Below are 54,213 nucleotides of genomic sequence, written 5' to 3' on the forward strand. Positions count from 1 at the left end.
CTGGGCCATTGCCCAGACTCGCATGCATCACCCGCCTCGTGAATCCTCTGACAGCGTCGCTGCACTAGGGGCGCTATCGCTTCGGCATGCGCCTGATCTCGCCGACATTCTCCGGCGACAGGTCGGTGTAGAGCCGTCGACCGTACCGGTCTGACGGCTCCTTACGGGGAGTAGCTTGCCGCTGGATGCCACCCGTCGTGCTTGGGGCGGTGCTGCCTGCCGTCCTTCGGTTGGCGGCAAAATCGTCTCGGAGCGTCCTGTGATGCGGAGGGGTGTCACCACAACCTTCACAGATCGAAACGAGCCACGACTGCCACAATCCATTGGTCTTTTCTTGTACCGACTCTGCACGCTCGCGATGTGCTGAAGCGAGTTGAACTGTATCGAGATCCTGGGCCTGTTTCGGCACAGGCGCAGTCTTCAATTCATTAAGACGCGTGGTTTCTCGGGGTGTGTCGACCAGCAGATTTCCCTGTGATTGAGCGAGCGCAGGACTGCCAACACAATTCATGGCCGCTAGAAACAATATCAAGCGCATGATTGGCTCCCATTTTTGGAGAAAACCAATTGCTGTCGATCTAGTTCAATGTGCGGAAGGGGACGATCAAGCTGTTCGGTACGCTCTCGCTGACTGCTTTGGCCTCATCTGTTCATCCATCTTTTGAGATTGTCGGCCCCTCGGGCAGCGCAGAGCATGGCCCGTGCGCCTCGGCGGGGATACCGGGGTGGCAGGCGCCGGCCGCACAATCATTTCTTCGATCGCAGTGCGGCCGGTTGCTCCTTCGTCACGAATGAAGGGAGCACTACCTTGGACGCAATCTGGAACCTTCTGCCCCTGGCTGTGCTGTTGATCGCCTTGGTCTTGTTCGGCCTTCTGGCGACCTCGGGCTGATGTACACAATCTACGCCTGCCACGATAAAGCGTCGCAGCTGATCAAAGATACAGAAGTACACCGTCGTTGATTCCGATCCCGCCTATCGGCGATTGAAAGACTGATCGCGCTCCCGTCTGACTACCCGGCAACTTCTATGCCTCGCGCCCATTGCGATGAGCCCAATGCTGGCGAGGGCAACGAGCGACCCCGGGCATAATTCTGTGCGAATGATACGGGAAAGCCCGCCGCGGCGAACCGGGCGGGCTGAAGGTTGCGTTACCGTTTGCGTCCGGAGTCGTGCCCAACAGCCTGTCTTCGGTCATGATTGAGCGCAACAAAAAGCCCGCGCCGGAGGAGGGCCCGGGCGGGCTAAGTCGCGGCATCTAGGGAAGAGTGTGAGTTGCACGCTCCATGCCAATCACCTCCGCCGATCCGCACCACAGCGGCGATCGCAAGACCGATGATGATGCCGGCGAGGAGCGCCATGGCGATGTGGCCGTTCACCGCGCTTCCCGCTCATGCGACCGATTCTCGACGGCCTGCTCCCGCTCGATCGCGCTGAGCAGTTCCGTCTGCCGCTTCGATTCCTCCCAGAGGATCCGGACGCACTCGGCGATCCGGCCGATATCCTCGGCCTTGCGCCGGGCGAGATCCCGCAGCTCGCGCATCAGGTCGACGACCTCGCGTGGCCCCTGCAGGAACGGCATCGGGACGTCGGCGATGGTGTTGGGGGCCGGCGGCGGCAGCTGCTCGCGGTCGCCGCGCGCCCGGGTCACCATCCAGCCGATCAGCATCGTGGTGCAGCCCCCGACGAACACCTGAAGAAATGGCTGGGTCGCGATCACGTCCTTCAGAAACGTCAGCCAGTCCATCAGCCCGCCGCCCTCTCGAGCCGGTCGCGCGCCTTGCCGATCCGGCTCTTCCTGGAGACGCCGTCCAGCACGGCGATGTAGACCGAGAGGGCTTCGAACCTGGCGAGGGTGCCGAAGACCGCGATGTTGAGGCTCGGGGCGCTCGGGGCCGCGAAGGCGTCGAAGACGAGCGCCATCGTGAACGGCGCCATGATCAGGCCGCCCAAGCCGAGATCGGCGGTCGGCGCCGCCCACGCATACCGGACGGGGTCGTGCCTGGGCTCGTTCGCCTCGATGATGCAGGGCGCCGGGAGGCCGGAAAGCGTTGCCCCGGCGAAGGCGGCCGGGCATGGGGCCTTCTCGCGGATGACGGGTTCGCCCAATGCAGACCTTGTCACCGAAGGCGTGGGCGGTGGCGGTACATGGACAGCAACACGATCGGTTAAGTTCACCTTAAGTGTAACGGCACAGTGCAAACCGCACTAATGGCCGATTTCAGTTGCCGGGAACCCTTAAATCATGGCTTTTGCTCAAATCATGAGCAAATTAATGCCGCGCGTGCGCCAGATCGACTACAAAGAGTTGGTTAGAATTATGTGGATCGATCAGATCGGTGACGACCCTGTCCTTAGGAGAAATCCGACGACGTGTTGCTTGGACGAAGCTATTCGTCGAGCCCTCGCCAAATGGACAGATCGGCCATTCGAACAGGTCTGCCTGATCATCCGGGACCGGGGGCTGAAGCCCATCACGACCTACAAGGCAGTTCGAAAGATATACGATCGCCCCGACTTTCCGAAGTCCTGACACGTAGAAAGGTCCCGCAGCAGCCCGAGCGTTCAGAGGACAACCTATGCCGTGGCCGATGCGTGCATGAGACGCTTTTCAGTTGAGCGATACTCGACGTGACTGCCGGACCGTGCTCAACTTCGAGCAACAAACAAGGGATCGAAACGCCATACCGCGCGGCTGAAAGCGCGACCATCCTTCGTAAGGAGGGTTCAATGGGCGACATCGACTACAACGAGCCGGTCCAGATCCTATGGCACGACGGGACTGACATCGACCCGGGTGCTGAGCTGGCGCCACCGGGCCGACCGATTGATTGCACCTTGGCCAAGGCCATTCACATGATCGTCGAGGACTGGCCGAGGACGCACGGGAAGTTCTTCAGCGTCATGCTTCGCGACGACAAGCCGGCGATCACGACCTACGCTCAGGCTCGAGAGATCTACGAGCGCGACGACTTTCCCGTGCACTGAGAGAAAAGCCTCGCAGCGATACGATCGCTCGGAGTTCTCGCTGTACGCTAGGCAGAATCGGATCAAATCTTTCGCGCCGCCCTCAGACTCCTTCCTGACGAAGCATTCGATATCTGGCGAGCAACTGTCGATCTGGATCACCCCGAGCTTATAGGTGCTCTTGCGCCGGGACCTGCGCGAATCGGCTGGAAGAACGGCATGTTTAGCCACGATCGATGTCCGTTATGTAGCGGCGGCGTCAAACCGGACGCCGAGTTCATCCAACGACCGCCAGATCACATGGCACGATTGCCGCTCATCGCTTGGATCAATCGTGAGCTCGAACCGATCCGGTATGCCGATGACACTACGGACCCGTATCGGTGCGCCGTCAGACGTGACGTTCCTGACGGTGCAATCGAAGGCCGAGGATTGGCTCAGAATTATTTGGGCGGTCCTCAGCAACTGCTTACGTGGTAACGAGCGGCGATCGTTCATCTTGAGAACCAGTCCAGCTTCTGACGAAAGCAATCATCGCCGCCGCCGCTTAATGAGCAATTATCGCGCAGGCATAAATCTTCTGTTGTTCAGGCAGCTCCTTGCGGATCTGCCTCTCAACGCACCCATAGCTCTGCGCGACGCACGTTGGCTGCTCAAGATCAAATGGGCCGCCTGACCTACCTCGACCTCACCGGTACCGACCCGCATCAGGGCTTCGCGATCGAATTCGACCTGCCCAGGTTTCGGCTTGCTGCCGTCTCAGGCCGCGGCCTGCGCTGCACGGAGAACCGCACAGACCGGCTCGACTGCCTTGGCAAACGTGCCGCTACCCGGACCCTCCTCCGCGTCGCCGCTCACCAGCCGCAGCGCGGTGCGCTGCTCGACGCCACGCAGGAGTTCTCGCGCCGGCTCCTCCTCAATCCGGAGCAGGGTTCGGGCGAGATCCATATAGGCGTCTCGCAGGAGACTAAAGGCGACCCGTGCCTCGATGTGATCTGCAATCGGAGTGAGATCAGACATTGCATTGAACTCCATATTCGCGAGCAACCAGGCTTGAAAAACAATCGGGCGAAACAGCGACTGCGAAGAGATAACAAAAGTTATTGTAGAAATGGCACGTTGACGAGTGACGCTGGCCATTCTTGCGACACAAGGGCCGCGCTGACCCCTGCTGAGGCGTGCGAGATGGCGGACGATCTGCGCAGCGCGGCGGATCGGGCCGAGGGGAGCAAAGGACGATGAGCGCTCACAGCTCCACGAAGGCGTTCGCCGCGCCAATCCTGGCGCGATCAGAAATCGGTCTCGCGCTTGCCCGGAATCTCCTCTGCATCCGCACTGTTGCCGGCCAGTCCCACGTCGGCGTCCTCGGCAGTGACGGCAACCGGCTCGTTCGTTGCGGGCTCTTCGGAGTTCGGCTCGCCCGCCCGCCGCTCGCTTTCCACAATATGATCACCGGCCTTCTTCGCGAGCTCGGCGTCGTCGGTGCTCTCAGCTTGATCGGCGGTGTTCGTGGTCTTGTCGGGCATGGCGGTCTTCTGTCGCAGACCAACCTGCAAGTGCTCCTCAAGTTCGGCCGCACCCGCTCTCAGACGGCGTCTCGGTCGCCGAGCAATAGCCGACCCGTAGCGATCGCATGGATCGTCTGGCCGCTCAGGCCATCAGCACGAGCCTGTTCTTCGAGGCGCCGTAGTCGGCCGATGAGAGCGGGAACAGGCTCACTAGCACCGTCCAGAGCCGCCCGGGCCAAGCCAGTGATGAGGCGGCCAAATGCGTCGCCGTCCAGCACAGAAGCGAGTTCTCGCATGCTAATGGCCTCCGAGTCGGCGAGGACCCCATCTGTACAGGCCAGCAAGGGGCTCACAATAACCCTTGCGAATTATCAGAATTTTGCGGCGCTGTTCCGGGAGATTCCGGTCAGCATGGCCACACGGCACGTGTTCTGGCACTCGGACGGCCGACCCTTCGCTAACGTGACGAGGCGGTTCAGCCTGTACGGGCGGCAGCTCGTAGACCAAGTCGAGAAGGCCGGCGGCACGTTTCGGCGCTTCCGCTTCCACGATCTCCGGCACAGATTCGCCGTGGACTACCTGCGCGCCGGTCGCGGCGGAATTATATTCGGTGCAGGTCACCGAGCTTTATTTGACCTTCCTGGCGGCACAGGAAGCTCAGGCGGCGCGTGACGCGGTCGCACAAATACGGCACAGATGTATCGGTCAACTCCTGCCGCAATCGTGTAAAACACGGTCAGGATTACGGAATGGGCCGAAGGCGAGAAGGCGGTTTCTCTGTTTACAACCGCTGCACTACCGCTGCGCTACACCGGCCCTCACATGGCTTGCGGGCAGCCATGGATCGGGCATTCAACCCGGCTCCGCAGGACCGGCGCCGCGGATTGCCGGGGAGTCGTCGGTTGCGTAGCCGGAAAGACATCCTAAGCTGCAGTGACCGGAGCAAGCGATCCACGCGACGGAAGGCAGCCTGCTCATGAAGCAACGCACGCAACTACTGCTGGGCCTGGCGGCCATCGTCATCGCGGCGACCGCCATGGTGTGGGTGGTCCTCGTGCCGGATGAGCCGGAGATTGCCCTGAGTGACACCGCCGCGGCGGCCCTGTTCGCGTCGATCGTTCTGCTCGGGAAGATTCGGCGCGATCATTGGCAGAAGTGACATGTCGATGCCGCGCCGGACGCGCGCCAGTTCGAGGGAAGACGACATGCCGACCGAAGCCGAGGTTGAGCAGCATCCGGACGCGATCGCCGCCCGAGCCCTGCTGGAAGAACGTCTGAAGCGCCTGACCTCGGCTCAGCGCAGCGCGTTCCACGAAGCTGTTCGTCGCTGCTACGCTTCGAAGCCCGCCGATCCTGAAACGTGACGCGGATCACGGACCGAAATCGCCGCGATCACTAGGGGTGCTCTGGCCCGAGCCACCGTGGCCGACAAGCCGTCGGCGAGCACGGAGGCGGTTCGGCATCCACCTTCGTGGCGAGGCGCGCAATGAGGCAGGTGATGCTTGCCGGGCTAGTCCTGCTCGCGCTCATGGCGCCAGGAGCCGCTTGGTCCGGCGAAACCGTGACGGGGCGCGCCGTCATCCTCGACGGCAACACCCTGAACCTCCGCGGAAAGGTCATCGGTCTCCACGGGATCGCGGCGCCGGACCCGAAGCAGGTCTGCCTGGACGCGGCCGGCCAGGCTTACGCCTGCGGGGCGATCGCGGCGCGAGCCCTCGCGGCTCTCATCGGCGACGCCATCGTGGCGTGCGAGCCGCAGCAGACCGATCGCGACGGGCGTACGACCGCGACCTGCCGCAGCGGCAACGAGGATCTCGGCGCGTGGATGGCCGCGCAAGGGTACGCGACCGCGCACCGGGACGTCTCGGGCGCGTATGTGGCGGACGAGAGGCTGGCTTGGGCGAAGCGGCGCGGTCTCTGGAGCGGCGCCTTCGACGATCCTGCCCGCCGCAGACGTGCGCCCTCTCCCGCCACGAACCAGATCGCCGCCGCCGAACCGGTCCAGCGGCCGCACGCTTCGGCCACGGTCGCGTCGCGAAAGCCCTGACCCCGGGGAGGCATCCGGGTGTCAGGCAGCACCCCGCCCAAGAAATACCCGGGCGCCTGACCCTTTTTCCACTTCCGGGGTTGCCCAAAGGGTGGGTCTGCTCAGGAGGCCGGAATGGGGCGTCCCGCGCGCGGCTTTGCGGTCCGGATCGACTTCGGTGGCCAGGAGAGCATCGTGGAAGCCTGCACGGAGCGGGGTCTCTGCCTCCTGGCGGAAGCCTTCTTCCGGGAACTCTACGCGCGCCCGTGCACGGTGACCTACACCATCGAATGTCAGGATGAGGGGGCCGGGCGCCGCATCGCGGCCTATCTCGAGGATGTCTGGCTCGAACTTATCGGCGTGCCGTGACGCCGCGCGGGCCGGCGAGCGGCAGATCCGCGTGCAGCGGGCGTGCCGGCTCCTAGAGCGCACCATACACCATCGGCGGCGGCCAGGGTCGCTGCCCCCCAGATTGTGGCGCTGAGGGCGATCCCAATCGCACGCAGGTCGCCCGGATCTTCTGCCGATATCGCGCCTCCCGCGAAGACGCAGGTGGGCTCTCGCAGAGGCCGCGCCGATCAGGCCCGGGCAAATGCCCCGGATTGCGACGGCCCCTCGACCCCGCCCCCATCGGCCAGGCCGATCAGCAGCAGGCCGACATGGGCTGCATTCACGATCCCGCCCGACAGCGCCATCCGGATCGCTTCATCGCGCGGAACGAGAACCACATCGATGTCCTCCGTCGGTTCCGGGCTTGCCGAGCCCGCGGCCAAGCCCGTCGCGCGCACAAGGTGCAGGCGGTTGGCATAGCGGGCCGGATCGACGCTCAGGGTCGCGAGATGTGTGAGGCTCGTGCCGACATATCCGGTCTCCTCGCGCAACTCGCGTGCGGCAACCGCCAAGAGATCGGTCTCGCCCGGATCCATCACGCCGCCGGGCAATTCGAGGCTGTGTCCCCGGTGACCGTGCCGATACTGCCGCACCAGCACGACGCGCCCGGCCTCATCGAGCGCAACGACATGCACGAAGTCCGGAAACTCCAGCACGTAATAGGGCGCCACGGTGGCGCCCGACGCCGTCGTACAATCGTCGGCCCGTACGCTGATCCAGCGATCGCGCAGCGCGTACAGCGATCGCTGCACCGTCCAGGACCTGTCGCGCATCGTCTCGCTTTCCGTGAACTCCGGGCGGGTCGGGTCGCCGTGCATACTCCTCGGTAGCGCCTGGGCATGCCCGAGGCCATCGGCGGTGCGGATGCCGGGACGGGGATCGTCGTTCGCCGAGACCTCAACGGAACCAGGCCTTACGCGGCCGAGAGCTTCGCAAGCGTCAGCGGGTCCGCCTCGCCATCGAAGTAGAGCGCCAGGGCCCTGTCGAAGATCGGCTCCTCCGGCGCGGCCCGCGCGAACAGCGTCATGGAGGATCGGAACTTCATGTCGTCCGGCGATCCGAACAGGACGCGGGCCGAGCGTCCCCGCACGTCGTTCACGGCACGCGTGCAGGTCAGCAGGCGCTCGCCGAGCAGCGAGTGACGCAGGTAGGCGCGCGCTTCCTCGAGGGAGCCGATCGCGTAGCGCTGCGCCACCGCGCTGTGGCCGAGACCGGCGACCTGCGGGAAGATGAACCACATCCAGTGGCTCGTCTTGCGCCCGTTTCGCAATTCGCCGAGGGCTTGGTCGTAGATTCCACGCTGAGCCTCGACGAACCGCTCGAGGCCACCGGGATCGTCGATCGTCATGATGCGCCTGCCGCGTTCCTGGCCACCGGGCCCCCTTGGTCAGAGTAAGCGCCGCGTCGAGGCGCGCAACCGGATCGTCCTCGGACCGCTCCGATCGGAACCATTCCGACGGGAGCCTGCGTTCTCGCTCGGCAGGTGCCGCGGTGAGCGCCGGAGGTCGTGATGGAGGCAAAGCTCGCAGAGATCGTCAGGCGAGCGGCGTCCCTCGCGCGCCGCCGCGCGATGACCTATCCGGGTTCGATCCGAAGGGACGATCTGCCGTGGGCGGTGCTCGAGGCCTTCGATGCCGACGTGCGCGGGCATGTCGAGCGCGACCGGCGGATCGAGGATGAGCGGGACCGGGTACTGATCGCGGCCGTGACCTTGGCCGAGACGCCACTCGAGGAGGGTCCGGACGAACTCGGAGCGGCGCGCGATCACCTGATCGAGGCCATCGATTATCTGGAACAGGCAGTGCTGCGGTTCGGGCTGGTGAACCGGAAGGCGGCGGCGCTGGGTTATGGCCTTGCCGGCCAATCCCTCACGACGAGGTCCTGAGCGGGGCCGCCGCATCCGGATTGGTGCGGTCGGCCGTCCCCGGAGACGCCGGTCTCAGCGTCCGGGCTGCCACTCGGCATTCCGGGGCAGGTCCCCATCGTCCACGAGCCACGGCACCTCGTGTGAGGTCCAGATGTGCTGTTGCGGCCGCTGGGCGGGATCGTCGTCGAGGGTCGCGACGCGCAGGAGCACATGGGCCTGCGCCGGCCGTTCCGCCATCAGGTGCGTGCCGCACTCGGAGCAGAAGCATCGACCCTTGTCGGGTGAGGAGGGGAAGGTGCGAAGCTTGTCCGCCCCGGCCGTCCAGCGGAAGTGCTCGCGCAGCACCCCGGCCGTCGTCGCGAAGGCACTCGCGTGAGCCTTGCGGCAAGTCACGCAGTGACAATGCACGATGGGCATGTCCAGCTGATCGACCTCGTAGCGGACCGATCCGCAGAGGCAGCTTCCCGTCAATGCCATCGGCACCCTGCTCCATCCCGGATCGTGCGCAATCTCGGATCGCCCGAACCTTGCCAGCCTCTCAAAGCCTTTCGCGCCCTCGATCCTTGGCTTGAAGCAACGCTGCGGCCGAGACAGGCGGCGGCGAAGGACTTCGGGCCTGATACGTTGGCGTCGAACATTTGATCCCAGACTGGCGGAAAATATCTACGGCTGTGAACGCAAGAACGGGACCCTTGCGTCTGCATATTGAATAACTCACAGTTCAGAAATGCACCAGGCAACTCCCGATGGTTCGATTGCCGAGCGCGGGGCGCCGGTTCATCTGACGAGGGGTTGCTTGCGCGGTAATGGGCCGGGCTTGCCTGCGTGCAGGGCTGGCTTGTGGAATTTGACGGTGTTCGAATAGCTTCGAGCCATGCAGTGCCGACAAGAGCACTTCGAGAGGAAACGCCATGAGAGTTGCCGTGAAAGCCGCGATCGCGGCCGCGTTGCTACCTGCTGCCCCGGCTCACGCCTGGGAACCGACGAAGCCGATCGAGATCATCGTTCCCTTTCCGCCGGGCGGATCGTCCGATCAGATGGCCCGGACCATCCAGGGCGCGATCCAGAAGAACAACCTCGTCAAGCAGCCGGTCATCATCGTGAACAAGCCAGCGGCGGCCGGCGGCGAGGCGATGCTCGATATCCAGAAGTCCGCCGGTGACCCGCACAAGCTCATCACCACGTCGAGCGGCATCTACATGACTCCGCTCGCGACCAAGCTTCCGGTGAGCTGGAAGGATTTCACGCCGGTCGCGATGCTGGCCCAGGATGAATTCGTGCTCTGGGTCAACGCCGCGAAGCCCTACACGACCGCCAAGGATTTCCTCGAAGCGGCGAAGACCGCGGCCCCACCCCTCAAGACCGGCGGCAACGGCTCGAAGCGCGAGGATCACCTCATCTCCGTCACCATGGAGCAGACCGCGGGCGTCAAGATCACCTACGTTCCCTACCAGGGCGGCGGCCCCTCCTCGGTTCAGCTCGCGGGTGGGCATATCGATGCCAACATGAACAATCCCGCGGAGGAGATCGCCAATTGGCGCTCCGGCGCCGTGAAGCCGCTCTGCGTCTTCTCGCCGAAGCCGATGGTGTACACCCAGAAGGTGACGGCGGACATGGCATGGTCCGACATCCCACCCTGCCCGTCCCAGGGTCTCAACGTCACCTACCAGATGCTGCGCGGCATGTTCATGCCCGGCAAGGTCACGCCCGAGCAGCAGGCCTATTACGTCGATCTCTTCCGGAAGGTCGCCGAAACCCCGGATTGGAAGGCCTATGTCGAGCGCAACGCCCTGGTGCCCGACTTCCGGTCCGGCCAAGGCTTCGTCGACTTCCTCGTCGAGGATGAGCGCAAGCACAAGGACCTGATGGGCAAGGCCGGCTTCATCGCGACGAACTAGGAACCCGTCCGACGGGCCCGGAGCAGCACCGGGCCCGTCGTCCCCTCGCGCGGAAGACCTGTCATGGCGGATGCTTCTCCCCCGATCTCCGAGCGCGGCGTCTCGCGCCGGCTCGTCGAAACGCTCGTGTCGCTGGCGCTGATGGGCGTCGCGGGGCTTGCCCTGTGGGATTCCTACGGACGCGGCGCGGGCTGGGACAACGGGCCGGAGAACGGCTTCTTCCCGGCTCGGGTCGCCTGGATCCTCGTCATCGCGGCCATCGCCACCCTCGTGAGCGCCTTCCGCCGCGAGGAGAGCGTCTTCGTGACCTTCGGCCAGTTGCGCCTCGTGGCCCAGGTCTTCCTGCCACTCTTCCTCTACGTGCTCGCCATCGCCTTCGTCGGCATCTACGTCGCCTCGGCCCTGTTCATGGCCCTGTTCATGGTGATGCTGGGCTCGTTTCGCTGGTGGCAAACCCTTCTCGCCGTCGTGCTGACGCCGCTGATCATCTTCTGGGTGTTCGAGCTGCAGTTCCGGGTTCCCCTGCCGAAGGGGCCGATCGAGACCCTGCTCGGCTACTGACCACACGACCGGCGGCATTGAGAGACATCGACGATGGACGATCTCAACCAGCTTCTCCTCGGCTTCCAGGTCGCCCTGACGTGGCACAACGTCCTGTTCATGGTGGTGGGCGTGCTGCTCGGCATCGTGGTCGGCGTCCTTCCCGGCCTCGGGGGGCCGAACGGCGTCGCCATCCTGCTGCCGCTCACCTTCGGGATGGACCCGACCTCGGCCATCATCCTCCTGTCCTCGATCTATTGGGGCGCGCTGTTCGGCGGCGCCATCACGTCGATCCTGTTCAACATTCCGGGGGAGGCGTGGTCCGTCGCCACGACCTTCGACGGCTACCCGATGGCGCAGCAGGGACGGGCCGGGGAAGCGCTGACCGCGGCCTTCACGGCCTCCTTCATCGGCGCGCTCTCGGGCGTGATCCTGATCACCTTCGTGGCGCCCCTCGTGGCCAAGTTCGCGCTCCGCTTCGGGCCCGCGGAGTTCTTCGGGGTCTTCTTCCTGACCTTCTGCTCCTTCATCGGCATGGGCCGCGAGAACAAGGCCAAGATCGTGGCCTCCCTCGCCCTCGGCTTCCTGCTCGCGGCGGTCGGCCTCGACACCATCTCGGGCGACCTGCGCCTGACCTTCGGCTCCAGCGAGCTGATGAAGGGCTTCGACTTCCTGGTCGTGGTGATCGGCCTGTTCGGCGTGTCGGAGATTCTGCTGACCATCGAGGAGGGCCTGCACTTCAAGGGCAAGCAGGCCGCGATGGACCTCGCCGTGGTTCTGCGCACCTGGGCCTCCCTCCCGCGCTACTGGGCCACCCTGATCCGCTCCTCGGTGGTCGGCATGTGGATGGGCGTGACGCCGGGCGGGGCGATCGCGGCCTCGTTCATGGGCTACGGACTGGCCAAGCGGTTCTCACGCAGGCCCGAGGCCTTCGGGCGCGGCGAGATCGAGGGCGTGCTCGCCCCCGAGACCGCCGCCCACGCCGCCGGAACCTCGGCCCTGCTGCCGATGCTGGCGCTCGGCATCCCGGGCTCGGCGACGGCAGCCGTCCTGCTCGGGGGCCTGATGATCTGGGGTCTCCAGCCCGGCCCGCTCCTGTTCATCGAGAAGAAGGAATTCGTCTGGGGCCTGATCGCCTCGATGTATCTCGGGAACGTCGCCGGACTGCTGATCGTGCTCGCCACCGTGCCGGTCTTCGCGGCGATCATGCGGATCCCCTTCGCGCTGGTCGCGCCGATCATCCTCGTGGTCTGCGCCATCGGCGCCTACACGGTGGAATCCTCGCGCTTCGACATCTGGCTGATGCTGGCCTTCGGCATCGTCGGCTACGTGTTCAAGAAGCTCGACTATCCCCTCGCGCCCCTCGTGCTCGCCCTCGTGCTCGGCGACCGCGCCGAGGATGCCTTCCGGCAGGCGCTCCTCGGATCGGGCGGGAACCTCTCGGTCTTCTTCTCGAACGGCCTGGTCTCGACGCTGATGATCCTGGCGCTGCTGCTGCTGTTCTGGGGGCCGTTGGGCGAGATTCGCAAGCTGATCTTCCGGAAGTTCGGGCTGACCCCGGCCGTGTCCACCTCGTCCTGAGGCGCACCGCCGTGACCCCGGGGTGATCCGGGGCGAAGTCTCGCGCCCGGGATGCCGGCTTCAGGACCTCCCCATCAGCCGCCGAGGACGTCGGCCTCGGCCTTGCCGACCGCCTCGGCCTGCTGGTGGGCGACCTCCTGGGCGCTCCTGCGCCGGAGCAGGCTGCCGATCGCGATGACGGCGGCGGCGCCCAGAGCCGCCATCGCATACGGGATCCCCTCCTGCACGGCCCGAGGCAGCGCCGCCACGCCGTGCTGGCGCACCAGCGGGTCCGAGGCGATCATCTCGCCCGCCACCCAGCCCAGCAGGCCGCCGCCGAACCAGATCAGCAGCGGGACGCGGTCGATCAGGCGCGTGATCAGGCTCGCGCCCACGACCAGCAGTGGCACCGACAGGGCCAGCCCGACGATGAACAGCGCGTCGTGGCCCTTGGCCGCCCCCGCCACCGCCACGACGTTGTCGAAGCTCATCACCGCATCGGCCACCACGATGGTCCAGACCGCCTTCCACAGGCTGGTGTGCTGGCGGATCTCGCCCTCGGCCTCGTCCTCGCCGCAGACCAGCTTGACCGCGATGTGCAGGAGGATGAGCCCGCCCACGACCTTGAGCAGGGGGACGGCGAGGAGGTGGGAGATCAGGATCGCGAAGAGGATGCGCAGCAGCGCCGCCGCCAGCGCACCGACGAAGATGCCGATGCGGCGCTGGCGCTCGGGCAGCCCCCGGCAGGCCAGCGCGATCACCACCGCGTTGTCGCCCGACAGGATGATGTCGATCCAGACGATCTGAAGCAGAGACAGCAGAAACGACGAGGTCAGGTACTGATCCAAGATTGGCTTCCTTGCGGGACGCGGATCGGAATGGCGTGAGGGGAGGTCCGATCCGCGCAAGCCGTCTCGCGCGTCGGATCGTCCGGAGGGCCGGCGCCTTCTAGCCCGGGACGCGCTCCGAACCGAGTGGGTACGCGTCTCGGCCGATCCGTCGGCCCGTGTCGCGGTCCGCGATCTTCGAAATGACCGTCGCTTGGCGGAGGGCGTTCTCGTCCGCGATGCGTCAGTGATCAACGACACGCACTGAAACAGCAACCGCGCAGAAGAACATTGAGGACGAAGACAGTTCTTCAGACAATCACATCAAAACAAAGCGCTCTCCTTGTATCGAGTGACAGCAAACCTCTCGGAACCATTGGCACGACTCGTGAACGCAATCGCGCTTAACGGCCCGTTCATGGCTAGCGCGGCACGATCGGGCAGGGGAACCGGGTCGGCAGGCTGAGCGCGCGGGGATTCCTGGCGCTGGTCCGGTTCTGGTAGGAACGTCACCGTGGTCATTCGCATACCCGTGCTCTCGTCATTCCGCGCGGAGACCGCCCCGCTCGATCACGATTTGAACGATGTCGGCAGCGGAACGCCCGCGACGCGTGCCGCTCGCCGTTCGGTGAGCGCTCCACGCGTGCCGTCCACGCCCATGACCGGGCGGGGAGGCGGCAGGTGACGCGGCCCGTGCGCGCCGAACTGATGCGGAACCCCGTCGGCGGGACCGGAGCGTCACATCCGTGGGATACCGGCCCCTGGCGCGATATCCTGTTCCTCGGGACCTTCCTGCTGCTCTGGATCGGCGTCGAGCCCTTCACGAATCTCGGGAGCGGCGACGTCCTCGATCCGATCGGAGGCGGCCTGCTCAATCAGATCTCCACGCTGCTGCTGACGGCCGTGCTCGCCATCTTCGTGGCGCAGACCGGCACCTGGCCGGTTCTGCGTGCGGCCGCCAGTCCGCTCCTGTGCGCTACGCTCGCGTGGTTTGCGCTCTCGGCCGCCTTCTCGGTCAATGCGGAGCTCGCCGGGCGCCGGCTGATCCTCGCGGCCCTGACGATTTTCCAGGCCTGCGCCTTCCTGACGATCCCGCGGGACCTGCGCGACTTCGCGCGTCTCATCACGATCGGTGCCCTGATCGTCGTGGTGATCTGCTTTCTCGGCGTCGCGTTCCTGCCGCATCTCTCGATCCATCAGGCCAGCGACCTGCGCGAGCCTGAGCTCGCCGGCGACTGGCGCGGGGCCTTCGCCCATAAGAACGGCGCCGGCGCGGAGATGGTGATGTTCATCGCCTTCGGTCTGTTCGCCGCACGCCTGTGGAACCCGGTTGCCGGATGGAGTCTCGTCGGCTTGGCCGGGATCTTCCTGTATTTCAGCCATTCGAAGTCACCGCTCGGCCTGCTGCCGCCGGTGCTGGTGCTGCCGCTTCTCGCGGTGCGCATGCCCTTCCTCTGGGCGCGCTTCCTCCTCTTGCTGTCCCTGCCGCTGCTCTTGTGCCTCGTCACCATCGGGTCCGTCGCGATCCCGGGCGTTCGCGAAGCCCTCGATACGGTCATGTCCGATGGGTCCTTCACCGGCCGCGACGTGATCTGGCGCTTCGCGATCGACAACGCCACCGCGCGCCCCTTCGTGGGACACGGCTTCCAGGCGTTCTGGGGAACCAGCGATCTCGTGCAGAACTGGACGCCGTTCGAGTCCTGGGGCATGCGGGCCTCGGACGCCCACAACGGCTTCCTGAACCTCAGCGTCATGACGGGCTATGTCGGCATGGCGCTGGCCACGGCCTGGATCGTCGGTCAGCCGATCGTCGACCAGATCCGCACGCGGGTCGCCGACCCGAACCTCACGCTCCTGTTCCTGCGGATCTGGTTCTTCGGCTTGTGCCTGTCCTCCTTCGAGTCGGTCCTGTTCGCGGGTGGCAGCACGCTCTGGTTCATGATGATCGCCACGATCATCGGGTTCCGCCTGCAGGCGAGCAAGCGGCTGATCCGCTGACCGGGGCGGTCAGGCCCGGGGCAGCATCCGGTCGCTGATGATGCGGCGCTGAATCTCGCTCGTCCCCTCGAAGATCGTCGTCAGTCGGGCGTCCCGCCAATAGCGCTCGACGCGGCGCTCCGTCGTGTAGCCGTTGCCGCCGTGGAGCTGCATCGCCTGGTTCGTCACGCGCACGGCCATCTCGGTCGCCAGGAGCTTGACCATGGCGGACTCGCTCTCGGCCGGCTCGCCCTGATCGAGCAGGTGCGCGACCTGCTGCCAGAAGGCGCGGGCCTGGGCCACCTCGGCCGCCATGTCGGCCAAGGCGAAGCGGAGCGCCTGGAACGCCCCGATGGGATGGCCGAATTGCTCGCGCTCCTGCAGGTAGGCCTGGCAATCCTCGACGGCCGCCCGCGCGACGCCGACGGCGCGCGCGGCGGTGTGCACCCGCGCGATGTTGAGGCCGCGCTGCACGGCGGCGAAGCCGCCCGAATCCGCATCCGCCCCGACGTCGCCGTAGAGCCCGGTGAGGCGGTCGCTCTCCGGCACCCGGACCCCGTCGAGCTCGAGCTGCCAGGTCAGGAAGCCGTGATAGCCGATCTTGTCGATGACCTGCCCGGTCATGCCCGGCGGAAACGTGCCGGGCTCCTTGACGACCAGGAAGGGTTCGAGCCCGGCCGAGCGGGGCTCGCCGGGCTCAGGCTCGCGGGTGCGCGCCAGGACCTCGATGAAATCCGCCGCGAGGGCGAAGCCGGCCCATCGCTTGGTGCCGGTCAGCACCCACGCGTCGCCGTCCCGCACCGCCCGGGTCTGGACGCCGGCCAGATCCGAGCCGGCGGTCGGCTCCGACAGGGCGATGCCTCCGATCCAGCGGCCTTGCGCGGAATTCCGCAGCAGAGCGGCCCGGCGCCCGTCGTCGAGCGTCTGCGTGCCGAGGCCCTGTCCCCGCGCCAGGATGCTCCCGACCGAGAGCCAGGCGCGGGCCAACTCCTCCGAGACGAGGCAGTACTCGAACACGCCGAGACCCAGGCCACCATGCTCGGTGGGAATCGTGATGCCGAACCATCCCTTCGCGGCCATCGCGTCGATCAGGCTGCGGGGCATCTCGGCCTTCTGCGGGTCGCACTCGTCCGCGACCGGCATGACGACGTCGCGCGCGAAGGCGCGAGCCTCCGCCTGCAGCGCGGCACGGGCCTCGCTGTGCCAGGGCGACAGCAATTCAGGCGGCCGGGGAGCCACGGGGTTCGGCATGCATCCTCCCGAGCGGTTCTTGTTCTCTGCACCGGCCCGCCCGCCGGTGTGGCCTTGGCCGTCCTAGCACGCTTCAATGCTGCGCGAAGCCGGCCGCCATGTTGATCGCGAGGGCGAGGACGCTCGTGTTGAAGAAGTAGGCGTAGATCGTCTGCACCGTGGCGATGCGGCGCATCGTCTTCGAGGTGATGTCGGTGTCCGAGGTCTGCGAGGTCGCCCCGATCGTGACGGAGAAGTAGAGGAAGTCCCAGAAATCGGGATCGTCGTCGCCGTTGAAGTCGAGGCCGCCGCGGCCCTGCCCCGCGCCCGCCTCGCCGTAGTAGAGATGCGCGTAGTGGATCGCGAAGACGGTCTGCACGAAGGCCCAGGCGCAGATCATCGTCGCGGAGGCGAGCGCCAGATGGGCGAATTGGTAGCCGTCCTTCTCGCGCTCGCCGAAGACCAGCATGGCGACGGCACCGAAGCTCGCCGCCGTCGACAGGATCGCGAAGAGCGAGACCGCGAGCGCGCTGTCGTCGAGCCGGGAGGCCTCGTCGCGCAGGGCGTCGCGGGGCTGGCGCGCGGCCCGCGTCACCACGAGGGCGATGTAGGCCACGACGCCGACGCACCAGCCGAGGAGCAGGCGGCTCCAGAGCGAGGCGACCGGCAGGGCGAGCGTGAGGAGGATCGCCAGGACGATGCAGCCGAGGAGACGCGGGCGCAGCCAGAAGGCGCGAAGCGGGTTGGTCATGGGGGAGGCTCGTCTCTCGGGCTGGCTCAGAACTCGACGCCGAGCTTCACCCGGACGGCGTGGCGCTCGAAATGGTTGAGGTCGAAGGCGCGGCCCGCATCCTCCGGGTCGCGGTTGCGTCCGGCGACCTGCGTCGAATAAGCGAGCGTCAGGAAGGCCTTATCGGAGAAGCGCTGGTACAACGCCGGCCCGACGAAGACCGCCTGGCCCTCGAAGCGGTTCAGAAAGGCGCCGTCATAGGCGCGCAGGTAGCGCACCTCCGGGCCGATGAACGTGTCCTGTCCGACGCGCGTCATGACGGCGTTCGACCAGAGCAGCGTCGAGGACCGGTCCCCCTCCCGCGAGCCGCGCAGGCGGGCGACGGTCGGCTCGAAGCTGAGGTTGCTGCCGAGCCAGACCCGGTCCGGCACGAGGCGCAGGTCGAGCTGGATCAGGCTTTCCATGTCGAAGATGTCCGCGCCCTGCCCCTCGACCGGGAGCACGCGGGCGAAACGCGGCCTGAATTCGACTGCAAGTCCAAGGGGTTGGTTATTCGAGGCCTTGACGAACTGGTACTTCACCTCGAGGGAGACGCCGTCGAAGGCGACGTTCGACTTGTCGTTGAGGTCGGTGATGTTGCGCACGCGGCGGAGGTCGCCGAACAATCCGAGCTCGATGCTGAGGGTGTCGAGGGGATCGAACTGGTAGCTCAGCTTCGTGTTGGCGACGGCGTAGCCGGAGGGCCCGGATTCGGCCCGGCGCTTGCTGAAGCGGATCACGGTGTCGGACAGGATTTCCTGCTCGCCCTTCTTGCCCGTGTCCGAGCCCTCGGTGAAGCCGAACAGGTTCTCGGTGTCGACCTCGTCGGCCTTGTCCTTGGAAGACTTGGGTTTTTCACGCTCGGACGCGTCCTGGCCCGCGGCCGGCGGGCCGGCGAGCGCCGGCGGCGAGGCCAGCAGCCCGAGGGCCAGCAGGGCCGATCCGGCGCGTCGACACGATCTCATCCCGGCCCCCGCCCTGGCCCCGCCGCTGCGCAGGGCCCCCCGTCCACGCCGCCCACGATCTGGCATGCCATGCGCCGCCCTGGCTGCGGCGGGGCCGCCACAGATGGAAGAAATCATGAACGATCGGCAGCATTCGGAACGGATTCGCGGATGAACGCACCCACGCCGCGCGTACGGGCCTGAAAGGCCGCGCGTGCGGGCCTGGGATGCCGCGCGTGCGGGCCCGGATTCAGGCCCCCGGAGGCGCGGCGGGAGGTCCCGCGTCCGGGGCCGCCAGCACGGCGGCGTGGAAGCGCGCGCCGATGCGCCGGTAGGCCGCGAGGTTCGGATGCAGCCCGTCCGGCAGGCTGCGCGCCTCCGATGGCCCGAGCAGGTCGAGGCCGGACAGCGCCGCGATCCGCCGGTCGCCGATCGCGACCCGGTCGGCCACCACGCCGGCGAGGATCGCGCGCATGCGCTGGAGCGACAGGCCGCCGGCCTCGCCGCACGCCTCGCGGGAGGGCGAGAAGATCGGCGAGACCACGGTGACCGGCGTGTCGGGGTGCCCCTCGCGGATGATCGCCAGCATGGCGTGGGCCGCGTCCGCGAAGGTCCGCTCCTTCAGGAGCCCCTCCCCCCAGACGTTGATGCCGAGTTCGAGGACGATGCGGTCGGCGGGGCGGTCGCGCACGATCCGGGCGGCGAGCCCGCTCATCAGGCAGGAGCCTGCCCAGCCGAGATTGACCGCCTGCGCGCCCGCGAGGCCCGCCGCCACCGAGGGCCAGGAGCCGGAGCCGCTCTCGACCTCGACCCCGTGGGTGATGGAGCTGCCGTGGAAGACGATGACCGGGCGCGGGTCGGGCCAGGGTTCGAGCCGGGCCCCGTCCGCGATCGCGATCCGCCTGAGCGCGACCGTCGCCCCTTGCGGGAACCACAGCTCGATCCGCCGCGTCCCCGGGGACCAGCCGCCGAGGTCGAGCTCGGCCTCCGGATCGCCGATCAGCGGACCCTCCGGCGCCCGCTGCGCCCCGCCGCGGGCGACGAAGCGGCCGGCGGGCTGCCCGTCGACGAACAGCTCGTAGCGGGCGGGCCACTGGCCGGGCCGGATCAGGTAGGCCTGGTGCTGGGTCGTGGAGAGGCGCAGCCACGGGCTGTCGGTGACCAGCCGCAGGCGGATGCCCGCCGTCATGGCGGCCATCCAGCGGGTGAAGGGATCGTGGAGGCGCCGCTCCCCGGCGGGCAGGCGCACCGGCTGGACGCCGTCCGCCCGGCGGATCAGCCCGACATGGCCGTGGAGCAGGGAGCCGAGATGCTGCGCGAGGTCGATCTGCATGGGACGGGCTTCGGGGACGGGCTTCGGGGACGGGCTTCGGGGACAGGAGGTTCCGGGAGGCGGGCGCTTCCGGGCCGCGCAAGGTCCGGGACGCGGAGCTTGGGCGAGCCGGATGCATTTGCACAGCCCCGCGGCCTCGTGCATGGCGTGGGCGAGACCCGCTCCGGAGAGGCCCCCGTGACGACGCCCACGCCCCGCCAGCCAGACCACGAGATCGACCCGCTCTTCCTCGAGCGGCGCTCGCCCCGCGCCTTCACGGGCGAGGCGGTGCCGGAGGCGGAGCTGATGCGCATGTTCGAGGCGGCCCGCTGGGCCCCCTCCTCCTACAACTCGCAGCCCTGGCGCTTCGTCTACGCCCTGCGCGGCGACGCGCATTGGGAGACCCTGTTGGGGCTCCTCGTCCCCGGCAACCAGAAATGGGCCAAGGACACCGGCGCCCTCGTCATCCTGGTCTCCAGCAGCCAGATGCGGGTCGGCGAGGCGCTGCAGCCGTCCTGGAGCCATTCCCTCGATGCGGGGGCGGCCTCCCTCGCCTTCCAGCTCCAGGCGATCCGCCAGGGCTGGCACGTCCACGGCATGAGCGGCTTCGACAGGGAGCGGGCCCTCGCTGCCCTGAACGTGCCGGAGGGCTACCGCGCCGAGGCGGCCTACGCGGTCGGCCGCGCCACCCCGCACGCGGCGCTGAGCGAGGAGCAGCGGCTGAAGGAGGCCCCGAACGGGCGGCGCCCCATCACGGATTTCGTCTTCGCCGGGGGCTTCCCGGCCGCGAAGCCCTGATCGGCCCGTGCTCGATCCCGCCCCCGACCACGCGGCGCTCCGGGCCGGCTTCGCCTGGGACCTGCCCGCGCGCTACAACATGGGCGTCGAGATCTGCGACCGGTTCGCGGAACGCGCGCCGGACCGCCCCGCCATCCTGGAGGTGGCGCGGGACGGCGCGTTCGAGCGCGTGACCTTCGGGCAGCTGCGGGACGGCTCGAACCGGCTCGCCGGGGCCCTGCGCGGGCGCGGCATCGGGCCGGGGGACCGGATCGCGGTCCTGCTGCCGCAATCGGCCGCGGTGGTGGTGGCGCACGCGGCCGCCTACAAGCTCGGCGCCGTCGCGGTGCCGCTGGCGGGCCTGTTCGGGCCGGAGGCCCTGGCCTACCGCCTCGCCGATTCCGGCGCCCGGGCCCTCGTCACCGACGCGGCGGGCCTCGCCAAGCTCGCGGGTCTTCGCGAGGGCCTGCCCGCGCTCCGGCTGATCGTCGCCATCGCGGGCGCCGAGGCCTCCGGGCAGGCCGACGTGGTGGCCTTTGCGGACCTCGTGGACGGGATGCCCGCCGCGTTCGAGGCCGCCGACACCACGCCGGACGACCCCGCCCTGATGATCTACACCTCGGGCACGACGGGGCCGGCCAAGGGGGCGCTGCACGGGCACCGGGTGCTGCCCGGCCACCTGCCGGGCTGGCGCATGATGCACGATTTCCCGCCGAAGGGCGGCGACCTGATGTGGACGCCCTCGGACTGGGCCTGGGCCGGCGGCCTCCTCAACGCCCTGATGCCGAGCCTGCATTACGGCATCCCGGTGGTGGCGCGGGCGCATCTGCGCTTCGAGCCCGAGGCGGTGCTGGGGATGATCGCGGACCTGCGCATCACCAACCTGTTCATGCCGCCGACCGCCCTGCGGATGCTGCGGGCGGTCGAGGCCCCGCGCGCGCGCTTCGACCTCTCGGCCCTGCGCAACATCGCCTCGGCCGGCGAGGCGCTCGGGCCCGAGACCTTCGCCTGGGCCGAGCGGGAGCTCGGGCTCACCATCGGGGAGGCCTACGGCCAGACCGAGTGCAACCTCGTCCTGGCCGCCTGCCGGGCGGCGGGCGTCGCCCGGCCGGGCTCCACCGGCAAGCCGGTGCCGGGCCACCGCGTGGCAATCCTGCGGCCGGACGGGAGCGAGACGGACACGGACGAGACCGGCGAGATCTGCGTCGCCCGGCCCGACCCCGTGATGTTCCTGCGCTACTGGAACCAGCCGGAGGCGACGGAGCGGAAGTTCCGCGGCGACTGGATGCTCACGGGCGACCAGGCCCGGCGCGACGCCGAGGGCTACATCCACTTCGTCGGGCGCGAGGACGACCTCATCACCTCGGCGGCCTACCGGATCGGGCCGACCGAGATCGAGGATTGCCTCCTGCGCCATCCGGCGGTGGCGCTCGCGGCGGCGGTCGGCAAGCCCGACCCGCTGCGCACCGAGATCGTCAAGGCCTTCGTGGTGCTGCGGCCGGGGCAGACCCCGTCCGAGGCCCTCGCGGCCGAGATCCAGGCCTTCGTGCGCGAGCGGCTCTCGGCGCACGAATACCCGCGCGAGATCGCCTTCCGGGAGAGCCTGCCCATGACCACGACGGGCAAGATCATCCGGCGGCAATTGCGGGACGAGGGCTGAGCCGGACGCGTGACCCGGCAGGGTAACGGGGAGGGTGACGGGGAGGACGACCGGACGGAGACGCGGCGGCGGCCCCGGCCGACCCGGCCGATGACGCCGTCCACCGGGGTGGCGAGCACGGGCGTCGCGGGCCATGTCCGGGTCCTGCGGCGGGATCCGGGTGTTCCGCGTCGGGACGCTCGGACGATCCCGCCCCCGCTGAACGTCGACGCGACGGTTGTGCGGGGCGTTACGACCAGGCCGTCCCCATCGGCCGGCGCGCCCTCCCCACGGGCGGTCCCGGCCGTCCCGAATTCGGCTCGCCGCCTGCCGGGGCGCCGATCGCGGGCCGGCCGGAGGCGCGGCGTTCCGCCCGGCGGACGCGGCGCCTCCGTAGTCGCATAAAGACATCTTTATGTCTTGATTGCCTCGCGGAGCGCGCCCTGCTATAGCCCTCGCAGACCCGCAACGCGACACGGAGCATCGACCACATGGCTCAGGATTACATCGTCAAGGACATCGGACTCGCCGATTACGGCCGCAAGGAGATCTCGATCGCCGAGAGCGAGATGCCGGGCCTGATGGCCGTGCGCGAGGAATACGCCGCGAGCCAGCCCCTGAAGGGCGCCAAGATCGCCGGCTCGCTGCACATGACGATCCAGACCGCCGTGCTGATCGAGACCCTGAAGAGCCTCGGGGCCGACATCCGCTGGGTGTCCTGCAACATCTACTCGACCCAGGACCACGCCGCCGCCGCGATCGCCGCCGCCGGCATCCCGGTCTTCGCCATCAAGGGCGAGACCCTGGCGGAGTACTGGGACTACACCGCCAAGCTGTTCGACTGGCATGACGGCGGCATGCCGAACATGATCCTCGACGACGGCGGCGACGCCACCATGTTCGTGCATCTGGGCCTGCGCGCCGAGAACGGCGACACCGCCTTCCTGGACAAGCCGGGCTCCGAGGAGGAGGAGATCTTCTTCGCGCTCCTCAAGAAGACGCTGAGCCAGAAGCCGAAGGGCTGGTTCGCCGGCCTCGCCGACGCGATCAAGGGCGTCTCCGAGGAGACCACCACGGGGGTGCACCGCCTCTACATCCTGGCGAAGGAAGGCAAGCTGCTCTTCCCGGCGATCAACGTGAACGACTCGGTCACGAAGTCGAAGTTCGACAACCTCTACGGCTGCCGCGAATCCCTCGTGGACGGCATCCGCCGCGGCACCGACGTGATGATGGCCGGCAAGGTCGCGATGGTCGCGGGCTTCGGCGACGTCGGCAAGGGCTCGGCCTCCTCGCTGCGCCACGCCGGCTGCCGGGTGCTGGTCTCGGAGATCGACCCGATCTGCGCGCTCCAGGCCGCCATGGAGGGCTACGAGGTCGTCACCATGGAGGATGCCGCGCCGCGCGCCGACATCTTCGTGACCGCCACCGGCAACAAGGACATCATCACCCTCGACCACATGCGGGCGATGAAGGACCGGGCCATCGTCTGCAACATCGGCCACTTCGACAACGAGATCCAGGTCGCGGGCCTCAAGAACCTGAAGTGGACGAACATCAAGCCGCAGGTCGACGAGATCACCTTCGCGGACGGCCACCGCATCATCCTCCTGTCGGAGGGGCGCCTGGTGAACCTCGGCAACGCCACCGGCCACCCGTCCTTCGTGATGTCGGCCTCGTTCACCAACCAGACGCTGGCCCAGATCGAGCTCTGGACCAACCCGGGCAAGTACGAGCGCCAGGTCTACACCCTGCCCAAGACCCTCGACGAGAAGGTCGCGGCCCTGCACCTCGACAAGATCGGCGCCAAGCTCTCGAAGCTGCGCCCCGACCAGGCCTCCTATATCGGCGTCTCCGAGGCGGGCCCGTTCAAGCCCGACCACTACCGCTACTGAGTCCGGGGCGGGCCCTGCGCCCGCTGGCGTACGGATTTCGCGCGTTTCGTGGAAGCCCGGCCCGGTGCCGGGCTTTCTCGCGTTCCGGGGCCCCGCCGGGCCGGGCCCGCCCCCGTCCGGGCCGGGCCCGTGATTCGCTCAAAAACGCCGAACCCGGCCTGTGCGATAGGCCCGGCGGCGCGCGCCCCCCCGCGACGCAGGGCGAGGCCCGCCCGGCCCACGGAAGGCCCGAACCGTCAAGGTCCGAAACCCTACGGAAAGTGTGTCTTTCGTGTGTCGGGCGCGGTCGAGATGCAGCTTAGGGTTCTATGTTCGGCCGCCCCCCCTTCCGGCACGATTCTCCGGCGCGTTAGAGTGCGGCGATTCCTCAGATGAGGTGCCTCGCGAGCGGTTCGCGTCGCCGTCACGCGAGAACGGCGCGCTGCGCGCTGCGGGGCCGTGTTCGCGTGCCTCATCGAAGATTCGTGGAGGCGGTACGGATCATGAGGGTCGATGGAACGGCGCGCCTCACGGCTCGCGCCGGCGCTCTCGTCGTCGCCGCGGCCGGGCTCCCCGGCCCGGCCCTGGCTGGCCCGCAGGCGGACCCGACCGTCTGGTCCGGGAGCCTGCACACGCACAATCTCGCGGGCCTCGCGATCCTCATCGGCCTCACGGTCTTCGCCACCATCCTGTCCCTGATGCACCTGCACGAGCGCTCCCGCTGGACCCGGCGCGAGCGCGAGCAGGCCGCCGCCCTCGGGGCGCTGCGGGGCGCCCACGACCGGGCCGAGATGCTGCTGAACGCCGAGCGCCAGGTCATCGTCACCTGGGCCGGGCGCGGCGAGCCCGTGATCGAGGGCGACGCGACCCTGGCCTTCGACGGGGTGCGCTCGGCCGGCGGCACCGCGCGGCGCATCCTCGCCTTCGGCTCCTGGCTGCTCCCCGCGGATTCCGCCGAGCTCGAGGCCGCCGTCGAGGCCCTGCGGGTGCGCGGCACGGGCTTCCGCCTGAACCTGCGCAGCCAGTCGGGCCGCAGCATCGACGCGCAGGGGCAGGCGGTCGCCGGGCGCGCCCTCCTGCGCCTGCGCGAGACCACCGAGGAGCGGCGCGAGCTGATCGAGCTGCGCGAGACCCTCGACGAGGCCCGCCGCGGCCTGGCGGCGCTCGCCGGCCTCCTCGACGCCATCCCGCAGCCCGTCTGGCGGCGCAACCGGGACGGGGGCCTGGCCTGGGTCAACATGGCCTACGTGGCCGCCGTCGAGGCCGGGACCCGCGAGGCGGCCCTCGAATCCGGCACCGAGCTCCTCGACCGGCAGGCCCGCGACTTCATCGCCCGCGAGGACGGCACCCGCCGGAGCACCGCCGGGCCCCGGCAGGCCCTGCGCCTCTCGGCCGTGGTGGCGGGCGGGCGCCGCATCCTCGACGTCACCGAGAGCGCCCTGGAGCACGGGCGCGTCGGCATCGCGGTCGACGTCTCGGAGCTCGAGAGCGTGCGGGCCGACCTGCAGCGCCAGATGGACGCCAACGTCCGCACCCTCGACCAGCTCCCCACCGCGGTGGCGATCTTCGACGCCCGCCAGCGCCTGATCTTCCACAACGCCGCCTACCGGCAGCTCTGGGACCTCGACGCCGCCTTCCTGGACGGCCGGCCGCTCGACGGCGAGATCCTCGACCATCTCCGCTCCCAGCGGAAGCTCCCCGAGCAGGCCGACTTCAAGTCCTGGAAGCAGGGCGTGCTGGCCGCCTACCGGGCGGCGGAGGCCAACGAGACCTGGTGGTACCTGCCCGACGGCCGCACCCTGCGGGTCGTGGCCGACCCGAACCCGCAAGGGGGCCTCACCTACCTGTTCGACGACGTCTCGGACCGGATGAAGCTCGAATCCCGCTACAACGCCCTGATGCAGGTCCAGGCCGAGACCCTGGACACCCTCAAGGAGCCGGTGGCGGTGTTCGGGGCGGACGGGCGCCTCACCTTCGCCAACCGGGCCTTCGCGACGATCTGGCGCCTCGACGCCGCGACGCTCGCGGCGAGCCCGCGGGTCGACACCGTGATCGAGGCCTGCCGGGTGCTCGCCCCCGCCGAGGAGCCCTGGCTCGACATCCGCGACGCGGTGGTGGGCCTCGAGACCCGCTCCGGCCTCGCCTGCCGCCTCGAGGTGGTGGACGGGACCGTGCTCGACTGCGCCGCCCAGCCGCTGCCCGAGGGCGCCACCCTGATCACCCTGACGGACGTCACCGCGAGCGTGAACGTCGAGCGGGCGCTCACCGAGAAGAACGAGGCCCTGGAGCGCGCCGCGCAGCTGCGCGACACCTTCGTGCACCACGTCTCCTACGAGCTGCGCTCGCCGCTCACCAACATCATCGGGTTCACCCAGCTCCTCGGCGACGAGACCGTGGGGGCCCTGAACGAGCGCCAGCGCGAATATTCCGACCACATCCTGCGCTCGTCGGGCTCGCTCCTCGTCATCATCAACGACATCCTGGACCTCGCCTCGATCGATGCCGGCTCCCTCGAGCTGCAGCGCGAGCCCGTCGACGTGCAGGCCACCATCGCGGCGGCGGCGCGCGGCATCGAGGACCGCCTCGCCGAATCCTCCGTCAGCCTCGTCCTCGACGTGCCGGCCGACATCGGCAGCGTGGTGGCGGACGGGAAGCGGGTGCGCCAGATCCTGTTCAACCTCCTGTCGAATGCGGTCGGGTTCTCGGGGGCGGGCCAGCGCGTCACCGTGCAGGCGCGGCGCAATGCGACGGACCTCGTCCTCTCGGTCCGCGACGAGGGCCGCGGCATGCCCCCGGACGTGGCCGCGAGGGTCTTCGACCGGTTCGAGAGCCACACCCTCGGCACCCGCCACCGCGGCGTCGGGCTCGGCCTGTCGATCGTGCGCTCCTTCGTCGAGCTGCATGGCGGGCGCGTCGCCCTCGAGACCGCCCCGACGGCGGGCACCTGCGTGATCTGCACCTTCCCCCTCGTGGACCCCGAGTCCCGGATGGAGGCGGCCGAGTAGGCTCCGGGCTCCGGGCTCCGGGCGCCGGGCGCCGGGCGCCGAATGGGGCCGGGTCCGTCCTTCCGATCCAGCGTGGCGGGGCGTCATGAAGCTCATCCTGTTCGGGGCCACCGGCATGATCGGCCAGGGCGCGCTGCGCGAGGCGCTGCGCGACCCCGAGATCGAGGCGGTGCTGGCGATCGGGCGGAGCCTCACGGGGCAGCGGCACCCGAAGCTGCGCGAGATCCGCCACCCGGACCTGTTCGACCTGGCGCCGCTGGCGGACGTCCTCTCCGGCCACGATGCCTGCCTGTTCTGCCTCGGCATCTCCTCGATGGGCCTGAGCGAGGCGCAGTACGCCCGCATCACCCACGACCTCACGCTGGCGGTCGCCCGGACGCTCGCGCCCCTCAATCCCCGGATGAGCTTCGTCTACGTCTCGGCCGCGGGCAGCGACGCCTCGGAGCGCGGGCGGGTGATGTGGGCGCGGGTGCGGGGCCGGACCGAGAACGCCCTGTTCCGCCTGCCCTTCCGGCGCGTCTACGCGGTGCGCCCGGCCGCGATCCGGCCGCGCGACGGGATCCGCTCGCGCACGGGCGGCGTCGACGCGCTCTACCGGGTGCTCGGCCCGGTGCTGCCGCTGCTGCAGCGGGCGCTCCCGGCCTACGTCACGGACACGCGGGCGCTGGGGCGGGCGATGCTGCGGCTGGCCAAGCGCGGCGGCCTGATCCGGGTGATCGAGGCCCGCGACCTCCCCGCCCTCGGGCGGGAGGGGCCGTGAGGGGCGCCGTCAGCCATGCGCGAGCCGGGCGAGGTGGCGCTCGGCCGGCGGACCGGACGAGGCCGGGTTCTGGCCGGTGATCGGCAGGCCGTCGGCCACGACGCAGGGCTCCCAATCCCCCGCCTTGGTGAACCGGCCGCCGTTCCGCTTGAGCGCGTCCTCGACCAGGACGGGGACCACGCCGGTGAGGCCCACCGCCGCCGCCCCTGTGTCTGTGAAGCCGGTGACGTCGCGGCCCGCCACGAGCGGCTTGCCGCCGGGCGCCCGCGCGTGGCGCAGCATGCCAGGGGCGTGGCAGACCAGGGTGACGGGCTTGCCGGCCCCAAGCGTGGCCTCGATCAGCCTCACCGAGGCGGAGTCCTCGGCCAGGTCCTTGGCCAAGTCCTCGGCCAAGTCCCACAGGGGACCTTGCCCGCCGGGGTGGAACACGGCGTCGACAGGGCCGCGTTGGCATCGGCCCCCCGGGAGGCGCAAGGACCGCCCCGCCGGACCTCGGGACCCGGGGAGGGAATCCGCCGACGCACGCCGCTCCGGGGGAGCACCGCCGCGGCGGCCCGTCACGCGGGGCCGAGGAGATCGATCAGGTAGGGGATCAGCGGCGCGTCGGCCGGGGGCATCGGCATGTCGCGCAGGTCGCGCGGGCGCACCCACCGTAGGGCCTGGCCCTCGAGCGACCGGGGGGTGCCCGACCAGCGCCGGCAGACGTAGAGCGGCATCAGGAGGTGGAACGCGTCGTAGGCGTGGCTCGCGAAGGTCAGGGGCGCGAGGCAGGGTTCCTCGACCGTGATGCCGATCTCCTCCGAAAGCTCGCGGATCAGCGTCTCCTCCGGCCGCTCGCCGGGCTCGACCTTGCCGCCGGGGAACTCCCAGAGCCCGGCGAGCTGCTTGCCCGGGGGCCGCTGGGCCAGGAGCACGCGCCCGTCGGCATCCACGAGGGCGACCGCGACCACGAGGAGCAGGCGGGGCTTCTCCGCCATCACGGCGCGATGGTGAAGCTGGCGGCGACCTCGGCGCTGGCCTCGATGGTGCCGGCCACGAGGGGCACCGCCGCGCGGCTGCGGCCCTTCGGGCTCGGCGCCGGCATGGCCATCAGCACCGGCGGCGGGGATTCGCGGGGCGGCGACTGGATCGAGACCACGCGCCCGAGCCGGACGCCGGCCGCCTCGGCGAGGCGGCCGGCCTGGGCGGAGGCGTCCTTCATGGCGGCGACCCGCACGGCGGAGGCGGCGGCCTCGGGATCGTTGAGGCCGAAGGTGATGCCGTCGATCCGGTTGGCGCCGGCATCGAGGGCCCGGCGCATCAGGTCGCCGAGGCGGCCCATCTCGGCGAGGCGCAGGCGCACCTGGTTGGTGGCCCGGTAGCCGTCGGGCTTCTCGGTCATGGTGCCGTCGGGCTGGCGGACCGTGCGGGTGACGGATTGCAGCGCCACCGCGGTGGTGCCGATATCGGTGTCCTTGACGCCGAACTCGGCCGCGAGGGCGATCATCCTGCGGGCCGCCTCGCTGGTGGCGTCGAGGGCGGAGGCCGGGGTCGGGCCCTTCGACTCGACGCCGATCTCGACGCTCGCGAAATCGGGCGGGGTCTCCGAGCGGGCCCGGCCGACCACGTGGATCAGCCCGTCGCTAGCCCCGCGCGCCGACGCGGGCACCGACGTTGACGCCTCCTGGGCCCAGGCGGGACCGGAGAGCACGGGAGTGGCCAGGAGGGGCGCGGCGAGGAGGGGCGCGGCGAGGAGGGCGCCTTTGCGGCGCGGCGCGCTCATGAGCGGTAATCCCCGTTGATCTCGATGTAGCCCTTGGTGAGGTCGCAGGTCCAGACGCGGGCGCGGCCCGCGCCGAGGCCGAGATCGACCCGCACCGTGACGTCGGGGGCGCGCATCACGGCGCTCGCCGCGTCCTCGCTGTAATCGGGGTCGCGGGCACCCGCGACCGCCACCCGCACGTCGCCGAACCAGATCGCGAGGCGGTCCCGGTCGGCGGGCTCGCCGGCCTTGCCGACCGCCATGACGACGCGGCCCCAATTGGCGTCCTCCCCCGCCACCGCGGTCTTGACCAGGGGCGAGTTGGCGATCGAGAGGGCGATGCGATGGGCCGAGGCGTCGCTCTCGGCGCCCTCCACCGCCACGGTGACGAACTTGCGGGCGCCCTCCCCGTCCCGGGCCACGAGCTGGGCGAGCTCGATCAGGAGATCGTCGAGGGCCGCCCGGAAGCCGTCGAGGCGCGGGTCGTCCGCCCGCGCGACCGGGTCGTTGCCGGCCGCCCCGGTGGCGAACAGCATCAGGGTGTCGGAGGTCGAGGTGTCGCCGTCCACGGTGACGCAGTTGAAGCTCTTGCGCGTGCCCTCCGTGAGCAGCGCCTGCAGCACCCCCTGCGGCAGGGCCGCGTCGGTGAACACGAAGGCCAGCATCGTGGCCATGTCGGGGGCGATCATGCCCGCGCCCTTGGCGATGCCGTTGATGCGCACGGGCAGGCCCGCGACCTCCGCCGTGCGGGTGGCGAGCTTCGGGAAGGTGTCGGTGGTCATGATCGCCCGGGCGGCGGCGCTCCAGGCCTGCGCCCCGGCCTCGGTGCGGCCGGCGCATTCGGCGAGCACGCCCTCGAACTTGCGGGCGTCGAGGGGCTCGCCGATCACCCCGGTCGAGGCGATGAAGACCGCGTCCTCGGCGCAGCCGGCCGCCGCCGCGGCGATCCGGGCGGTCAGCGCCACGGCCTCGCGGCCCCTGGCGCCCGTGAAGGCGTTGGCGTTGCCGGAATTGACCACGAGGGCCCGGGCCGCGGGGGTGGCCAGGGCCTCGCGGCACCAATCCACCGGGGCGGAGGGGCATTTCGAGCGGGTGAAGACGCCCGCCGCCTGCGTGCCCTCCGCGAGGCCGACATAGAGCACGTCGGTGCGGCCGGAATAGCGGATCCCCGCCTGGGCCGTCGCCAGGGCGACGCCGCGAATCGCCGGCAGGTCGGGATAGGTTCCGGGGGCGAGCGGCGAGACGGGGGGCGACTTTGCGGACGACATCGTATCCACGGCTCCGGCGATCCGCCGCGGCTCGGGCGGCGCGCCGTGTTGCCTCCGGGGAGGCGCGGCGTCAACCGGAGGCAGGGCCCGCGCACCTACCCATCTTCCAGGCAGCACGCCGCATCATTGCGGCTGGAATGGGGCCGAGGGCTTGTGCATTTCCGACGATCCGGCTTAGCATGGTGCGATGCAAAGCGAAGGCGAAATCGGGGGCGGAATGCCACGTCCTGAAGTCGGATCCGCCGTCCTTCCCGCGGGCGCCTCCTCGGGGGGCGCCTACGGGGTGCAAGTCCTGATCGCCGGGCGCCACAAGCACTGGCGCGAGGACGTCGCCGGGCAGATCCGGCGGGCGGGCTTCAGCGCGACCGCCTGCGATTGCGGCGTCGACGCCCTGACGGTGCTGGTGCTCGGCCTGCCCGTGGACGTGCTGGTCGCCGACGTCTCGCTCGAGGGCGCGCTCTGCTGCTCGCAGCTCGCCCTGGAGGCCCGCGCCCTGCGGCCGGGCCTGCGCATCGTGCTGGCGAGCGACATGGCGCGGGCCGGCGCCGAGGCGATGGAGCACGTGCCGGACGCGCTGGTGATCTCCCAGGACGCCCGCGACGAATCGATCGCCAGCACCGTCCGCGAGGCGCTGGCGGGCCGCAACTGAGGGGCGGCGCCCCGCACGCCGCCGAGGGCCCTCCGGCCTACTTCCTCTCCCCGGTCTTCTCCTTGCCGAGATAGACGTATTCGGGGGCGGCGCGCAGCTGGTCCTTGTCGGTGTTGATCGTCGCCTTCAGGGTCTTGCCGTCCTGGCGGGCGAGCTTCAGCGCGCTCGGGTCGATGGCGACGTACTTGGTGCCGATGCCCAGGAAGCCGCCGACGCCGACCACCCACGACTTCACCTTGCTGTCCTCGTCGAGCACCACGTCGGCGATCTCCCCGATGGTCTCGTTGGCGGCGTTCTGGATCGTCAGGCCGATCAGCTTCGAGGCCACCATGTCGCTCGGCGCCTGGGCCACGAAGGTCGGGCGCAGGTCGTTGGCGAGGGTGGCGGGCTTGGCGGGGGCGGGGCTCGGGGGCGCCGCCGCGTCGGGCGCGGGGGACGCGGAGGGGGACGCGGAGGGGGACGCGGAGGGGGACGCAGCGGGGGCCGTGGGCTGCGCGGCCGGCGGCTGCCCGCCCTCCTGCGTCTGGGCAGGCAGCGTGGTCGCGCTGGACATCAGGAGGGCCGTCGCGACGAGCAGGCTGCGCATGGGATCTCTTTCCGGAAGGTCTTGAGGGGGCGGCCGGCGATCGGCGGGCCGGCCCCCGCGGCATCGTGCCCCCGCACAAGCCCAGGCCGGCGCAAAGGTTCCCATTGGCCGCATGGACGTGATCGGCCCCGGAGCTAGATTCCGCGGGGCAGGGCGCCGGCGCGGCGCCGACCGAGGAGCGAGACCGCCATGACGATGCTGCGTCGCGAAGCCCTGATCCTCCTCGGCGCCGTCGCGGCCGGGGCGAGCCGTGCCGGGGGCGCCGCCGCGGCCGGGCTCGCCGGCGGCCGGGCGGGCAGCTTCGGCTTCGACCGCCCCGAGGGCGGGCCGCTGCCGCTCAGCGGCTTTGCCGGCCGGCCGATCCTCGTCGTCAACACCGCGACCGCCTGCGGCTATGCCGGGCAGCTCGCCGGGCTGCAGACCCTCTGGACCCGCTTCCAGGACCGGGGCCTGACGGTGCTCGGGGTGCCCTCGCCGGATTTCGGCAACCAGGAGCCCCTCGACGGGACCGCCATCGTCGAGGCCGCCCGCAGGAACCACGGCGTCACCTTCCCGATGACGGCCAAGACCCGGGTGCGGATGCCCAACGCCCACCCGTTCTACCAGTGGGCCGCCGCCGAGAAGCCCGGCGAGACGCCTCGCTGGAACTTCCACAAGTACCTCGTCGCCCGCGACGGCACCCTCGCGGCCGCCTTCGCGACGCAGGTCGAGCCCACCGACCCGCGCCTGATCAGCGCCCTCGCGGCCGAACTCGACAAGCCCGCGGGCTGAGGCACCGGCCCGGGGCGCGCATCCGCGCGCCCTCAGCGCGTCACCGCGATCAGGCCGATCACGAGCCCGGAGAGCAGCAGGACGACGTGGACGCCGCCCCCGGCCGTGAGCCACGCCATCATCGGGGGATGCGGCCCGGCGGAAGCCTGGCCCCGTCCGGCGCCCGGCGCACGACCCGCTCGCGCGCGCAGCAGGTGCGGCAGGCGTGACAGGCGCGGCGGCGCTCGACCAGCGCCGGGGCGGGCGGGGGCGCCGAGGGGTAGTTCGACGCGAAGGGGTTCGGCGGCACGCGGGCCGGCACGCCGGTGGCGGGCAGGCCGACGGTGCTGCCCGCCACGAACCCGCCCATCTGGGCCGCGGCGGGGCCGGCCGCGGATCCGGCGGCCAGGAGGAGCAGGACCGCGAGGGGACGGAGATCGCGCATGGAGGCGCCTCTACCGGAGGATCGGGTCCGGCACCAGATAGGGCGGCACGCGGGGCCGCCCCAGGGCAGGTCGTTCCAGCCCCGTGCCGGGGAGCAGCATGGAACCGCACCGCTTCGAGAAGGACGGGGACCGCTACGCGGTCCGCTTCGAGCGCAGGCCGGAGGGCTGGGTCGCCCATATCCGGCGGGAGAGCGACGGCGCCACCCGGCGCATGGCCTTCCCGGACGGGGCCGGCTACGCGCCGGACGACGTGCGCGGCTCGCTGATCGCGGGCTGCGAGGCGGCGGTGGCCCATCTCGACCTCGCCCCGCCGACCCGCCACTGAGCCGGGCGGGCCTTACCCGCAGGAACGGGTCGCCGCCCCGCGGGTTGGCGCTCACGAGCGGTGCCCTTTGAAACCCCAGGAGCAGCCATGACCCAGGAGCAGCCATGACCGAAGTCACCTACCGGATCGTCGAGCATGACGGCGGCTTCGCCTACAAGCTCGGGGATGTCTTCTCCGAGACCTTCCCGAGCCACGACGAGGCCCTGCAGGCCGCCCAGGCCGCCGCGGCCGAGCAGCAGGTGCCGGGCTCGACCGAGGGCATCCGCTACCAGGACACCCGGGGCGCCTGGCACGACGAGACCGCCCGCGGCAACGACCGCCCGACCGCCAAGGTCGTGGACTGACGGGCAGCGCCCCGGTGCGCCCTCGCGCGGCGGGAGGCCGGGATGGCCCGTAGGGCGGCCGCGAAGCCGGCCGCAAGCACCGTCGAGACACCGGCCGGCGCGCCCGGGACACCGGCCGCGGCCGCCGTGCCCGGCCGGCGCAAGGGCGCGCGGCGCACCACCCCGTCCCCCGAGACCCTGGCGGCCCTCGGGCCGGAGCGGATGATCGACCTGATCCTCGGGGAGACCGCCCGCAACCCGGCCTTCAAGAAGATCGTCAGCGCGGCGCTCGCCGCGCTCCAGGGGCCGGAGGCGGTGGCGGCGATCGTCGACCGGCGGCTCGCGGCCCTGGAGGGCGCGCGCGGCTACATCGACTGGCAGAAGCGGCGCGCCTTCACGGCGGATCTCGACGCCACCGTCTCGGTGGTCCTCGACGCCCTGCGTCCCCTCGATGCGGGGGCCGCCCTCGACCGGCTGGTGCGCTTCCTCGCCGGGGCGGACGCGGTGCTCAACCGGGTCGACGACAGCCTCGGCATCACGCAGGGGGTCTACGAGCGGGCGGCCGAGGCGGCGGTCGAGATCGCCGGGAGCCTGCCGGCCGCGGAGGCCGCGCGCTTCGCCCTCGGCCTCGTGCCCCGGATCGCGGCCGAGCCCGACGGGGCCTTCGGGGTGGTCCTGACCGACCTGATCCCGCGCCTCGGCGCGGCATCCCTGGCGGAGCTCGATGCCGCCCTCGCGGGCGCCGAGGTGCCGGAGGCGGCCGGCCGCGCGCCCGAGTGGCAGGGCCGCTACCGGCGCAGCCGCCTGATCCGCATCCGGCAGGATCTCGCCGACCGGCGCGGCGACGCCGACGCCTTCATCGCCCTGGAGCACGAGGCCGCCCCCGGGCGCCCGGACCGGGTCGCGGTGGCGGAGCGCCTGCTCGGGGCGGGCCGCGCCGCCGAGGCCCTGGACTGGCTGCGCCGGCCGGCCCCGAAGGCCCGGGTGACCACCCGCGCCGACCTGATCGCCGGGGTGCCCGATCCGGACGTGCCGGACCGGGCCCGGATCGTCGCCGAGATCCGCGCCCTCGAGGCGCTCGGGCGCCGGGAGGAGGCGCAGGCGCTCCGCTGGGGGCGCTTCGCCGAGACCCTCGACCGGGAGATGCTGCGCGACTACCTCGCCAAGCTCCCGGATTTCGAGGACGACGCGGCCCTGGAGCGCGCCTTCGCGCTCGCGGCCACCCATCCGCAGCCCTATCGGGCGCTCGGCTTCCTAGTTGGCTGGCCGCACCTGCCCGGCGCCGCCCGGCTGGTGCGCGCGCGGCGCGCCTCCTGGGAAGGCGAGCGCTACGCGGTCCTGGCCCCGGCCGCCGAGGCGCTGGAGGAGGCTTTCCCGGAGGAGGCGGCGCATCTCTACCGCTGCCTCATCGACGACATCCTGGCGCGGGGACGCGCGCACGCCTACGGCCACGCCGCCCGCTACCTCGCGCAGCTCGACGCCCTCGGCCGCCGCCTCGCCCCGGGCAGGCTGGAGCCGGAGCAGGCCGCCTATCGCGAGGCCCTGCGCCGGGCGCACGGGCGCAAGACCGGGTTCTGGAGCCTCGTGGCGGGGGCGTGACCGCTCCGGCCCGCAGGAACCCCCGCGGACCGATCCGCCTTTCCCCTCCGATCAACTTTGGAGGGAATACCCTATGAAATTGCACGCATTGGTTGTTGCATGCCTCCTCGGCGGGACGCAGATCCTGGCCCAGTCCGTCCTGACCCGATCGGCGCTCGCCCAGTCGCTCGGCGAGAAGAGCGGCCTCAACGCCCTGGTCGGCACCAGCCCGTCGACTCCCGACTTCGTCAAGGAAGCGGCGATCAGCGACCTGTTCGAGATCCAGTCGAGCCGGCTCGCGGCGGAACGGAGCGACGACGCGACCAAGACCTTCGCCAAGCAGATGATCGCCGACCACGAGAAGACGTCGAGCGCGATGAAGGCCATGGTCCAGGGCGGCAAGGTTCAGGCGACCCTGCCGACCGCCCTCGACAGCACCCACCAGAGCAAGCTCGACACCCTCAAGGGCCTGCAGGGCAAGGACTTCACCAAGCAGTACCACGACGACCAGGTGAAGGCGCACAAGGACGCCGTGGACCTGTTCGGGCGCTACGCCCGGGGCGGCGACAACCCGGACCTGAAGGCCTGGGCCGCCAAGACCCAGCCGGCCCTCGATCATCACCTGAAGCTGGCGCAGGAGCTCGACAAGTAGACCCGGCGCCCGCCGGAAGGGGGGCGTTCCGCCCGCGGGCGCCCTACTCCTCCTGGATCGCGTCCACCTTGTCGGGGTAGAAGGCGAGGTGGTCCCTGATCGCCGCCACGGCGGGGAACGGGTCCTCGTAGCTCCAGACCGCGTTCGGGCGCACCGTGTCTCCGACCGTGAGGTCGTAGTAGCTCGCCGCGCCCTTGTAGGGGCAGTGGCTCGTCCGCGCGCTGGGGCTGAACAGCGCGAAGCGGGTGTCGGCGCGGGGGATGTAGAGCACCGGCAGGTAGCTCGCCTCGGCGAGGCGGAGCGCCGCCTCGGTGTCGGCCACCACGACGCCGTTGAGGTGGACGCGCACGCGCTTGGCGTGGCGCGTGATCGTGATCGGGTGGTCGGGGCCGGGCTCTCTCATCGCGGGTTCCTGTCGTCCTCGGGCGGGGCGGCGGGCGGGGCGTCGGGGATGTCGCCCGGGGTGAATTCCCGCGCGTTGAGGGCGTCGGCGAGGCGCGCCCTGGCGCTGCCGGGCTTGAGCGGCTGCTGCTGGCTCGCATGCGGCGCCCAGCCCGAGACCCAGAGGAACTCGAGGCTCGCGCGCAGCCGCCCGTCCGGATCGGCGAAGCGCTCGGCGTAGATCTCGGCCATGCGGATCAGGGTGGCGCGGCGCAGCGGCGTGCGGCGGCGCTCGCTCAGGACGTTGGTGAGGCCCATCGCCCGGAGGTCGCGCATCAGCGCGAACGGGTCGCCGTAGCGCACCGTGACCGTCTCGGTGTCGGTGACCGGCAGGGCGAAGCCCGCCCGCTGCAGCAGGCTGCCCATCTCCCGCACCTCCGCGAAGGGCGCGACGCGCGGGCTCACGCCGCCCTCGACCTCGGCCTCGGCCGCGCCGAAGCTCTGGCGCAGCTCGGTCAGGCTGCGCCCCCCGAGCAGGCAGCCGAGGAAGAGCCCGTCCGGCCGCAGGGCCCGGCGCAGCTGCACCAGGGTGCCGGGCAGATCGTTGACGTGCTGGAGCGCGAGCAGCGAGACCGCGAGGTCGAAGCGCCCGGGGGCGGCGGGCAGCGCCTCCGGGTCGCCCACCGCGCGCAGGAGCCCGTCCGGCGCCTCCGCGACGGGGGCGAGGCGCAGCACCCGGTCCGTGCGCCCGCCGGCCGCGAGCCGCGCGGCCGCGGCGGGGATCGGCGTCCCGAGATCGAGGGCGTCGGGGAAGCGCCGCAGCACGGCGCCGAGGCGGTCGTCGAGGTCGTCGACGAGGCGCGCCAGCAGGAAGTCGGCGTAGCCCGCGCGGCGGGCGCGGGCGAGGCGGCGCCGGGCCAGAACCGTATCGAAGAGGGGAAGGGCCGAATCCATCTGCCCGCAGGATGGCCTCCGGGAGGCGGCCACGCCAGGGCGCCCAGCACATCGCGCCCCCGCGCGGGATGCGTCAGGGTCGCGGAACCAACCGTCCGGTGGGTGCGCCCGATCACGCTTGCGAGAGGCCGGAACGGCCAAGGCCGATCCCCGTTCCTGCTCCACCTGAACAAGGAGTACGTTGCCATGAGGCAGTTTCTCGTCGGTTCCGCGATGGTTCTCACCGCCCTCACCGTCAGCGCCGGCGCCGAGGCGAAGGGCTGCATCAAGGGCGCCCTCGTGGGCGGCGTCGCCGGCCACATGGCCGGGCACGGGGTGCTCGGCGCCGCGGCGGGCTGCGCCGTCGGGCGCCATCAGGCGAACAAGCGCGACCGCCAGGACCAGCAGATCCAGCGGCAGCCCCAGCAGCAAACCGCGCATTGACGCCCCGATGCGGGCACCGTTCTCCGCAGCGGTGCCCGTCCTGCATGGCCTCCTCCGCGGGACGCTCCGGAGCGCGCTCGGCCTCGTCTACCCGCCGAGCTGCGCCGGCTGCGGCGGCGCCACCGCCGATCCCGGCGCCCTCTGCCCGGCCTGCTGGTCGTCCCTGCGCCTCATCGAGGCACCGCTCTGCCCCCGCTACGGCACGCCCTTCGCCCTCGATCTCGGGATCGGGCCGCTGCTCTCCCCCCGCGCCATCGCGGAGCCGCCGGTCTTCGGGCGGGCCCGCGCCGTGGCGCTCTACGACGGCGCGGCGCGAAGCCTCGTCCACCGGCTGAAATACGAGGACCGCCTCGACCTCGCCGTCCCGATGGCCCGCATGATGCTGGCGAGCGGGCGCGAGCTGATCGGGCAGGCCCAATGCGTGGTGCCGGTGCCGCTGCACCGCTGGCGCCTCTGGCGCCGCCGCTTCAACCAGGCCGCCCTGCTGGCCCGCCCGATCGCCGGGGCCGCCGCCCTCCCCTACGCGCCCGGGGCGCTGGCGCGGGTGCGGGCGACGCGCTCGCAGGTCGGCCTCAGCCGCGCGGCCCGGGCCGCGAACCTGCAGGGCGCCTTCCGGGTCCCGCCCGCCGCCCGCGCGATGCTGCAGGGCCGGCGCGTCCTGCTGATCGACGACGTCGCCACCACGGGCGCCACCGCCAACGCGGCCGCCCGCGCCCTGCTGCGGGGCGGGGCGGCCTCCGTCGACCTCCTGACCTTCGCGCTGGTGGCGCAGGAGGCCCTGTGAGCCCGGCCCGCTAGCGCAGGTCCTCGTGCCAGGTGCGGCCGTCGCGCTCGATCAGCGCGATGCCGGCGGTCGGGCCCCAGCTGCCGGCGGCGTAGGGGCGCGGGGCCTCGGGGCGGTCGGCCCAGGCCTTGAGCAGCGAATCCGCCCAGGCCCAGGCGACCTCGACCTCGTCGCGGCGCATGAACAGGGTCGGGTTGCCGCGCACCACGTCCATCAGCAGGCGCTCGTAGGCGTCGGGATAGCGCTGCTTGAAGGTCTCCTCGAAGGAGATGTCGAGGTTCGTCGGGCGCAGCCGCATGCCGCCGGGGCCCGGGTCCTTGGTCATCACCTCGAGCTTCATCCCCTCCTTCGGCTGCAGGCGGATGACGAGGCGGTTCGGCTCGCGCCCGAAGGCCTCCTCGGGGAAGATCGAGAAGGGCGAGGCGCGGAACTGCACCACGATCTCGGACATCTTGGCGGGCAGGCGCTTGCCGGTGCGCAGGTAGAACGGCACCCCGGCCCAGCGCCAGGACTGCACCTCGAGCTTGAGCGCCACGAAGGTCTCGGTGCGGCTCTGGGAGCCCGGGCCGAGATCGGTGAGGTAGCCCTCGACCGGCTTGCCGTCGACGGCGCCCGCCGCGTACTGGCCCCGCACGGTGACGTGCTGGACGTCGGCCGGGGTGATGGGCTTGAGGGCGCGCAGGACCTTCAGCTTCTCGTCGCGCACCGAGTTGGCGTCGAGATTGAGGGGGCTCTCCATCGCGGTGAGGCAGAGGAGCTGCAGGATGTGGTTCTGCACCATGTCGCGCAGGGCGCCCGAGGTGTCGTAGTAGCCGGCGCGGCCCTCGACCCCGACGGTCTCGCCGACCGTGATCTGGACATGGTCGATCACGTCCGCGGTCCAGAGCCGCTCGAAGATGGTGTTGGCGAAGCGCAGGGCGAGCAGGTTCTGGACCGTCTCCTTGCCGAGATAATGGTCGATGCGGAAGATCTGCTCCTCGGGGAAGACCTCGCCGACCGCGTCGTTGATGGCACGGGCCGATTTCAGGTCCTTGCCGATGGGCTTCTCCAGCACGACGCGGCTCTTCTCGCCGATGAGGCCGTGCCTGGCGAGGTTGCGGCAGATCGCGCCGTAGAGGTCGGGCGAGGTGGCGAGGTAGTAGGGGCGCACCTGCTCGGGCCGCTCGGCGAGCTTGGCGGCGAGCTGCTCCCAGCCGTCCTCGCCCGAGCCGTCCACCGCGACGTAGTCGAGATGGTCGAGGAAGGCGGTGAGTGCCTCCTCGGTGAGGTCGTGGCCCGGCACGAAGCGCTTGAGGGCGTCGCGGGCCCGCTCCCGGAAGGCGTCGGGGCTGATCTCGGAGCGCGAGGCGCCGATGATGCGGCTCGTCGGCGGGATCTGCCCGTCCTTGTAGCGGTAGTACAGGGCCGGCAGGAGCTTGCGGGTCGTGAGGTCTCCCGTGGCGCCGAAGACGACGCAGTCGAAGGAAGCGACGGGGATGATGGTGGCCAAGGGCGGCTCCCGTGTGACTGACGGCCTCGAAGGGTCTCGCGGTGGTCCTGGACGCCGGCGCGAAGCACCGGCCGCTCCCGGCGTCCGCCTTATACCCCTCGCAAGACCTTCGCCAAACGGGCGGCCATCACGACCCCGCGGCGGGCCCCACGGAGGGGGTCGCTCCGGTCGCGGGCCGCGATGAGAAACCGAAGTCTCGGCGCGTCTCGTTCGGCCATCGCGGCGCCGACCGATTGATGAAGACCCAAGGCGCCCGCCACAGCACTGGATTTCACCGAAGGTCCGATGTGCGATCGGCTTTCTCGCACGCGGTTCGACGAGGCCGCAGGGGTGCGGCGGGGCCCGCCCGCATCACCCCTCCATGTGCCGGCGGAACGCCTCGGCGTGATCCGGGTGCCAGCGCGACAGGGCCGGGCGGTTCTCGATGAGGTCGCCCGCGGCCCAGGCGATGCGCCTCTCGTCCTGCGCGCGGGTGGTCTCGTTGTCGGGGCAGAGGATGTAGAAATCGCCCCGGCCGAGCCCGGCGAGGAGGAACTCCACCGTCTCCTCCGGCGTCCAGGCGCCCGCGGGCTTCTCGGCGACGCCGCGCGCCCTGGCGAGGCCCGTATAGACGAAGCCCGGGATCAGCAGGTGGGCGCTGAGCCGGCCCGGCGCCTGCCCGCGCAGCTCGTGCGCGAGGGCCTCGGTGGCGGCCTTCACGGCCGCCTTCGAGACGTTGTAGGGCGTGTTGCCGGGGGGTGTGGTGATGCCCTGCTTCGAGCCCGTGACGACGACGCTGCCGGGCTTCTCGGCCGCGATCATGCCGGGCACGAAGGCGCTGAACCCGTTCACCACGCCCCAGAGGTTGGTGTCGAGGATGCGGTGCCAGGTCGCGAGGTCCGAGAAGAGGCGGCCGCCGCCCTCGGCGCCGGCATTCAGCATCAGGAGCGCGGGGGGACCGCCATGGGCGAGCACCGCGTCGCGCAGGGCCTCCATCGCCTCGGCGCGCCCGACATCGGTCGCCACCGCCCGCACCTCGACGGCCGCGAGGGCCGCCACCTCGGCGCGGGCCGCCTCGAGGGCCTCGCCGGGCAGGTCCGCGAGCCAGACGTTCATGCCCTTGCGGGCGAGGGCCCTGGCGGCGGCGAGCCCGATGCCGCTCGCCGCTCCGGTGACGACGGCCGCCCGGCCGGGGCTGATCGCGGGATGCTCGGCCATGTCGTGTCCCTCCTGGGGTGATCGGACCTGGGATGCCCGGACCTGGGGTGATCGGAGCTTGGATGCCCGGACCTGGGCTGGTGCGGAGGATCAGGGTGGGGCGCAGGCCCGGATTGTCGAGGGGACGCTCACGGGATCACCCGCTCGGCGCGCAGGCGCGCGAACAGGTCGAAGAAGCTGTCGTCGCTCGGCTGGTAGCCGGTGAAGCCGAGGCGGCGGCTGCGGCCCATGTCGGTGACGACCTCGATCGGGCGCCCGAGATCCGCATCCGTGTGCCAGGCCGAGGCGAGGCGCGCGAGATCGGCCTCGACCAGCCCCTCGCGGCGCGCGATCTCGGCCCAGAGCGGGCCGTCCCCGGCCATCTGTCCCTCAAGGGGCGTGGCCCGGCCCGGATAGGGCGCGGGCGCGAGGCCGAACCAGGCCGCGACCTGCCCCCACATCCAGCTCCAGCGGAAGACGTCGCCGTTGACGACGTTGAAGGCGGTGTTGCGCGCGGCCGGCGTCGTCGCGGCCCAGGCGAGGTGCTGGGCCAGCTGCCGCGCGTCGGTCACGTCGGTCAGCCCGTCCCATTGCTGGGGCGAGCCCGGGAACAGGAAGGGGCGGCCGGTCTCGCGGCAGAGGGTGGCGTGGGCCGCGAGCGTCACGCCCATGTTCATGGCGTTGCCGAGCGCGAAGCCCACGATGGTGTGGGGCCGGTGCACGCTCCAGGAGAAGCCGCGCCGCTCGGCAGCGGCGAAGACCTCGTCCTCCTGCACGTAGTAGAAGTTGGCGATCGGCAGCCGCGGCTGGTCCTCGCGGAAGGGGGTCTGGGGCAGGCTGCCCTGGCCGTAGGCCTCGAACGGCCCGAGATAGTGCTTGAGGCCGGTGACCAGGGCGACGTGCTCCAGGGGCGCGTGGCCGAGGGCGTCGAGGAGGTTGCGCACCATGGCGCCGTTGACGGCGCAGTTCTCCGCCTCCGTCGCCTGCCGCATCCAGGTGGCGATGAAGACGTGGGTCGGCCGGTGCTCGGAGAGGGCCGCCGCGAGGGCGGCGGGATCCGTCAGGTCCGCCGCCACCGGGGTGACGCCCCCCATGGGGACGGGGCGCCGCGCGAGGCCGAGGACGGTCCAGCCCTGCGCCACGAGGTGACGCGCGAGGTTGTTGCCGACGATGCCGCTCGCGCCGGCGATGAGGGCTGTGCCTGTCATGATGTCGATCTCCGGTTGTGGGGCGCGAGATGGCGACGCAGGGCGGCGGATCAAGCCGCGGGGCGGCGGACGAGGCGCAATCGCCGCGGAGGAGCCCGGCGCGTCCCTCGTGCCGGCGGCGGGCCCGTGCTCTACATGGGGTGCCTCCGCGGGGGATCGACGTCAGCCGTGCGCCTCATGCCACCGACCCGCCGCGCCCTCCTGGGAGGCGCGGGGACCGCCCTCCTGGGAGGCGCGGCCTCGACCCTCTGCGGACCGGGCGCGCGCGCCAGGCCCGCGGCGAAACCCGCCGGCTTCGGACCGGTCGGGCCGCCCGCCTGGACCTCCGACAGCCTGCAGGCCGCCGCCGCCCGCACGGGGCTGACCTACGGGTGCGAGGTGCCCCATTACCGGCTGGACATGGCCGCCTACCGGCGCGCCGTCGCGCGCGAGTGCGGCATGCTCGTCTGCGGCACGGCGATGAAGATGGAGGTGGTGCTGGCCCAGCCCGGCATCGAGGATTTCGGCCCCGGCGACGCGACCCTGCGCTTCGCCCGCGCCAACGGCCAGCGCATGCGGGGCCACACGCTCGTCTGGCACAACGCCCTGCCCGACTGGGTGCAGCCGCTCCTCGCCCGCAGCGGTCCGGCCCAGGCCGAGGCCTTCCTGCGGCGCTGGATCGGGGCGGCGGCCGGGCACTGGCGCGGCACCATCGAGGCCTGGGACGTGGTCAACGAGGTGCTGGCGATCGGCGACGCGGTGCAGCGCCCGGACGGGCTGCGCGAGACGCCCTGGCTCGCTTCCCTCGGGCCCGGCTACATCGACCTCGCCTTCCGGATCCTGCACGAGGTCGACCCGGGGGCCGCCGGCACCTGGAACGAGGACGCGGTGGAGCAGGACGTGCCCTGGATGGAGGCGCGCCGCACCCGGGTGCTGCGCCGGCTCGAGGGCATGCTCGCCCGCGGGGTGCCGATCCGCCGCTTCGGCCTGCAATCCCACCTCACCAGCACCCTGCCGATCGACCAGGAGCGCCTGCGCCGCTTCCTCGCCGAGATCGGCGGCCTCGGCCTCGGCATCGAGATCACCGAGCTCGATTTCGACGATCGCGCCTTCCCGTCCGACATCGCGGCGCGGGACCGGGGCGTGACCGACATGGCGCGGCGCTACCTCGACGTGGTCTGCGCCGAGAAGGCGGTGCTCAACGTCGTCACCTGGGACATCTACGATCCCGACACCTGGCTCAACGACCATCCCAACCGCAAGCGGCCGGACGGGCTGCCCCAGCGCGCCCTCCCCCTCGACGCGGGGTTCGCCCGCAAGCCCCTCTGGCACGCCTTTCACAAGGCCTTTCGCGATGCGCCCGACCACGGGGCGCACCGGGACCGGCTCAGGCGCGGGTGAGCGGCGCCTCGGCGGCGCGCACCCCGTCCGCGAGGCTCGGCTCGGGCGGGCGCCCCCCGCCGTCGAGGAGGCGGCGGCGCAGCCGGGCGCAGGGGCGCTCGACCGCGGCGTACATCAGGGCCGCGTAGGCCAGCGTCAGGACGAAGCTCGCCGCCATGCCGCCGAGCCGCCCGAGGCCCGGGGCGAGGTGCCAGACGAGCGCGAAGGCCGTCGCGTGCGCGAGGTAGAAGCTGTAGGAATAGAGGCCGAGCCAGCGCATCGGCGCGCAGGCGAGGAACCGCACGATCGGCCCGCGTCCCTGCAGGATCGCGGAGAAGATCACGAACAGGGCGGCGCTCTGCAGGGTGTAGCGCAGGCTCTGGCGGAAGGCCTCGTCGCGCACGAGGAGCGTGCCCAGGATGAGGGCGAGGGCCGCCGCCGCCTGCCAGGGCCGGGGGGCCCAGACGCAGCCCGCCGCCCCGGGGCAGACCGGGTTCTGCCACAGGCCGAGGCAGCATCCGAACAGGATCGCGTCGATGCGGGTGTGGGTCCAGCTGTAGTTCAGGCTGTAATCCGCGAGCCGCCAGACGTTGAGGGCGCGCAGGCCGAGCACGAGCCCGCAGGTGGCGAGGCAGATCAGCGCCGCCCGGCCCGGGGACCGGCGCCCGAGCCAGAGGGCGTAGGCCAGCGGGAAGACGAGGTAGAAGTGCTCCTCGATGGCGAGGCTCCACAGGGGTACGGGCAGGACCTGCTCGGTGCCCCACAGGGCCGGGTAGTTGGTCAGGAAGGTCGCCTGCCCGATCACCGCCGCGCCGTCCACGGCCCGGTCCATCAGCCCGAGGGCGTAGACGGCTCCGGAGACGAGGAGCGTCAGGTACATCGGCGGCAGGATGCGCAGGGTGCGGCGCAGGTAGAAGGCCGGAAGGCTGACGCGCCCCGTCCGTGCCCGCTCGATGCGCAGCAGGGTGGTGATGAGGTAGCCGCTGAGGAAGAAGAACACTGTGACGCCGAAGCCGCCGGGCACGATGTGGCTGAAGCCCGCATGCGCGACGAACACGATGAGGGCCGCCACCGCCCGCACGCCGTCGAGCTGCGGCAGGTAGGGCATCGCGGCCGGAATGCCCGGAACGCCCCGGCCCCCGGTCCGCGCGGCCTCGCTGCTCATCGTCATCCGATCCCCCGATCATCGACACCGCCCCGGTACGGACCCGGACCACGCCGCGCCCCGCATGTGGCCCGGACCGGCTCCGGAAGGAAATCCGCAAATCCCCCCGAAGGCCCAGACAACTTGCCGCTAGGGTGAACGGCGCCCCGCCCGGGAGGGGATTGGTAACCATCGCGTCCCATCATCGGGCCGATCTCCCCCGACGAGACCCGCGATGCCCGCGCGCCTGACCCTGTCCCCGCCCCGCCTCTCCGGCCGCCTGAGCGCCGGCCTGGGCGCCCGTCTCGGCACCGGCCTGTCGCCCCTCGCCCTCCTGGGCGCCCTCGGGGCAGCGGCGGCTCAGGGCCTGCCGCCCGCCACGGTGCCGGGCACGCTGCCGGGACAGGCATCCGCCCAGGCCGCGGCTCCGTCCCCGAGGCCGGGTGCGGGCCAGCCGGCGTCCGGCCAGGGCGCCGGTCCGGCGCCGGCCCCCGCGGCTGCCCCGGCTCAAGCCCCTGTAAATTCTGCCCCTGCGAATTCGACCCTTGCGAATTCGACCCTTGCGAATTCGACCCCTGCGAATTCCGCGCCTGCGAGTTCCGCGCCGTCGGAATCCGCGGTGGCGCAGCCCGCATCCCCGCCGGTGGCGGAGGCGCCCGCGCCCCCGAAGAAGCGCGAGCCGGCGCCGCTGGTCTATGCCCGGGTCTCGACCGATCCGGTGCCGACGGTGGCCCCCGGCACCTTCCTCGACACCCTGCGCATGGCCGAGCGCTACCAGGCCTTCGTGGAGGCCGGCGGCTGGGAGAGCCTGCCGGCCGACCTCGTGCTCAAGCCCGGTGCCCGCAACCCGGCGGTGCCGTCGCTGCGCCATCACCTCACCCTGACGGGGGACCTGCCGGCCGACGCGCCCCCGAGCGACCGGTTCGACCCGCCGCTGGTGGCGGCCGTGAAGGCCTTCCAGGCCCGCCACGGCCTGCCCGAGACCGGCATCCTCGGCCGCCAGACCCTCGCGGCCCTCAACGTGCCGGCGAGCGTGCGCCAGCGCCAGCTCGCGGCCTCGGCCAACCGCCTGATGGGCTCGAACTTCCCCTTCGGCGACCGCTACGTGATCGTGAACATCCCCTCCGCCACCGTCGAGGCGGTGGAGAAGGGCCAGGTCGCGCGCCGCTACGTCGCGGTCGTGGGAAGCCCCGACAAGGCGACGCCCGCGGTCGAGACCCGCATCACCGACATCAACTTCAACCCGACCTGGACCGTGCCGGTCTCGGTGGTGAAGAACGAGATCATCCCGAAGATGCGCAAGGATGCGGGCTGGCTCGCCCGCAACCACATCCGCATCCTCGGCCCCGGCGGCGTCGAGGTGAACCCGACGGCGATCGACTGGAAGGGCGAGAAGGCGGTCAACTACACGCTGCGGCAGGATTCGGGCTTCGACAACTCGCTCGGCCAGGTGCGCATCGACATGCCGAACCGCCACGCGGTCTACATGCACGACACCCCCGCCAAATCCTTCTTCGCCCGCGAGGTGCGGTTCCATTCCCACGGCTGCGTCCGCGTCGGCCAGGTGAAGGAATTCGTCGGCTGGCTGCTCGAGGGCACCCCCGGCCCGAACGGCCCGGGCTCGAGCTGGGGACCGATCGAGATCGAGACCGGCATCGCCGCGGGCGACCGGCGCGACATCAAGCCGGTGAAGCCGATTCCGGTCGCCTTCCTGTACCTCACCGGCTACGCCACGCCGGACGGCCGCGCGCATTTTCGCGATGACATCTACAACCTCGACAGCCCGGCCCCGCCCGCCGCCGCGGCGGTGCCCGACGTGCAGACCACCGGGGCCATCACCCCGCGGGCCGCGCCCCCGCGGGCCGTCCCGGCGCCGGCCCCCGCCCGGGCCCCGGAGGCCGCCCCGAAGCCGCTTGCTTCGAAGCCGCCCGCCCCGAAACCGCTCGTCTCGAAGCCCGAGACCCGGATCCCGGCCCCGCAGCCCGCGGCGCGCGAGCCCGCGATGCTGCCGCCGGGCCTCGTCGGCCCTCGCGCCTGAGGCACCGCCCCGGCGGGTGACGGCGCTCGTCCGCGCGCGCCACGCGCCCTAGCGCGCCCGGCCGCATCGCCGCGCCCCGGCCGCGCCGATGGGCGGGGCTCCGGCGTGCCGTCCCGCCCCCTGGAACCACTCCAAGCCGGCCGCCCTCCGCACCGCTGCCATGCGGGGCGGAACAATCGGCTTCACCATTCATTTTGCCGAGCGAGAGACGCCGCGCAGATCCACCGCCGGCGCCCGGACCCGACAACACCCGGCATCATCAACGGAGATCATCCATGGCCAAGGCCAAGCTCGCCCCGCGCGTCGACAGCGACCGCCTGAACACCCCGACCGACCTCGATCCGGCCGACACCAAGAAGATCGCCGAGGGCCTGACCGTCCTGCTCTCGGACCTGTTCGCCCTCTACATCAAGACCAAGAACTTCCACTGGCACGTCAGCGGCCCGAACTTCCGCGACTACCACCTGCTCCTCGACGCGCAATCGGAGCAGATCTTCGGCATCATCGACGACGTCGGCGAGCGTGCCCGCAAGATCGGCGGCACCACCCTGCGCTCCATCGGCCAGGCGAGCGAGCTGAAGCGCGTGCAGGACAACAACGCCGAGTATGTCAGCCCGCTCGACATGCTGACGGAGCTGCGCGACGACAACAAGGCGCTGACCGCCCACATGCGGGAGCTGCACGGGATCACGGACGAGGCCAACGACGTCTCGACCACGAGCCTGCTCGAGGAGTGGATCGACCAGTCCGAGGAGCGCACTTGGTTCCTCTACGAGTCGACCCGGAACGCCACGCAATCGGGTCACTGACCGGCGGCAGGCCGCTCCCTTTACGTCCGGCTGGAGGCCCCGCACCCCGCGTGCGGGGCCTTTCTCATGCGGGGCCCGAGGCCGGCGGACCGGACAGGACGAGGCCGACCTTCATCACCCCCGGATCCTCCGGGTCCGGGCGCACGCCGAAGCCGAGGCGGCGGCAGACGGCGAGCATCGGCCGGTTCTCGGAGAGCACGCTGCCCTCGACGCGGCGGAGGCCGTCGGCCCGGGCCCAGTCGATCATCAGGCGCATCAGCGCGAAGCCGAGGCCGGTGCCCTTGCGGTCCGAGCGGACCAGGATCGCGTACTCGCCGCTCTCGTGGTTGGCGTCGGCGTGGAGGCGGACGGCGCCGAGCATCGCGCTGGTCTCGATGTCGATCGCCACGAACGCGATGGCGCGCGCGTAGTCGAGCTGGGTCAGGCGGGCCAGGAAGGCGTGGCTGAACTCGCGCACCGGCGAGAAGAAGCGCAGGCGCAAATCCTCCTCGCTCACCGCGTGGAAGAAGGCGCGGAACATGCCCTCGTCCTCGGGCCGGACCGGGCGCGCCAGGATGCGCCGCCCCTTGAGCATCATGGTGCGTTCCCACTCGACCGGGTAGGGCCGGATGGCGAAGCGCGGATGGCCCTGGCCGCGGGCCGGGCGCCCGCCCTTGCGCGGATCGCGGGCGAGCATGACGCGGGCGTCGAGGGCGACGGCGCCGGTGGCGTCGGCGAGCAGCGGGTTGATGTCGAGCTCGCGCACCTGCGGCAGGTCGGCGGCGAGCTGGGCGAGCTTGACCAGCACGAGGGCGACCGCCCGGGTGTCGGCCGCCGGCACGTCCCGGTAGGCGGCAAGCCGGCGGGCGACGCGGGTGCGCGAGATCAGCTCGCTCGCCAGCGCGAGGTCGAGGGGGGGCAGGCCGAGCGCCCGGTCGTCGATGATTTCGACCGCCGTGCCGCCGCGCCCGAACACCACGACGGGCCCGAAGGTCGGGTCCTCGGCAAGCCCCGCGATCAGCTCCCGGCGCCGGCCCTTGCGCACCATCGGCTGCACGGCGAAGCCCGTGATGCGGGCGTCGGGGCGCTCGCGGCGGGCGCGGGCGAGGATCGCGCGCGCGGCCTCGCGCACGTCGGCCTCGCTCGTCAGGTCGAGCCGCACGCCGCCGATGTCGGATTTGTGCACGATGTCGGGGGAGACGACCTTGAGGGCCACGGCGCCGCCCTGCGCCAGGATCGGCCAGGCGGCGCCGGCCGCCGCGTCGATGTCGGGGGCGAGGGTCAGGGGCACGCTCGGGATGTCGTAGGCCCGCAGGAGGCCGGCGACGCCCAGGGGATCGAGCCAGGTGCTGCCCTGCTTGAGCGCGCGCGCCACGATGGCGCGGGCGGCGTCGACGTCCGGGGCGAAGTCGCGGGGCAGCGAATCCGGGGTCCGCATCAGGTCGTTCTGGGCCTCGCGGTAATGCACGAGGTGCAGGAAGCCCTCGACCGCGTCGGCGTCGGTGGCGAAGCGCGGGATGCCGGCCTCCGTCAGGAGACGGGTGGCGGCGGCGCCCTCCCCGAGGGAGACGGCGAAGACCGGCTTCCTGCGGCCCGAGGCGGTGCGGACCCTCTGGACCGTCCCCGCGATGGCGGCCGCGACCGCGGTGCCGTCCGAGCGGGCGGTCGGCACGTGGATCGCCAGCACGGCGTCGTTGGTGCGGTCGGCGAGCAGGGGCGTCAGGGCCGCCTCGTAGGCCGCCGCGTCCGCGTCGATGCCGAGATCGACCGGGTTGCCGGGCCCGAGCCCGGGGGCCGGGGTGATCTCCGCGAGGGTGCCGCCGCGGTCGGCCAGCCGGTCGGCGGCCAGGACGCCGATGCCGCGCCCGTTCGTCAGGATCGCCAGGCGCTTGCCCGGGAACGGCCGCTGGCGCCCCAGCGTCTCGACGGCGGAGAACATCTCGTCGAGGTCCTCCACCGCGAGGAGGCCGGCCCGGCGGAAGGCCGCCCGGTAGACCGCGTCGGGCTTGGCCAGCGCCCCCGTATGGGTCTCGGTCCGGCGCGGCGTCGCCTCGTGGCGGCCGGTGCGCAGGACGACCACGGGCTTCGCCCGGGCGGCGGCACGCGCCGCGCTCATGAACTTGCGGGCATCCGGCACGGTCTTGAGGCAGAGCAGGATCGCCCGGGTGCCGAAATCGCTGGCGAAATGGTCGAGGCAATCGGCGACGTCGACGTCGCAGGCGCGCCCGAGCGACACCACCGCCGAGAAGCCCACGTCCCGCCGGGCCGCCCACTCGACGATGCCCGACGCGATGGTGCCCGATTGCGAGACGAGTGCGAGATCCCCCGGCGCCGGGGCCCGCGCCAGCAGGCTGGCGTTGAGCTGCGCGCCCGGCACGGCGAGGCCGATGCTGTTCGGCCCCAGGAGGCGCAGGCCGTAGCGCCGCCCGATGGCGCGGGCCTTCGGGCCCGCATCCCCCGGTTCCTCGCCGAGATCGGCGGTCAGGATCACGGCGGCGCCGGCCCCCTTGCGGCCGGCCTCCTCGACGATCCCCGGCACCGCGCCGGGGGGCGCGGCGATCACCACGAGGTCGGGCGCCTCGGCGAGGTCCGCGACGCTCGGCACGCACGGGATGCCGTCGACCTCGGCGTGGCGCGGGTTCACGGGCCAGAGCGGCCCGGCAAAGCCCGCCGCCTGCAGGTTCGCCAGGACGGCGCGGCCGAGGGAGCCCTCGCGCTCGCCGGCCCCCGCGAAGGCGATCGAGCGCGGGCGCAGCAGCGCCTCGAAGCGGTAGGTGCTCATGCCGGTCGGCGCCCCTCGGTGCGGCCCGTCGCCCGGGCGGGCGAACGCGGCTCCGTCCTGCCGGCGCCCTCGTGCGAGCCCCCGGCGGAACCGGATCCCTGCTGTCGCGTGCTCGCGCGGATTTCGCGTGCTTGCGCGGACGTCAGCGGACGTCAGCGGACGTCAGCGTTAGCCGGATTCACCGGACGCGAAAACACCCGATCGGAGCGCCCCGGGGCGCACCGCCGTGGCCGCCGCGGCCCCGACGGCCCGGGGCTCAGTCGTCCGAGAGCGGACGGGGCGGCAGGACCAGGACGTCGTGCGCCTTGAAGACGGTCGGCCAGCGCATCCGCTCGGCCAGGGCGCGGGCCTGCGCCTCGTCGATTCCGAGTTCCCGCGCCACCTGCGCGATGCTGATCCAATCGGGCTGCATCGTCCTGCTCCTCAGGTTTCCTGACGCGTCAACGTGTTGGGCGGACGGGGGTTTCGTCGCCTGGCCGGCGAGCCGCAACAATGCCGGGGCGCGGGGCGATGCGCTGACGCGATTTCCCCGGGAGGTTTCCCGGGGCGGTGCCATCGGCTACCAGACGTCGATGCCGTCCTCCGACCTCACCCTCCGGACCGCCGTCGTCGCGACGATGCGCGACCTCATCGGCCTCGGGCTCAGCCAGGGAACCTCCGGCAACGTCTCGGTGCGGGCCGGGTCCGGCTTCCTCGTCACGCCCTCGGGCATTCCCGCCGAGGAACTCGCCCCCGAGCACGTCGTGGCGATGGATTTCGAGGGCCGGCACGCGCATCCGCTCGCGCCCTCCTCCGAGTGGCGCTTCCACCGGGACATCCTGCGGGCCCGCCCCGAGATCGGCGCGGTGGTGCATGCCCATCCGACCTACGCGACGGCGTTCGCCCTGTGCCGGCGCGAGATCCCGGCGGTGCATTACATGATCGCGGCGGCGGGCGGCCCGACGATCCGCTGCGCGCCCTACGCGCCCTACGGCACCGAGGCCCTGTCCGCGGCCGCCCTCGCGGCCCTCGCGGACCGCAAGGCCTGCCTTCTGGCCAACCACGGCATGATCGCGATCGGGACCGACCTCGCCAAGGCCCTCTGGCTCGCCGTCGAGGTCGAGACCCTGTGCCGCCAATACGCGATCGCCCTGCAGGTCGGGGCGCCGGTCGTCCTCGACGATGCCGAGATCCTCGAGACGGTGGAGCGCTTCAAGTCCTACGGGCCCCGCTCCGTCGCGGCACGGCCGGACGACGCGTCGGTCCGCGTCCAACCGAGCGGGACCGGCGCCAGAACACGGGCGCGGCCTGATCGCGCCGCGATACAGGATGACCCGGCATCGGAACCGATCGATTGATCGATGCGGCGCGGGGCTTGGTCTACGTGCACTAACGCACAGTCCAGTAAGGTCCCACGTTGCACGGGGGCCTCGCGAAGATGTGATAGAACAACATTTGAAACCTCGGTCCTTCTTCGGGCTTTTTCGTAAATAGTCCGAAGCTTGCTTCCGACCATTCTCCTCTATGCTGGCGGCACCCTTTGGCGCGCTCGATCCATGTCTCCCGCGAGGGCCGCATATCTCAACCGATAGTTGAGAGGATCGCGCGCAGATCACTCGAGCGCTAAGTCGCGGCCGGCTCTGTAGAATTCTCCTTTCTTCGAAGGCCCGGCATGCAACGACACGGCAAATGCCCCGTGCCGGAGCGCTGGTTTCGACCATTCGATTGCCTGATCCGCAACTTATGCGGCGTTAGTCCTGTCGCCCGCGATCTCGTCCAGTCAACACCCGGCGCTTTTTGCCGAATTGAACTTACCTCTTGCATCAGAATTGATGACATCATAGTAGCTCAGAGAACACGACCTTCCGTCGCCCGACTTCCTCAGGAACTAAGCCTCATGAGCGTTCGCGGCGCGCTGCCATCCACCAACGGGGGAACATGATGTCGACCGAAATCGGCGTGTCGCCGGATTATATCGAACTCGCGGCCGACATCGTGTCCGCGTTCGTCAGCAACAACTCGGTTCCGGTGGCCGAGCTTCCGAGCCTGATCGCGTCTGTTCACGGCACGCTCAACCGCCTGTCGAGCGCTCCGGCGGAGGAGAAGTCAGAGCCGCTGACGCCGGCCGTGTCGGTGAAGCGCTCGATCACGCCCGACTACATCGTCTGTCTCGAGGACGGGAAGAAGTTCAAGTCGCTCAAGCGGCACCTGCGCACCCGCTACGACATGACCCCCGACCAGTATCGGACGAAGTGGAACCTCGCAGCCGATTATCCGATGGTGGCCCCGAACTACGCCGCCGCCCGCTCGGAGCTCGCCAAGAGCATGGGCCTCGGCCAGCAGCGCCGGAAGTCCCGCTCCAAGTCGACCCCGGTCGAGGCCAAGCCGGCGTCCGAGCCGAAGCCGGCGCGCGCCCGCCGCCCCCGCCCGGCCACCGCCGAGGCCTAGAACCGCCGGCACCCCGCCGGAGGGCCGGCGGCGCGCATCGTTCCGCAGCGGCGCCAACTTGTGGCGCCGCCGGCGTTTCGGGCGACCGGCCGCCGGTCTCCTTCCGCATGCGGGTCCGGCAGGGACGCATGGCCGTCCCGGGCCGATATCCACAGGGTGTTCACCGCCCCGGCCGGCCGGCCGGCTTCCGCGCGGCACGAGCCCCGACACGCTCCCCTCCGGACACAAATAACGCTGATGCGGCTGCGGCTTGCGCCGAATCCGCGGATCGGCCGCATCGCCCGTTCGCGTCGATAGCAGGCTCCCGGACGGCTCCCGGATTGCTCCGCGCAGGGTGATCCGGCCCCCGGGCCGGTGCCGGCATCGGCCCGATGTTAGAGAAGGCGCAAGGCGGCGCTGCCAAGGCTTTCGGCCTCGGCCGGGACGCCTCGCGGGGCAGCCCGGCTTCCCGCGAGGACGACCCGAGGACGCTCCATGTCCGGCCGCCAGCCCCACATCGTCGGACGCCTGTTCTGGGCCTGCGTGATCGGGGGCGGCCTCGGGATCTGGTACGGCCCGCCCGCCTTCGCCCTCACGGCCCTGGCCGTGGCGGCCATCCTGCTCCGGGCGCTCGGGCGGCCTCGCCGGTTCCGCGGGCGCGTGCGCGCCATCGCCCGGCGCCACGCCCGCACCCTCGCGCTGCGTCGGCGCCAGGAGAGCTTCGTCGACCCCTACGGCAACCTGATCGAGGACGGCTGGCTGCGCGAGCGCGACTACTTCGTCGAGCGCACGATCCTGCCCGAGATCGAGGCGCGGGGCTTTGCCGATTACGCCGAGCCGCGCTGGGACGAGATGGTGGCGATCGTCGAGGCGGTCGCGGCGGCCTTCGCGCTCCCGGACGAGGCGGAGGCCCCGGAGGACGGCATCGCCTACGAGCAATTCTGCGCCGCCCGCCTCACGGGGGCGGGCTGGCGCGCGCACGCCACCCAGGCGAGCGGCGACCAGGGCGCCGACATCGTGGCCGAGCGCGACCGCGTCCGCCTCGTCGTGCAGTGCAAGCGCTACGCGAAGCCCGTGGGCAACGCCGCCGTGCAGG

General features: G+C 71.1%; 57 protein-coding genes and 1 pseudogene (1 of these 58 only partly in view). 32 read left to right on the forward strand and 26 right to left on the reverse strand.

Going from position 1 to position 54,213, the window contains the following annotated elements; genetic code table 11:
- Window positions 1-1,375 precede the first annotated feature (1,375 nt).
- Both F6X51_RS01905 and F6X51_RS28455 read right to left on the reverse strand, forming a co-directional pair.
- Window positions 1,376-1,747, reverse strand: coding sequence for a hypothetical protein (locus F6X51_RS01905; protein ID WP_150961476.1), 372 nt, complete (start codon window positions 1,745-1,747; stop codon window positions 1,376-1,378).
- Window positions 1,747-2,109 carry a hypothetical protein gene (locus tag F6X51_RS28455; protein ID WP_246696569.1) on the reverse strand — a complete coding sequence of 121 codons (363 nt, stop codon included), beginning with the start codon at window positions 2,107-2,109 and terminating at the stop codon, window positions 1,747-1,749. Before F6X51_RS28455 ends, F6X51_RS01905 begins: the two co-directional genes overlap by 1 nt.
- Window positions 2,110-2,245: 136 nt before the next feature.
- Between F6X51_RS28455 and F6X51_RS01915 the strand changes: the two genes are divergently transcribed.
- The 4 genes from F6X51_RS01915 (at window position 2,246) to F6X51_RS01930 (ending at window position 4,209) form a co-directional block, all read left to right on the forward strand.
- Window positions 2,246-2,533, forward strand: a complete 288-nt coding sequence (locus F6X51_RS01915; RefSeq protein WP_150961478.1) for a hypothetical protein — start codon at window positions 2,246-2,248, stop codon at window positions 2,531-2,533.
- A gap of 197 nt (window positions 2,534-2,730) precedes the next feature.
- Window positions 2,731-2,988 carry a hypothetical protein gene (locus tag F6X51_RS01920; protein WP_150961480.1) on the forward strand — a complete coding sequence of 86 codons (258 nt, stop codon included), beginning with the start codon at window positions 2,731-2,733 and terminating at the stop codon, window positions 2,986-2,988.
- Between the two features lie 376 nt (window positions 2,989-3,364).
- Window positions 3,365-3,643, forward strand: a complete 279-nt coding sequence (locus F6X51_RS01925; protein WP_150961482.1) for a hypothetical protein — start codon at window positions 3,365-3,367, stop codon at window positions 3,641-3,643.
- Complete coding sequence (locus tag F6X51_RS01930; protein WP_150961484.1) at window positions 3,631-4,209, forward strand: hypothetical protein; 579 nt, start codon at window positions 3,631-3,633, stop codon at window positions 4,207-4,209. Before F6X51_RS01925 ends, F6X51_RS01930 begins: the two co-directional genes overlap by 13 nt.
- A 47-nt stretch (window positions 4,210-4,256) precedes the next feature.
- Here F6X51_RS01930 and F6X51_RS01935 read toward each other — a convergent pair whose 3' ends face one another.
- Window positions 4,257-4,493, reverse strand: a complete 237-nt coding sequence (locus F6X51_RS01935) for a hypothetical protein (protein ID WP_150961486.1) — start codon at window positions 4,491-4,493, stop codon at window positions 4,257-4,259.
- A gap of 958 nt (window positions 4,494-5,451) precedes the next feature.
- Between F6X51_RS01935 and F6X51_RS01940 the strand changes: the two genes are divergently transcribed.
- The 4 genes from F6X51_RS01940 to F6X51_RS01950 all read left to right on the forward strand — a co-directional run bounded on the left by F6X51_RS01940 (window position 5,452) and on the right by F6X51_RS01950 (window position 6,870).
- Window positions 5,452-5,634: a hypothetical protein gene (locus tag F6X51_RS01940; RefSeq protein WP_150961487.1), complete on the forward strand. Its 183-nt coding sequence runs from the start codon at window positions 5,452-5,454 to the stop codon at window positions 5,632-5,634.
- 46 nt (window positions 5,635-5,680) lie between these two features.
- Window positions 5,681-5,839 (forward strand): hypothetical protein, encoded by a 159-nt coding sequence (locus F6X51_RS27660; RefSeq protein WP_191969983.1) that lies wholly within the window; start codon window positions 5,681-5,683, stop codon window positions 5,837-5,839.
- A 122-nt stretch (window positions 5,840-5,961) separates the two neighbouring features.
- Window positions 5,962-6,522, forward strand: a complete 561-nt coding sequence (locus tag F6X51_RS01945) for a thermonuclease family protein (RefSeq protein ID WP_150961489.1) — start codon at window positions 5,962-5,964, stop codon at window positions 6,520-6,522.
- A gap of 114 nt (window positions 6,523-6,636) precedes the next feature.
- On the forward strand, window positions 6,637-6,870 hold the full coding sequence (locus tag F6X51_RS01950) for a hypothetical protein (protein WP_150961491.1): 234 nt from the start codon (window positions 6,637-6,639) through the stop codon (window positions 6,868-6,870).
- 209 nt (window positions 6,871-7,079) lie between these two features.
- On the opposite strand, the gene F6X51_RS01955 is transcribed toward F6X51_RS01950, so the two are convergent.
- A complete protein-coding gene (locus tag F6X51_RS01955; protein ID WP_246696570.1) occupies window positions 7,080-7,709 on the reverse strand; it encodes an NUDIX hydrolase in 630 nt (209 codons plus the stop codon).
- Between the two features lie 95 nt (window positions 7,710-7,804).
- Entirely contained in the window at window positions 7,805-8,239 is a 435-nt protein-coding gene (locus F6X51_RS01960; protein WP_191969984.1) for a DUF1810 domain-containing protein, read from the reverse strand.
- A 162-nt stretch (window positions 8,240-8,401) separates the two neighbouring features.
- Here F6X51_RS01960 and F6X51_RS01965 point away from each other — a divergent pair, with 162 nt between their 5' ends.
- Window positions 8,402-8,776: a hypothetical protein gene (locus F6X51_RS01965; protein ID WP_150961493.1), complete on the forward strand. Its 375-nt coding sequence runs from the start codon at window positions 8,402-8,404 to the stop codon at window positions 8,774-8,776.
- Window positions 8,777-8,830: 54 nt separating this feature from the next.
- Here the strand turns inward: F6X51_RS01965 and F6X51_RS01970 are convergent, their stop codons facing one another.
- A complete protein-coding gene (locus F6X51_RS01970; protein WP_150961495.1) occupies window positions 8,831-9,235 on the reverse strand; it encodes a GFA family protein in 405 nt (134 codons plus the stop codon).
- A gap of 434 nt (window positions 9,236-9,669) precedes the next feature.
- Between F6X51_RS01970 and F6X51_RS01975 the strand changes: the two genes are divergently transcribed.
- From F6X51_RS01975 to F6X51_RS01985, 3 genes are all read left to right on the forward strand, one after another.
- The gene (locus tag F6X51_RS01975) at window positions 9,670-10,656 is read left to right on the forward strand and encodes a Bug family tripartite tricarboxylate transporter substrate binding protein (RefSeq protein ID WP_150961497.1); all 987 of its coding nucleotides are present in this window, start codon (window positions 9,670-9,672) and stop codon (window positions 10,654-10,656) included.
- A gap of 63 nt (window positions 10,657-10,719) precedes the next feature.
- The gene (locus tag F6X51_RS01980) at window positions 10,720-11,217 is read left to right on the forward strand and encodes a tripartite tricarboxylate transporter TctB family protein (RefSeq protein WP_150961499.1); all 498 of its coding nucleotides are present in this window, start codon (window positions 10,720-10,722) and stop codon (window positions 11,215-11,217) included.
- Window positions 11,218-11,250: 33 nt separating this feature from the next.
- Window positions 11,251-12,777, forward strand: coding sequence for a tripartite tricarboxylate transporter permease (locus F6X51_RS01985; RefSeq protein WP_150961501.1), 1,527 nt, complete (start codon window positions 11,251-11,253; stop codon window positions 12,775-12,777).
- A gap of 74 nt (window positions 12,778-12,851) precedes the next feature.
- Here F6X51_RS01985 and F6X51_RS01990 read toward each other — a convergent pair whose 3' ends face one another.
- The gene (locus F6X51_RS01990; protein WP_150961502.1) at window positions 12,852-13,604 is read right to left on the reverse strand and encodes a TerC family protein; all 753 of its coding nucleotides are present in this window, start codon (window positions 13,602-13,604) and stop codon (window positions 12,852-12,854) included.
- Between the two features lie 660 nt (window positions 13,605-14,264).
- Here F6X51_RS01990 and F6X51_RS01995 point away from each other — a divergent pair.
- Window positions 14,265-15,581: an O-antigen ligase family protein gene (locus F6X51_RS01995; RefSeq protein ID WP_150961504.1), complete on the forward strand. Its 1,317-nt coding sequence runs from the start codon at window positions 14,265-14,267 to the stop codon at window positions 15,579-15,581.
- Between the two features lie 9 nt (window positions 15,582-15,590).
- Here the strand turns inward: F6X51_RS01995 and F6X51_RS02000 are convergent, their stop codons facing one another.
- From F6X51_RS02000 to F6X51_RS02015, 4 genes are all read right to left on the reverse strand, one after another.
- Window positions 15,591-16,811, reverse strand: coding sequence for an acyl-CoA dehydrogenase family protein (locus F6X51_RS02000; protein ID WP_150961506.1), 1,221 nt, complete (start codon window positions 16,809-16,811; stop codon window positions 15,591-15,593).
- Between the two features lie 73 nt (window positions 16,812-16,884).
- The gene (locus tag F6X51_RS02005; protein WP_150961508.1) at window positions 16,885-17,541 is read right to left on the reverse strand and encodes a DUF1345 domain-containing protein; all 657 of its coding nucleotides are present in this window, start codon (window positions 17,539-17,541) and stop codon (window positions 16,885-16,887) included.
- Between the two features lie 26 nt (window positions 17,542-17,567).
- Window positions 17,568-18,524, reverse strand: coding sequence for a hypothetical protein (locus F6X51_RS02010; protein ID WP_150961510.1), 957 nt, complete (start codon window positions 18,522-18,524; stop codon window positions 17,568-17,570).
- 229 nt (window positions 18,525-18,753) lie between these two features.
- Window positions 18,754-19,836, reverse strand: coding sequence for a GDSL-type esterase/lipase family protein (locus F6X51_RS02015; protein WP_191969985.1), 1,083 nt, complete (start codon window positions 19,834-19,836; stop codon window positions 18,754-18,756).
- A gap of 177 nt (window positions 19,837-20,013) precedes the next feature.
- Between F6X51_RS02015 and F6X51_RS02020 the strand changes: the two genes are divergently transcribed.
- The 5 genes from F6X51_RS02020 (at window position 20,014) to F6X51_RS02040 (ending at window position 27,867) form a co-directional block, all read left to right on the forward strand.
- Window positions 20,014-20,613, forward strand: a complete 600-nt coding sequence (locus F6X51_RS02020) for a nitroreductase family protein (protein WP_246696571.1) — start codon at window positions 20,014-20,016, stop codon at window positions 20,611-20,613.
- A 7-nt stretch (window positions 20,614-20,620) separates the two neighbouring features.
- Complete coding sequence (locus F6X51_RS02025) at window positions 20,621-22,252, forward strand: AMP-binding protein (RefSeq protein WP_150961516.1); 1,632 nt, start codon at window positions 20,621-20,623, stop codon at window positions 22,250-22,252.
- Between the two features lie 470 nt (window positions 22,253-22,722).
- Window positions 22,723-24,123: an adenosylhomocysteinase gene (gene ahcY, locus F6X51_RS02030; RefSeq protein ID WP_150961518.1), complete on the forward strand. Its 1,401-nt coding sequence runs from the start codon at window positions 22,723-22,725 to the stop codon at window positions 24,121-24,123.
- A 482-nt stretch (window positions 24,124-24,605) separates the two neighbouring features.
- Window positions 24,606-27,107, forward strand: a complete 2,502-nt coding sequence (locus tag F6X51_RS02035; protein WP_150961521.1) for a sensor histidine kinase — start codon at window positions 24,606-24,608, stop codon at window positions 27,105-27,107.
- Between the two features lie 85 nt (window positions 27,108-27,192).
- The gene (locus F6X51_RS02040) at window positions 27,193-27,867 is read left to right on the forward strand and encodes a Rossmann-fold NAD(P)-binding domain-containing protein (RefSeq protein WP_150961523.1); all 675 of its coding nucleotides are present in this window, start codon (window positions 27,193-27,195) and stop codon (window positions 27,865-27,867) included.
- Between the two features lie 9 nt (window positions 27,868-27,876).
- Here the strand turns inward: F6X51_RS02040 and F6X51_RS02045 are convergent, their stop codons facing one another.
- From F6X51_RS02045 to argJ, 4 genes are all read right to left on the reverse strand, one after another.
- Window positions 27,877-28,260, reverse strand: coding sequence for a type 1 glutamine amidotransferase family protein (locus F6X51_RS02045; protein ID WP_407658412.1), 384 nt, complete (start codon window positions 28,258-28,260; stop codon window positions 27,877-27,879).
- A gap of 164 nt (window positions 28,261-28,424) precedes the next feature.
- Complete coding sequence (locus F6X51_RS02050; RefSeq protein ID WP_150961525.1) at window positions 28,425-28,844, reverse strand: (deoxy)nucleoside triphosphate pyrophosphohydrolase; 420 nt, start codon at window positions 28,842-28,844, stop codon at window positions 28,425-28,427.
- On the reverse strand, window positions 28,844-29,629 hold the full coding sequence (locus F6X51_RS02055) for an SIMPL domain-containing protein (protein WP_150961527.1): 786 nt from the start codon (window positions 29,627-29,629) through the stop codon (window positions 28,844-28,846). The genes F6X51_RS02050 and F6X51_RS02055 overlap by 1 nt, the downstream gene beginning before the upstream one ends.
- Entirely contained in the window at window positions 29,626-30,876 is a 1,251-nt protein-coding gene (gene argJ / locus F6X51_RS02060; RefSeq protein ID WP_150961529.1) for a bifunctional glutamate N-acetyltransferase/amino-acid acetyltransferase ArgJ, read from the reverse strand. The genes F6X51_RS02055 and argJ overlap by 4 nt, the downstream gene beginning before the upstream one ends.
- Before the next feature lie 217 nt (window positions 30,877-31,093).
- Between argJ and F6X51_RS02065 the strand changes: the two genes are divergently transcribed.
- Window positions 31,094-31,525: a response regulator gene (locus F6X51_RS02065; protein WP_150961540.1), complete on the forward strand. Its 432-nt coding sequence runs from the start codon at window positions 31,094-31,096 to the stop codon at window positions 31,523-31,525.
- A gap of 37 nt (window positions 31,526-31,562) precedes the next feature.
- Here the strand turns inward: F6X51_RS02065 and F6X51_RS02070 are convergent, their stop codons facing one another.
- A complete protein-coding gene (locus F6X51_RS02070) occupies window positions 31,563-32,111 on the reverse strand; it encodes a PRC-barrel domain-containing protein (protein WP_150961542.1) in 549 nt (182 codons plus the stop codon).
- Window positions 32,112-32,300: 189 nt separating this feature from the next.
- On the opposite strand from F6X51_RS02070, the gene F6X51_RS02075 reads away from it, so the two are divergent.
- A complete protein-coding gene (locus tag F6X51_RS02075) occupies window positions 32,301-32,882 on the forward strand; it encodes a glutathione peroxidase (RefSeq protein ID WP_150961544.1) in 582 nt (193 codons plus the stop codon).
- Between the two features lie 118 nt (window positions 32,883-33,000).
- On the opposite strand, the gene F6X51_RS02080 is transcribed toward F6X51_RS02075, so the two are convergent.
- Window positions 33,001-33,306: a hypothetical protein gene (locus F6X51_RS02080; protein WP_150961546.1), complete on the reverse strand. Its 306-nt coding sequence runs from the start codon at window positions 33,304-33,306 to the stop codon at window positions 33,001-33,003.
- A 98-nt stretch (window positions 33,307-33,404) separates the two neighbouring features.
- Between F6X51_RS02080 and F6X51_RS02085 the strand changes: the two genes are divergently transcribed.
- The 4 genes from F6X51_RS02085 (at window position 33,405) to F6X51_RS02100 (ending at window position 36,185) form a co-directional block, all read left to right on the forward strand.
- Window positions 33,405-33,632 (forward strand): hypothetical protein, encoded by a 228-nt coding sequence (locus F6X51_RS02085; protein WP_150961548.1) that lies wholly within the window; start codon window positions 33,405-33,407, stop codon window positions 33,630-33,632.
- 104 nt (window positions 33,633-33,736) lie between these two features.
- Window positions 33,737-33,976: a hypothetical protein gene (locus tag F6X51_RS02090; protein ID WP_150961550.1), complete on the forward strand. Its 240-nt coding sequence runs from the start codon at window positions 33,737-33,739 to the stop codon at window positions 33,974-33,976.
- A gap of 42 nt (window positions 33,977-34,018) precedes the next feature.
- A complete protein-coding gene (locus tag F6X51_RS02095; protein WP_150961552.1) occupies window positions 34,019-35,554 on the forward strand; it encodes a DUF6880 family protein in 1,536 nt (511 codons plus the stop codon).
- Window positions 35,555-35,627: 73 nt separating this feature from the next.
- Window positions 35,628-36,185, forward strand: a complete 558-nt coding sequence (locus F6X51_RS02100; RefSeq protein ID WP_150961553.1) for a DUF4142 domain-containing protein — start codon at window positions 35,628-35,630, stop codon at window positions 36,183-36,185.
- 43 nt (window positions 36,186-36,228) lie between these two features.
- On the opposite strand, the gene F6X51_RS02105 is transcribed toward F6X51_RS02100, so the two are convergent.
- Entirely contained in the window at window positions 36,229-36,588 is a 360-nt protein-coding gene (locus F6X51_RS02105) for a DUF427 domain-containing protein (RefSeq protein ID WP_150961555.1), read from the reverse strand.
- On the reverse strand, window positions 36,585-37,520 hold the full coding sequence (locus F6X51_RS02110; RefSeq protein WP_150961557.1) for a methyltransferase domain-containing protein: 936 nt from the start codon (window positions 37,518-37,520) through the stop codon (window positions 36,585-36,587). Before F6X51_RS02110 ends, F6X51_RS02105 begins: the two co-directional genes overlap by 4 nt.
- Before the next feature lie 186 nt (window positions 37,521-37,706).
- Between F6X51_RS02110 and F6X51_RS02115 the strand changes: the two genes are divergently transcribed.
- Both F6X51_RS02115 and F6X51_RS02120 read left to right on the forward strand, forming a co-directional pair.
- Complete coding sequence (locus F6X51_RS02115; protein ID WP_150961560.1) at window positions 37,707-37,943, forward strand: hypothetical protein; 237 nt, start codon at window positions 37,707-37,709, stop codon at window positions 37,941-37,943.
- A gap of 7 nt (window positions 37,944-37,950) precedes the next feature.
- Window positions 37,951-38,727 (forward strand): ComF family protein, encoded by a 777-nt coding sequence (locus F6X51_RS02120; RefSeq protein ID WP_150961562.1) that lies wholly within the window; start codon window positions 37,951-37,953, stop codon window positions 38,725-38,727.
- Window positions 38,728-38,737: 10 nt separating this feature from the next.
- On the opposite strand, the gene zwf is transcribed toward F6X51_RS02120, so the two are convergent.
- The 3 genes from zwf to F6X51_RS02135 all read right to left on the reverse strand — a co-directional run bounded on the left by zwf (window position 38,738) and on the right by F6X51_RS02135 (window position 42,600).
- A complete protein-coding gene (zwf, locus tag F6X51_RS02125) occupies window positions 38,738-40,216 on the reverse strand; it encodes a glucose-6-phosphate dehydrogenase (RefSeq protein ID WP_150961564.1) in 1,479 nt (492 codons plus the stop codon).
- A 351-nt stretch (window positions 40,217-40,567) separates the two neighbouring features.
- Entirely contained in the window at window positions 40,568-41,413 is an 846-nt protein-coding gene (locus tag F6X51_RS02130) for an SDR family NAD(P)-dependent oxidoreductase (RefSeq protein WP_150961566.1), read from the reverse strand.
- A gap of 128 nt (window positions 41,414-41,541) precedes the next feature.
- Entirely contained in the window at window positions 41,542-42,600 is a 1,059-nt protein-coding gene (locus F6X51_RS02135) for an SDR family oxidoreductase (protein WP_150961569.1), read from the reverse strand.
- Between the two features lie 177 nt (window positions 42,601-42,777).
- Here F6X51_RS02135 and F6X51_RS02140 point away from each other — a divergent pair, with 177 nt between their 5' ends.
- On the forward strand, window positions 42,778-43,980 hold the full coding sequence (locus F6X51_RS02140; RefSeq protein ID WP_150961570.1) for an endo-1,4-beta-xylanase: 1,203 nt from the start codon (window positions 42,778-42,780) through the stop codon (window positions 43,978-43,980).
- Here F6X51_RS02140 and F6X51_RS02145 read toward each other — a convergent pair.
- Window positions 43,967-45,124, reverse strand: a complete 1,158-nt coding sequence (locus tag F6X51_RS02145) for an acyltransferase family protein (RefSeq protein ID WP_150961572.1) — start codon at window positions 45,122-45,124, stop codon at window positions 43,967-43,969. The genes F6X51_RS02140 and F6X51_RS02145 overlap by 14 nt on opposite strands.
- A 486-nt stretch (window positions 45,125-45,610) precedes the next feature.
- Window positions 45,611-45,664, reverse strand: a pseudogene (locus tag F6X51_RS29005) (hypothetical protein); the annotation flags it as partial.
- A gap of 58 nt (window positions 45,665-45,722) precedes the next feature.
- Between F6X51_RS29005 and F6X51_RS02150 the strand changes: the two are divergent.
- Complete coding sequence (locus F6X51_RS02150) at window positions 45,723-47,141, forward strand: L,D-transpeptidase family protein (RefSeq protein WP_407658413.1); 1,419 nt, start codon at window positions 45,723-45,725, stop codon at window positions 47,139-47,141.
- A gap of 275 nt (window positions 47,142-47,416) precedes the next feature.
- Window positions 47,417-47,950 carry a Dps family protein gene (locus tag F6X51_RS02155; protein ID WP_150961577.1) on the forward strand — a complete coding sequence of 178 codons (534 nt, stop codon included), beginning with the start codon at window positions 47,417-47,419 and terminating at the stop codon, window positions 47,948-47,950.
- Between the two features lie 64 nt (window positions 47,951-48,014).
- Here the strand turns inward: F6X51_RS02155 and F6X51_RS02160 are convergent, their stop codons facing one another.
- Both F6X51_RS02160 and F6X51_RS27665 read right to left on the reverse strand, forming a co-directional pair.
- Window positions 48,015-50,711 carry a bifunctional acetate--CoA ligase family protein/GNAT family N-acetyltransferase gene (locus tag F6X51_RS02160; protein ID WP_150961578.1) on the reverse strand — a complete coding sequence of 899 codons (2,697 nt, stop codon included), beginning with the start codon at window positions 50,709-50,711 and terminating at the stop codon, window positions 48,015-48,017.
- Window positions 50,712-50,967: 256 nt separating this feature from the next.
- Complete coding sequence (locus tag F6X51_RS27665; RefSeq protein ID WP_191969986.1) at window positions 50,968-51,123, reverse strand: hypothetical protein; 156 nt, start codon at window positions 51,121-51,123, stop codon at window positions 50,968-50,970.
- A gap of 160 nt (window positions 51,124-51,283) precedes the next feature.
- Here F6X51_RS27665 and F6X51_RS02165 point away from each other — a divergent pair, with 160 nt between their 5' ends.
- From F6X51_RS02165 to F6X51_RS02175, 3 genes are all read left to right on the forward strand, one after another.
- Window positions 51,284-52,048 carry a class II aldolase/adducin family protein gene (locus tag F6X51_RS02165; RefSeq protein ID WP_150961579.1) on the forward strand — a complete coding sequence of 255 codons (765 nt, stop codon included), beginning with the start codon at window positions 51,284-51,286 and terminating at the stop codon, window positions 52,046-52,048.
- Window positions 52,049-52,631: 583 nt separating this feature from the next.
- Window positions 52,632-53,138: a MucR family transcriptional regulator gene (locus F6X51_RS02170; RefSeq protein ID WP_150961842.1), complete on the forward strand. Its 507-nt coding sequence runs from the start codon at window positions 52,632-52,634 to the stop codon at window positions 53,136-53,138.
- A gap of 474 nt (window positions 53,139-53,612) precedes the next feature.
- Window positions 53,613-54,213 carry the 5' portion of a restriction endonuclease gene (locus F6X51_RS02175; protein WP_150961580.1) on the forward strand. 191 nt of this gene lie beyond the right edge of the window, so 601 of the gene's 792 nt are visible here — the first part of the coding sequence; its start codon is at window positions 53,613-53,615; its stop codon lies off the right edge, out of view.

It is taken from the genome of Methylobacterium planeticum (assembly GCF_008806345.1).
GTDB classification, from domain to species: domain Bacteria; phylum Pseudomonadota; class Alphaproteobacteria; order Rhizobiales; family Beijerinckiaceae; genus Methylobacterium; species Methylobacterium planeticum.

Coding starts and splice junctions, on each gene's coding strand:
- F6X51_RS01955 (WP_246696570.1), bottom strand. CDS start 7,709: ATGCACGGCGACCCGACCCGCCCGGAGTTCACGGAAAGCGAGACGATG.
- F6X51_RS02130 (WP_150961566.1), bottom strand. CDS start 41,413: ATGGCCGAGCATCCCGCGATCAGCCCCGGCCGGGCGGCCGTCGTCACC.
- F6X51_RS01970 (WP_150961495.1), bottom strand. CDS start 9,235: ATGGCATTGACGGGAAGCTGCCTCTGCGGATCGGTCCGCTACGAGGTC.
- F6X51_RS01920 (WP_150961480.1), top strand. CDS start 2,731: ATGGGCGACATCGACTACAACGAGCCGGTCCAGATCCTATGGCACGAC.
- F6X51_RS27660 (WP_191969983.1), top strand. CDS start 5,681: ATGCCGACCGAAGCCGAGGTTGAGCAGCATCCGGACGCGATCGCCGCC.
- F6X51_RS02145 (WP_150961572.1), bottom strand. CDS start 45,124: ATGAGCAGCGAGGCCGCGCGGACCGGGGGCCGGGGCGTTCCGGGCATT.
- F6X51_RS02000 (WP_150961506.1), bottom strand. CDS start 16,811: ATGCCGAACCCCGTGGCTCCCCGGCCGCCTGAATTGCTGTCGCCCTGG.
- F6X51_RS01950 (WP_150961491.1), top strand. CDS start 6,637: ATGGGGCGTCCCGCGCGCGGCTTTGCGGTCCGGATCGACTTCGGTGGC.
- F6X51_RS01965 (WP_150961493.1), top strand. CDS start 8,402: ATGGAGGCAAAGCTCGCAGAGATCGTCAGGCGAGCGGCGTCCCTCGCG.
- F6X51_RS02035 (WP_150961521.1), top strand. CDS start 24,606: ATGAGGGTCGATGGAACGGCGCGCCTCACGGCTCGCGCCGGCGCTCTC.
- F6X51_RS02015 (WP_191969985.1), bottom strand. CDS start 19,836: ATGCAGATCGACCTCGCGCAGCATCTCGGCTCCCTGCTCCACGGCCAT.
- F6X51_RS01935 (WP_150961486.1), bottom strand. CDS start 4,493: ATGCCCGACAAGACCACGAACACCGCCGATCAAGCTGAGAGCACCGAC.
- F6X51_RS02040 (WP_150961523.1), top strand. CDS start 27,193: ATGAAGCTCATCCTGTTCGGGGCCACCGGCATGATCGGCCAGGGCGCG.
- F6X51_RS01940 (WP_150961487.1), top strand. CDS start 5,452: ATGAAGCAACGCACGCAACTACTGCTGGGCCTGGCGGCCATCGTCATC.
- F6X51_RS01985 (WP_150961501.1), top strand. CDS start 11,251: ATGGACGATCTCAACCAGCTTCTCCTCGGCTTCCAGGTCGCCCTGACG.
- F6X51_RS01975 (WP_150961497.1), top strand. CDS start 9,670: ATGAGAGTTGCCGTGAAAGCCGCGATCGCGGCCGCGTTGCTACCTGCT.
- F6X51_RS01915 (WP_150961478.1), top strand. CDS start 2,246: ATGGCTTTTGCTCAAATCATGAGCAAATTAATGCCGCGCGTGCGCCAG.
- F6X51_RS01960 (WP_191969984.1), bottom strand. CDS start 8,239: ATGACGATCGACGATCCCGGTGGCCTCGAGCGGTTCGTCGAGGCTCAG.
- F6X51_RS02165 (WP_150961579.1), top strand. CDS start 51,284: ATGCCGTCCTCCGACCTCACCCTCCGGACCGCCGTCGTCGCGACGATG.
- F6X51_RS02080 (WP_150961546.1), bottom strand. CDS start 33,306: ATGCGCGATCTCCGTCCCCTCGCGGTCCTGCTCCTCCTGGCCGCCGGA.
- F6X51_RS02050 (WP_150961525.1), bottom strand. CDS start 28,844: ATGGCGGAGAAGCCCCGCCTGCTCCTCGTGGTCGCGGTCGCCCTCGTG.
- F6X51_RS02140 (WP_150961570.1), top strand. CDS start 42,778: ATGCCACCGACCCGCCGCGCCCTCCTGGGAGGCGCGGGGACCGCCCTC.
- F6X51_RS02170 (WP_150961842.1), top strand. CDS start 52,632: ATGTCGACCGAAATCGGCGTGTCGCCGGATTATATCGAACTCGCGGCC.
- F6X51_RS02075 (WP_150961544.1), top strand. CDS start 32,301: ATGACGATGCTGCGTCGCGAAGCCCTGATCCTCCTCGGCGCCGTCGCG.
- F6X51_RS02070 (WP_150961542.1), bottom strand. CDS start 32,111: ATGCGCAGCCTGCTCGTCGCGACGGCCCTCCTGATGTCCAGCGCGACC.
- F6X51_RS02090 (WP_150961550.1), top strand. CDS start 33,737: ATGACCGAAGTCACCTACCGGATCGTCGAGCATGACGGCGGCTTCGCC.
- F6X51_RS02160 (WP_150961578.1), bottom strand. CDS start 50,711: ATGAGCACCTACCGCTTCGAGGCGCTGCTGCGCCCGCGCTCGATCGCC.
- F6X51_RS02135 (WP_150961569.1), bottom strand. CDS start 42,600: ATGACAGGCACAGCCCTCATCGCCGGCGCGAGCGGCATCGTCGGCAAC.
- F6X51_RS01930 (WP_150961484.1), top strand. CDS start 3,631: ATGGGCCGCCTGACCTACCTCGACCTCACCGGTACCGACCCGCATCAG.
- F6X51_RS02120 (WP_150961562.1), top strand. CDS start 37,951: ATGCGGGCACCGTTCTCCGCAGCGGTGCCCGTCCTGCATGGCCTCCTC.
- F6X51_RS01905 (WP_150961476.1), bottom strand. CDS start 1,747: ATGGACTGGCTGACGTTTCTGAAGGACGTGATCGCGACCCAGCCATTT.
- F6X51_RS02085 (WP_150961548.1), top strand. CDS start 33,405: ATGGAACCGCACCGCTTCGAGAAGGACGGGGACCGCTACGCGGTCCGC.
- F6X51_RS27665 (WP_191969986.1), bottom strand. CDS start 51,123: ATGCAGCCCGATTGGATCAGCATCGCGCAGGTGGCGCGGGAACTCGGA.
- F6X51_RS02100 (WP_150961553.1), top strand. CDS start 35,628: ATGAAATTGCACGCATTGGTTGTTGCATGCCTCCTCGGCGGGACGCAG.
- F6X51_RS01980 (WP_150961499.1), top strand. CDS start 10,720: ATGGCGGATGCTTCTCCCCCGATCTCCGAGCGCGGCGTCTCGCGCCGG.
- F6X51_RS02115 (WP_150961560.1), top strand. CDS start 37,707: ATGAGGCAGTTTCTCGTCGGTTCCGCGATGGTTCTCACCGCCCTCACC.
- F6X51_RS02095 (WP_150961552.1), top strand. CDS start 34,019: ATGGCCCGTAGGGCGGCCGCGAAGCCGGCCGCAAGCACCGTCGAGACA.
- F6X51_RS02155 (WP_150961577.1), top strand. CDS start 47,417: ATGGCCAAGGCCAAGCTCGCCCCGCGCGTCGACAGCGACCGCCTGAAC.
- F6X51_RS02110 (WP_150961557.1), bottom strand. CDS start 37,520: ATGGATTCGGCCCTTCCCCTCTTCGATACGGTTCTGGCCCGGCGCCGC.
- F6X51_RS02005 (WP_150961508.1), bottom strand. CDS start 17,541: ATGACCAACCCGCTTCGCGCCTTCTGGCTGCGCCCGCGTCTCCTCGGC.
- F6X51_RS02010 (WP_150961510.1), bottom strand. CDS start 18,524: ATGAGATCGTGTCGACGCGCCGGATCGGCCCTGCTGGCCCTCGGGCTG.
- argJ (WP_150961529.1), bottom strand. CDS start 30,876: ATGTCGTCCGCAAAGTCGCCCCCCGTCTCGCCGCTCGCCCCCGGAACC.
- F6X51_RS02065 (WP_150961540.1), top strand. CDS start 31,094: ATGCCACGTCCTGAAGTCGGATCCGCCGTCCTTCCCGCGGGCGCCTCC.
- F6X51_RS02055 (WP_150961527.1), bottom strand. CDS start 29,629: ATGAGCGCGCCGCGCCGCAAAGGCGCCCTCCTCGCCGCGCCCCTCCTC.
- F6X51_RS02105 (WP_150961555.1), bottom strand. CDS start 36,588: ATGAGAGAGCCCGGCCCCGACCACCCGATCACGATCACGCGCCACGCC.
- ahcY (WP_150961518.1), top strand. CDS start 22,723: ATGGCTCAGGATTACATCGTCAAGGACATCGGACTCGCCGATTACGGC.
- F6X51_RS01945 (WP_150961489.1), top strand. CDS start 5,962: ATGAGGCAGGTGATGCTTGCCGGGCTAGTCCTGCTCGCGCTCATGGCG.